This is a genomic window from Microbacterium sp. A94 (assembly GCF_051842855.1).
Classification (GTDB): domain Bacteria; phylum Actinomycetota; class Actinomycetes; order Actinomycetales; family Microbacteriaceae; genus Microbacterium.
On sequence record NZ_JBPXMU010000003.1, the window covers coordinates 287,586 to 343,460 of the forward strand.

Sequence of the window (55,875 nt, forward strand, 5' to 3'; positions counted from 1 at the left end):
TGCCGATCGCGATCGGCATCCGCTACGGCATGCGCAACCGCTCCCGGGCGCGCAACGAGGTGTTCCGCCGCGAAGTCGAGACGCTCTCCGCACGTGTGGGGGAGATGGCATCACTCATCCCGGTCACCCGTGCCCACGGCCTCGAGGAGACCGCCGTCACCCGGGTGGCCAGCGGCGCGGACGGCGTGCGGCGTGCGGGTCTTCACCTGGACATGCTCAACGGGCACGTCGCTTCTATCTCCTGGGTTGCGATGCAGCTGCTCGGCGTCGGATGCCTCGTGCTCGCCGCGGTATTCTCACTCACCGACTTCCTGCCGATCACGCCCGGTGAAGTCGTGTTGCTGTCGACATACTTCACGCTGCTCACCGGTGGGCTCACCCAACTTCTCGTGCTCATCCCGGTCGGCGCTCGAGGTCTGGAATCGGTGCGCTCGATCGCCGAAGTTCTGCAGGAGCCCGACCTCGAACTCAACGAGGGCCGACGTGCGATCGCCGCCGTCGACGGCGCGATCACCCTCGAGAAGGCCTCGCACCGCTATGCGGATGCCGAAACGGATGCCCTGCACGAGATCGACCTCGAGATCCCCGCCGGCGCGACCGTTGCCTTCGTCGGGTCATCCGGATCAGGTAAATCGACGCTCCTGAACCTCGTGCTCGGCTTCGTGCGCCCCAGCGGCGGACGCATCCTGCTCGACGGCCTCGATATGCAGACGCTCGACATGCGCACGGTGCGCCGGTTCGTCTCGGTCGTCCCGCAGGAATCGGTGCTGTTCGAAGGATCGATCCGCGACAACATCGCGTACGGGATGCCGGATGCCACGGACGAGCGGATCGTCCGGGCGCTGCGCGATGCCAACGCCTGGGACTTCGTGCAGGAGCAGCCGCACGGGTGGAACACCGTCGTCGGTGAGCGCGGCGCGCGGCTGTCCGGCGGGCAGCGGCAGCGCCTTGCCATTGCCCGCGCGCTCGTGCGCGACCCGCGGATCCTGCTGCTCGATGAGGCCACGTCCGCACTCGATCCGGAATCCGAGGGGCTCGTCAAACAAGCGCTGGAGCGGCTGATGCGCGGGCGCACCACCCTCGTCGTCGCCCACCGCCTATCCACCATTCGACAGGCCGACCGCATCGTCGTGCTCGAACAGGGCCGCATCGTCGAGAGCGGCGCGCACGACGAGCTGCTCGCCGCCGACGGCCGCTACGCGAAGCTGCACCTCACCCAGTCGGGGCTCACCTGAGCCGCGATCTCGAAGAATCCGCGTCCACAAAGGAGTGACATGGCAACGGACCGACCGTTCCAGGCGGCCATCATCGGCACCGGAGGGATCGCCGCGGGTGAGACCACGGGCGATGATCCGTTCTTCAGTACGATGTCGGGCGATGCTGTGCCCTGGCATCCTGTCAAAGACCGCACCGAGGAGGCCGTGTCATGACCCTGTCCGCCATCCGCACCGAGTCCGAGTTCGTCGTCCGCGATGGCGATGTGGAGCTGCTCCGTTACGTGTTCGTGCCCGATTCGCCGCAGCTCGAGTCGCCCAAGCCCTACCTCGACCCGCTGCGCACGCGCGCTGGCCGCGTTGTGAGCCTGTTCCGGCCGTGGGACCACGTCTGGCACAAGGGCATCGCCTGGTCGCTACCGGTCGTCGACGACCAGAACTTCTGGGGCGGGCCGACCTACGTGCACGGGCATGGCTACGTCCAGCTGCCCAACGACGGCACGCAGGCGCATATCGCGGTCACCGCAGTCGAGGAGGGTCAGATTGCCCGCTTCGCGCACGACCTGGAATGGATCACCGAGAACGGCCGCCGTCTGTTCACCGAGCGCCGCGAGCTCACCGCGCGACTACTGGCCCCCGAAGCATGGGCGCTCACGTTCGCGACCGAGATGACCAACATCACGGATGCACCGATCCTGATCGGCTCCCCGACGACGAAGGGCCGCGACAACGCGGGCTACGGCGGACTGTTCTGGCGCGGCCCGCGCTCGTTCACCGACGGAATGCTCGTCACCGCAGACGGCACAGGGTCGGGATCCGACATCCGTGGTCAGCGCCATGAGTGGATGGGATTCGCCGGCAGGCACGACGAGATCGACGCGACCTCTCTGCTCGTGATGGTCGATTCGGCCGCCAACCCGCACCATCCGCCGCAGTGGTTCGCGCGCTCCGAGGAATTCGCCGCGCTCAACCCGGCGCCGTTCTTCAGTGAAGAGCTGACGATCGCCCCGGGCGAGAAGGTGGTGTTCCGCTACGCGGTCGGGATCGCGGATGCCGGAGCGCATGCGGCATCGGCACTCGCGGCGCACTTGCGGGAGCTACTGTGACGGGTATCTTCCCCGGCGGCGTTGCCGTCTCCGACCTCGAGGTGTACGACTGGGAGGCCGCGGACGGATGCCGAAGCGGATCCCCACACCTGCACACCGCATCGAGCGAGGGGTACGTCGTGATCGCGGGGAGCGGCGCCGTCCAGACGCTGTCGGCCGCGGGATTCGACGAGCAACCGCTCACACCCGGCGACGTCGTTTGGTTCTCGCCCGGCGCAGTGCACCGCCTCATAAACCACAGCGACCTGCGCCTGTTGGTCGTGATGTCGAACGCCGGCCTGCCGGAAGCGGGCGACGCGGTGCTCACCTTCCCCACCGAGGTGCTCGACGATCCGGATGCTTACGCTGTGGCGGTCGCTCTGCCCGCGGGCGAAGGCCGTGCCGCTGCTGCCCGAGCTCGACGTGATCTCGCGCTGGAGGGGTTCACCGTGCTGCGCGCCGGGGGAGCAGAGGCGCTCGCCCGCTTCCATGAGCGCGCCGTACGACTTGTTCGGCCCCGCACCGCCCAGTGGCGCGCCCAGTGGGAGACGACCGTCGTGGCTGAGACCGCGCGTGTAGACGCGCAGTTGACCGCGCTCGCCGCGGGAGAGCCCGGGCTGATGTCGGCCGCTTCCGTCACCCGTATCGCTCCCACGTCCCCCGAGCGCAGCTACGGCATGTGCGGGCGCCTGCACACCTGGCAATGGGCCGCCGCACCCCCACGAGATTCCGAGGCATCCGCATGACTTCCCTCCTCCGCACCGCGATCGTCGGCACCGGATCTGTCGCCAATCTGCACGCCCAGGCTGTGGCGCTGCATCCACGCGCTGAGCTCGTTGCCGTCACTGACCTGTCCCGCGCCGCCGCCGACGTGTTCGCCGCTCGATACGGCGGACCCGCGGTGCATGACACTCTCGACGAGCTCCTGGCCGCCGAGCATCCCGACGTCGTCCTCATCTGCACGCCGCCGGCCGTGCACCGGGAACAGGCGCTCGCCGCGTTCGCCGCCGGGGCGCACGTAGTGGTGGAGAAGCCCCCGGCGCCGTCGCTGGACGAACTCGACGAGATGCGCGCGGCCGCTGCTGCAGCCGACTGTCGGCTGGCCGTCGTGTTCCAGCAGCGCACCGGAACCGCAGCAGCGCACGTGCGGCGCCTGCTGCATCAGGGGGCGCTGGGGCGCCCACTGATCGCTCTGTGCCAAACGCTCTGGTATCGCGGCGCGGACTACTTCTCCGTGCCCTGGCGCGGCAAATGGGAGACCGAGGGCGGTGGCACCACATTGGGCCACGGTATTCATCAGCTGGATCTGCTGGGGTTCCTGCTCGGCGACTGGGCGAGTGTGCAGGGGCGCCTGTGGCGGCTCGATCGCGAGACCGAGACGGAGGATGCATCCACGGCGACAGTTACGTTCGCGAACGGCGTCGTCGCGCAGGTCGCCACCAGCGCCGTCTCGCCCCGCGAGACCAGCTCGATCCGCATCGATACGCAGAAGGCGACGGTAACCGTTGACCATCTCTATGGGCACGGACATGAGAACTGGGCGATCACCCCGGCGCCCGGTTTCGAGCATGAGGCTGACGCCTGGTCTCTGCCCTCGGCGGAGGAGCGCAGCGACCACTCGGTGCTGCTGCGGGAGGTATTCGATGCGCTGTTGGATGGTCGGCAGCTCCCGGAGACCGCCGACGAGCCTGCCCGCTCGTTCGAGCTTGTCGCCGCGATCTACGCATCGGCTGCAGCCGACGGTGCGGTGATCACCCCAGCCGATCTGGCGACGCATCCGACGCATCGCTCCGGATTCGCGAGCCCGGTGACCGATATGCGTGGCGTCAGAGGATGACGCTCGCCGAGCTCTACCGTGATCCGGTCTACGACGGCGCGACGGATCCGACCGTCGTCATCGCTGACGGGCGGTGGTCGATGTTCTACACGCAGCGCCGGGCGACGCATCCCGATCCGGGTCCCGGCGTCGCCTGGGTGCACGGTAGTCGCATCGGCGTCGCGCACTCCGAGGACGGGGCGGACTGGACATATGCGGGGACCCTCGAACCGACGTCCGACGGGCTACAGCTATCAGCCTCGGGGCCGCCAGCTTCCACCGATCGTACGCACTGGGCGCCCGAGGTCATCTACGACGGCATGTGCTGGCGGATGTACCTCACCGAGATCGACGGGGTGCCCGACCAATGGCCGGGCCATGCGCGCGAGATCGTCGAATATGTCTCCGATGACCTCGCTCGCTGGACGCGCCGCGGCCCGATCGTGCTGTCGAGTGATCGCGTCATCGACGCAGCCGTCGCACGCACGCCGGATGGTGCATGGCGGCTCTGGTACAAGGATGAGGCGGCGGACAGTGTGACCATGGTCGCAACATCGCCCGACCTCGAGGACTGGACTGTCGAGGGCGTCGCGATCGGCGGGCGTCCGCACGAAGGACCGTACGCGTTTGAGCTCGACGGCTGGTGGTGGATGATCGTCGACGAGTGGCGTGGCATGGCCGTGTACCGCTCGACGGATGCGACCGCGTGGGAGCGGCAGGGTGACGCGGACAGCGTGATCCTCGGCGCCGGGAAGATGCCGGGTCTCGGGTTCGGCCATCACGGTGCCGTCGTGCGTGACGGAGAGTGCCTCTGGTTCTATTTTTTCGGCCATCCCGAGGGTGCCCAAGAGCGGCGCTGCGCGGTGTATCGAGTGCAGCTGGACGTCGTCGATGACAGGCTCATAACGTCGCTTGCAAAACGTTTCAACGCGTAGTACCGTTGCGGGCAAGCGCTTTCCCGGTTGGTGACTCTTACCGATGGGAGCGCACCCACCCTGCATTCATACGGACAACGAACGTTCGCCAGAGCACCGAGAACGCTGACGTTCACAGAGAGGACAAAGATGTTCAATAAGAAGCGGTCACTTGCCGCGGTCGCACTCGCGACCGGCGCGGCACTGGCACTCGCCGGCTGCGCCGGTGGCGGCAACGAACCAGCAGCGGAGTTCGACCCCGATGAGGAGGTCACTCTGGACCTCGCGTTCTGGGGCAACGACGTGCGCGCTGACCTGTACAACGAAGCCATCGCGGCGTTCAACGAGGAATACCCGAACATCACGGTGAACTCCACCTTCCTCGGCTTCCCGGAGTTCTGGGAGAAGCGGCAGACAGAGGCGGCAGGCAAGAACCTGCCCGATGTCATGCAGTTCGATTACTCCTACCTGCGTCAGTACGCCGAGAACGGGCTTCTGCTCGACCTCGATCCGTACCTGGGCGACGTCATCCAGACTGAGCCGCTCACCGAGAGCGCCCTGACGATCGGTGTCGTTGCCGACGCCACCTACGCGCTTCCGACCGGGACCAACGCCTGGGGCCTGTTCACCAACCCCACGATGCTTCAGACGATCGGCGCCGAGGACTTCGACGGTGGCACCTGGGCCGATTACACCGACTGGATGGCCGGTGTCACCGAGGCTGCCGGAGGCGAGGTCTGGGGCGGCAGCGACTACACCGGTCGCATTCAGAACTTCGAGCTGCAGCTGCGTGCCGATGGCAAGGAGCTATTCAACGAGGACGGCACGCTCGGCTTCGACGAGGAGCGCCTCGCCGAGTTCTGGCAAGAGGGACAGGAGATCCGCGATGGGATCGGCGCCCCGCAGCAGACCGTCGAAGAGCTCCTCCCTCTCGGCCCGTTCGATTCTGCAGTGGTCGCCAGTGAGCTCACCTGGGACAACTTCGGCAGCGGCTACCTCGGCAACCTCGGCGAGGCATACCCCGAGCTGAACCTGCAGGCACCGCCGGTGACAGTCGAGGGCGCGAAGGACCTGTACCTGAAGCCCACGATGCTGCACTCGATCGCTGCGAACACCGAGCATCCCGTGGCCGCCGCAACCCTGGTCGATTTCCTGATCAACTCGCCTCAGTCGGGCGAAATCTTCGGCACCAACCGCGGCCTGCCGGCATCGAGCACGGCACTGGACGCTGCCGAGCTCGACCCGCTGAGCCAGCAGATCAAGGACTACGAGACCGCGATCGCGGATCGTCTCGGCGACGCTCCGCCGGTACCGGTCGTCGGCTACGGCACGATTGAGGAGAAGTTCCGTCAGCTCGGTGCTGAGCTGAACTTCGGTACGATCACCGTCGATGACGCCGTCGCACAGCTCTTCACAGAGATCGATGTCGTCCTGAACGGCTGATCCGGCTCACGGGGCCGGGAAGGCGCAGCTGCTGCGACCACTCGGCCCCGGACGCCACTTCGCACTGCCCCCATCACCACAGGAGTTCCCGTGAGCACGACCGCGACGAGAGTCATCGTCACCGGCGAGAAGCGGCGCCCGCTGCCGCGCCGCCGCCCTGAAAGCCTGAATCGACCCGGTCAGAAGCGCCGCGAGCGGCGCGAGACCGCTGTCGGGTATGGCTTCCTCGTGCCGTGGCTGATCGGCTTCTTCGGTCTCACGATCATTCCGATGGTCTACTCGCTCTACCTGTCATTCACTCGATACAACATCTTCCAGCCGCCCCGTTGGATCGGTCTGGACAACTACGTGCGGCTGTTCACGAACGATCCGCAGTTCATGCAGTCCGCGCAGATCACCCTGGTCTACGTGCTCGTGGGAACGCCGATCACCCTCGCCGCGGCCTTGGCCATCGCGATGCTGCTGAACTTCCGAGACAAGGGCTCCGGCTTCTTCCGCTCCGCCTTCTACGCCCCCAGCCTCATCGGCGGTTCGGTGTCCGTCGCGATCGTGTGGCGGGCGATGTTCGGCACCGACGGGCCGGTCGACAGCACGCTGAGCTTCTTCGGCCTCGACATCGGTGGCTGGATCGGCAACCCCGCGCTCGTGCTTCCGGCGATGATCGTGTTGGCGATCTGGCAGTTCGGCGCCACCATGGTGATCTTCCTGGCCGGCCTCAAGCAGGTGCCGAAGGAGCTGTACGAAGCAGCCGAGATGGATGGCGCGAACGCCTGGCACCGATTCCGCGCGGTCACGCTGCCGATGCTGTCGCCGGTGATCTTCTTCAACCTGCTGCTCGGACTGATCGGCGCGTTCCAGGTGTTCGCCTCGGCGTACATCATCTCCAACGGCTCGGGCGGGCCCGCGGGCATGACGAACTTCATCACGCTGTACCTGTACAAGCGTGGCTTCTCCGACGGTCAGATGGGCTACGCCGCCGCGATCGCCTGGGTACTGCTCGTCGTCGTGGCGATCATCGCCTTCATCCTCTTCAGAACCCAGCGCTCCTGGGTGCACTACGCGGGAGACAACCGATGACTGCTACCGAAGCCGTTGTGACGGCATCCGCTCCTGCACCGCGTCGTCGCGTCAAGCGCAAGACCTGGCAGACCGTGGTCTGGCTCGTCGTCCTGGTGATCCTGACCGCGATCGTGCTGTACCCACTGCTGTGGCTGTTCTTGTCGACGTTCAAGCCGAACGCCGAGTTCGGTCAGAACCCCGGACTGCTGCCGAACGCACCGACGATCGACAACTACATCAAGGTCGCCGACGGCATCGCCGGCGTGCCGATGTGGCGGTTCTTCTTCAACTCGCTTCTCCTGGCCGTTTCGGCCGTGGTCGGCACGGTGCTGTCATCAGCGCTGGCCGCATACGCGTTCGCGCGGGTGCAGTTCAAGGGTCTGGGTATTCTGTTCGCCGCGATGATCGGCACGCTGCTGCTGCCGTTCCACGTCGTGATCATCCCGCAGTACATCATGTTCAACAGCTTCGGTCTGGTGGACACCTTCTGGCCGCTGATCCTGCCGAAGTTTCTGGCCACCGAGGCGTTTTTCGTGTTCCTGCTCGTGCAGTTCATGCGGCAGATGCCGCGCGATATGGACGAGGCCGCCCGTATCGACGGAGCGGGGCACTTCCGCATCTTCTGGGCGATCATCCTGCCGCTGGTCAAGCCAGCGCTGATCACGTGCGCGATCTTCTCATTCATCTGGTCGTGGAACGACTTCCTGGGGCCACTGCTCTACCTCACGAGTCCCGACAACTACCCGTTGCCGATCGCGCTGCGTCTGTACAACGACCAGACTTCCACCAGCGACTACGGCGCGACGGTCACGGCCTCGTTCATCGCGCTGCTGCCGGTGCTGCTGTTCTTCCTGGCGTTCCAGCGGTTCCTCGTCGACGGCGTCGCAACTCAGGGGCTGAAAGGTTAGAGGTGTGGCTGTGCCCGAGGAGATGACGTTGTCCCGCAGTCAGGAGCGTGCCGCTCGCCGCGCCGCGCTCTCGGGCAGCGGCCCCACGCGGGGTGAGATGCTGCCAGCGCGCTTTCCCGGTGCCGGCGCGAAGTTCGCCCTGTTCGGCGAGGCCATGCTCATCGGGTTGCTCATCACGCTCATCGCTCTGCCGGTGATCACGCTGCCGGCAGCCCTGGCGGCCGGTGTCCGTCATCTGCGCCGCTTCATCGCGGCCGAGGGCTCGCGACTGGGGCTGTTCTGGACGGACGTGAAGAGGGCCATCCTGCCCGGACTTGTCGTGGGTGCCGCGGCCCTCGTGCTCACGCTGATCCTGTTGCTGGACGTCGATCTGGCACGCTCGGGCTTCCTGCCCGGTGGACCCGTCATCGAGGTCATCGGCTGGGCAGGACTTGCCGCACTGTCGCTTGCGCTGCTCGCCTCCGCCGGCACATGGACGCCCGAGATCGGCTGGCGCGGTGCGCTGCGCGCCGTTCCCGGTCTCGTACGTGCGGATATTGCCGGCGCCGCCTATCTCGTCGTCACGGCGGTGTTCGTCGGTGCGACGACCTGGGCGCTCGTGCCGCTGTTCATCCCGGCGATCGGATGCGCGGCGCTCGCCGTCGTCTCGATTCCTGAGCGCCGTCGGTCCCGCTGATCCCCAGCTCCCAGACTTCCTCGCTCCTCGCACCTCGCAGAACGGACCTCCATGAACGACGCCTTCGGCCGCCTCGATCCGCACCGTGAGATCGCAGACATCGACCGCCGGATTTTCGGTGGGTTCGTCGAGCATCTCGGCCGTCACATCTACGACGGCATCCATGAGCCGGCGCACGAGAGCGCAGACGCCGACGGCTTCCGCCGTGACGTCATCGATCTCGTGGCCGAGCTCGGGGTCTCGACCATCCGGTATCCCGGCGGCAACTTCGTCTCCGGATACCGCTGGGAGGACGGCATCGGGCCGGTCGATCAGCGCCCGCGGCGACTCGACCTCGCCTGGCACTCCACGGAGACGAACGAGGTGGGGCTGCACGAGTTCCAGAGCTGGCTCGACAGGGTCGACAGTGAACTCATGCTCGCCGTCAACCTCGGCACCCGTGGAACGCAGGAGGCACTCGACCTGCTCGAGTACGCCAACGCCTCGGCTGACACCGACTGGACCAGGCAGCGCGTCGCGAACGGACGGCCGGATCCGTTCGGCGTGAAGATGTGGTGCCTCGGCAACGAGATGGACGGTCCGTGGCAGCTCGGGCACCGGGGCGCTGATGACTACGGAAAGCTCGCTGCGCGTACCGCGAAAGCTATGCGGATGATCGATCCCGGCATCGAACTCGTGGTGTGCGGATCGTCAGCTCATGGCATGCCGACATTCGGGTCGTGGGAGCGCACCGTTCTCGAGCACACGTTCGACGACGTCGATTTCATCTCGTGCCACTCCTACTATCAGGAGCACAGCGGCGACGCACAGGAGTTCCTCGCATCCGGTGTCGACATGGCGACGTTCATAGAGGAGGTCGTCGCGATTGCCGACTCGGTCGCGGCGACCCGCAAGAGCGACAAGCGCATCATGATCTCGTTCGACGAGTGGAACGTCTGGTACCTCCACCGTGAGGACGGCACCCAGTCCGGTGAGGAACTCAAGGACAAGGGCTGGCCGGTGGCGCCTCGCCTGCTTGAGGATCAGTATCACGCGCTGGATGCTGTCGTCTTCGGCGACCTGCTCATCACCCTGCTGCAACACGCCGACCGCGTACGCTCGGCGTCGCTCGCACAGCTGGTCAACGTCATCGCGCCGATCATGACCGAGCCGGGCGGCCCGGCATGGCGGCAGACGACGTTCTTCCCGTTCTCGATCACGTCCCGACTGGCCGGCGACCGGGCGGTGCAGGTGCCCATCAGCGGTGGCACTTTTACGAGCGCGCGGTTCGGGGAAGTGGCGGCAGTGAACGCGGTTGCGACGATCGACGACGACGGCGTCTCGCTGTTCGTGGTGAACCGCTCGACGACGGAAGCCACGCAGCTGCGCGTCGACCTCGCCACGCTCGTCGCCACTTTCGGGCGCGCGCTCCGCGTCACCGAATCGCACCTGCTCCACGAGGACGACATCTACGCCGCGAACACGCTACAAAATCCGGAGCGGGTCGGCGTCCGCCCCGCCGATGCGACGCTCGCCGATACCGAACTATCGCTCGAGCTGCCCGCGGTGTCGTGGGCTGCCATCCGGCTGAGCTGAAGAATCGAGAAGCACATGCGTACGACTACTGCGCTGCGGAGCATCCGTCTGCAGGATGCGCGTCCGCCGCTTACCGAACCGGCCATGAGTAACCGGGAGGATCCGCACGAGCGGATGCGGATCACCAGCCGCTGGATCGAGGTGAACGGTGCACCGACCATTCCGGTAACCGGTGAACTCCATTACAGCCGCGTCCCTCGCCGTCGCTGGGAAGAGACGCTGCGGCTAATGCAGGCATCCGGGCTCACATCGGTGTCGACCTACGTGTTCTGGATTCACCACGAACCGGTCCGCGGCAGCGTCAGCTTCGAGGGAAACCTCGACCTCGCCGGGTTCATCGAGACGGCCGAACGCGTCGGAATCGACGTCGTACTGCGGATCGGTCCCTGGTGTCACGGCGAGGTGCGAGGGGGTGGGCATCCGGATTGGGTCCTCTCGGAGGTCGGTTCCCGCGCACGGACGGATGATGCCGAGTATCTGGCGCTCGTCCGTGACTGGTACGCCCGCATCGCCGGCCAGGTTGCGCGCTTTTGCGGACCGGATCGGCCGATCGTCGGCATCCAACTCGAGAATGAGCTTCACGATCAACCCGACCATATTTCCTCTCTCAAGCGCATCGCACAGGAGAGCGGGCTGTCCGCGCCGCTGTGGACGGCGACCGGGTGGGGCGGAGCGCTCCTGCCAGCGCACGACGTATTTCCGCTGTACAGCGGCTACGCCGACGGATTCTGGGCGGGGCAGGGCTCTGCCTGGGACGACAGCTTCCGCGACCACTTCCGGTTCACACACATCTGGGACGACCCGGGCGTGGGCGGCGACTTCCGGGACGGCGCCGAGGCGATCATGGTGCGGCCAGTCGACCCGGAGTTTCCACCCGCCACCTGCGAGCTCGGCGGCGGAATGGCGACGGCCTATCATCGTCGGCCGATCGCGCGCGGCCGCGACATCGCCGCGCTCGCGAATGTGAAGATCGGCAACGGCTCGGCATGGCAGGGGTTCTACATGTTCGCCGGGGGCGTGAACCCCGCCGATCAGCTGCAGGAGAGTCTGGCGACTGGATATCCGAACGATCTGCCCCGATTCGACTACGACTTCCAAGCGGCGCTCGGTGCCACCGGGCGACCAGGGTCGAGCCTCGGCCTGTTGCGCGATCACAATGCTTTTCTGGCGGCGTTCGGCGGCCGGCTCGCCGACATGTTCAGCGCACTGCCCGAGGATGCGCCGGTCGGCGTGCGCGACGTCGACACGCTGCGGTGGGCCGTGCGCAGCAACGGCTCTTGCGGCATCCTCTTCCTCAACACTCATCAGCCGCACGAGCCGCTGTCCGGTTCGACGAATGTGCAGTTCCGCGTCCCCTTCGCGGACGGTGATCTGCTGGTGCCAGATCAGCCGGTGGACATCCCCAGCGGAGCCATCGCGCGCTGGCCGTTGCGACTGGACGTCGCGGGCATTCGGATCGAGTGGGCGACGGCGTCGGTATCCGGGCTCGTCGGTGGTGACGTGCCGACCCTCGTCCTGCGCGCACACGATGGGCTTCCCGCGCGCATTCAATTCGCCACGGGCGCCCCGCGCGATCTCGCGCCCGGCGACACCTTCCTCATAGACGGTGCGCTGCGCATTCTGGTCGTCGACGAGCAGCAGGCTGAGCGGCTGTGGTATCTCGGCGACGAACTCTACGACTGCGCTGACGCGGTGTGGGAGGAGCCCGACGGGATTGTCATTCGCGCTGAGGACACACCGTCGATCCGTCGCTGGACGGGGGAGGGGTTCACTCGTCTCGCGCTGCGAACTCTCGGCCGACCGGGATCGGCAGCCGTTGCTCTGGATGAGCTGCGAGCGGCGGGAGAGCCTCCGGCGCGATACGGGGAGTCGATGGGGCGCTCGGCAGCACCCGATGACGCGCAGTTCGATGAGGCGGCAGGGATCTGGCGGCTGCGGATGCCGGTCGTCCGCGCACATCCATGCGGAGACCTCGTCGAACTGGTGATCGACTGGGAGGGCGATGTTGCACAACTGCGTGCGGACGGTGTGGTGATCGGCGACCGCTTCTGGGATGGCAGCGCGTGGCGCATCGATGTCACGGAACTGGACCCCGCCGCGGAACTGACGCTGCACATCGCGCCGATCACTGAGCACAGCGTGATCGATCTGGACGCGACAGTGCGCGCACGTGTGGATGCGGCGGGGTGGCTCGGGGCGGTTCGACGTGTGGACCGAGTGGTCTCCTCCCGATGGACACCGTCATAACGCAAGTTGCGGAAAGCGCTCTCCGGTGCCACACTGTTGGAAAGCGTTTACCCACTTGATCGGCACTGGGCCAAACAAAGAAACGGATAGGCAATGTCACAGGCGACAACCCGCGAGATCGGCATCATCATGAACGGCGTCTCCGGACGCATGGGTTATCGGCAGCACCTGGTGCGGTCGATCCTGGCTATCCGTGATCAGGGCGGCATCGAGCTGTCCGACGGCACCCGCGTCACCGTCAAGCCGATCCTCGTTGGCCGCAACGAGCAGAAGCTCGCTGAACTCGCAGCCCTCCATGGCATCGAGGACTACACCACCGATCTCGATGCGGCACTGGCCGATGAGAAGTGGGAGATCTACGCTGACTTCCTCGTCACGAAGGCGCGGGCATCCGCTATCCGCAAAGCCATCGCCGCAGGCAAGGCGATCTACACCGAGAAGCCCACCGCAGAGTCGCTCGAAGAAGCCCTCGAGCTCGCACGCCTTGCGAAGGAAGCCGGCGTGAAGACCGGCGTCGTGCACGACAAGCTCTACCTGCCGGGTCTGCAGAAGCTCAAGCGCCTCATCGACTCCGGATTCTTCGGCCGCATCCTCTCGGTGCGCGGCGAATTCGGTTACTGGGTGTTCGAGGGCGACTGGCAGCCGGCGCAGCGTCCGAGCTGGAATTACCGCACCGAAGACGGCGGCGGCATTATCTCCGACATGTTCCCGCACTGGAACTACGTGCTGGAGAACCTGTTCGGCGAGGTCAAGAGTGTCTACGCCCAGGCGGCCGTGCACATCGCCGATCGCTGGGATGAAAAGGGTGAGCACTACACCGCCACCGCGGAAGACGCCGCATACGGCATCTTCGAACTCGACGGCGGCATCATCGCCGAGATCAACTCGTCCTGGACGGTGCGCGTCAACCGCGATGAGCTGGTGGAGTTCCAGGTCGACGGCACGCACGGCTCGGCCGTGGTCGGACTGTTCGGGGCGAAGATCCAGCCGCGAAATGCCACCCCGAAGCCGGTGTGGAACCCTGACCTTGAAGACACCCACGACTACGACGCCGATTGGCAGAACGTGCCGACGAACGACGTGTTCCTCAACGGCTTCCGCCAGCAGTGGGAGGAGTACCTGGAGTCCTACGTGCTGGGCACCGACTACCCGTTCGACCTGCTCGCCGGCGCCAAGGGTGTGCAGTTCGCCGAGGCCGGACTCGCGTCCAACGCCGAGGGACGCAAGGTCGCGATCGAACCGTTGAGCCTGTCATGAGCACGCTCCGTCTGCTCGCAGCCGATGGCGCCGTCTCGGATGCCGCGCTGAACGAGACCGGCGTCTACGCGCGGCCCGACGGCCCGCTGCGCAGCCGCATCGCGTACGCGGCAGCGCACGTGGTGCCCCAGGCCTTCGCTGACAACACCCCCGGCCAGCCGGCCGACATCGACTGGGATGCGACGCTCGCCTTCCGCCGGAATGTCTACTCGTGGGGTCTGGGCGTCGCCGACGCCATGGACACTGCCCAGCGCAATATGGGACTGGATGCTGCGGCCACGCGTGAGCTCATCACGCGCAGCGCCGAGGTCGCCCGCGAAGAGGGCGGCTCGGTCGTCGTCGGCGTCAATACTGACCACGTCGACGACTCGCACATCACGCTCGAACAGGTGATCGACGCCTACAAGGAGCAGTTGCAGTTCGCCGAGGAGCAGGGCGCCGGCCCCGTGCTGATGGCGTCACGTCATCTCGCCCGGGTGGCATCGGATGCCGCGGACTACCGCCGCGTGTACCGCGAGGTGCTGCAGAGCGCGAGCGTCCCCGTCGTGCTGCATTGGCTCGGCACCGCTTTCGATCCGGAGCTGGAAGGCTATTTCGGCGCGAGCGACTGGCAGACGGCATCCGGTGTGCTGCTCGACATCATCGAGGAGAACCCCGGCAAAGTCGTCGGCGTGAAGATGAGCCTGTTGAACGCCGAATCCGAGATCTCGGTGCGTGCGCGCCTCCCCGAGGGGGTGCGCATGTTCACCGGAGACGACTTCAACTACGTTGGCCTCATCGGCGGCGATACCTTGGGCCAGGGGGACTCGCATTCGGATGCTCTGCTCGGTGCCTTCGCCGCACTCACGCCGGTGGCATCCGCGGCCATTCAGGCGCTGGATGCTGGCGACCCGGAGGCGTACCTGCGCATCCTGGGACCCACGGAGGAACTCAGCCGTCAGGTGTTCGCGGCGCCCACTTTCTACTACAAGACCGGCGTCGCTTTCCTGTCTTGGCTGAACGGTCACCAGCCTGCCTTCCAGATGGTCGGAGGGCTGCATTCGGCACGGAGCCTGCCGCATTTGAGCCGCATTGTCGAACTCGCCAACGCATCGTTCGCACTGGAGGATCCCGCGCTCGCGCAGGATCGCTGGCACGGGATGCTGCGGCTGAACGGAGTAAGCGCATGACCGCCGTCGACCCGGTACAGATGTCAGCCGAAAACACACATGTCGGTCGACACGCCGCGTCAGCGACTGACGCCCGTGATCTCGACCGACAAGTGTCCCCGCACCCGCGGCTCTCGATCAATCAGGCCACGATCAAGCACGCCGACCTCGCGACCGCCTTGCGAGTGACGGCCGAGGCCGGAGTGCAAGCGATCGGATTGTGGCGTGAGCCGGTGCAGGAGGTGGGACTTGCCACGGCGGCGAGCATGCTCACTGATTCCGGGCTTCGTTTCACCACGCACTGCCGGGCAGGGTTCTTCACCTTGCCGGAGGGGCCGGCACGCCGGGCCTCCCTTGATGACAACCGGGTCGCCATCGAAGAGGCGGCGACGCTCGCCGCAGCCGGTGCTCCCGGATCGACAGCCGTGCTCGTACTCGTCGCCGGCGGCCTGCCGGCGGGGGATCGGGATCTCGCCGGAGCGCGCGAGCGTGTGCGCGACGCGATCGGCGAGCTTGCTCCGGCAGCTGAGGCGGCGGGTGTGACCCTCGCGATCGAGCCGTTGCATCCGATGTACGCGTCCGATCGATGTGTCGTCTCCACGCTCGGACAGGCGCTGGACATCGCAGCCGATTTCGATCCGACGGTCGTGGGCGTGACTGTGGACACGTTCCACGTCTGGTGGGACCCGCAGGTGCTCGAGCAGATCGCCCGGGCCGGTCGAGAAGGGCGAATCGCGACGTACCAGGTGTGTGACTGGAAGACGCCGCTGCCGGCTGATGTGCTCCTGGGACGTCATTACACCGGAGACGGAGTCATCGACTTCGGACCGATGACGCGAGCGGTGATCGCGACCGGGTACGACAGGGATATCGAAGTGGAGATCTTCAACGAGGAGATCTGGGCAACCGACCCGCTGGATGCTGTTCGCCGAACCGCTTCGACGTTCGGTGTTGCCGTCTCACCGTTCCTGACCGCCTAGAATCACGAGTGTGACCGACATCACCGCGCGCTCGCAGACCGGCTCCGTCACGCTGCACGATGTTGCGCGTGAGGCCGGCGTCTCGCTTGCCACGGCATCCCGAGCGCTGAACGGCTCGACGCGCAAGGTTGCTGATTCGTACCGGGAGAGAGTCGAAGCGGCGGCGGATCGGCTCGGATACACCGCGAACCTGTCCGCTCAGGCGACGGCGCGCGGTACATCCGCGATCATCGCACTGCTCGTCGCGGACATCGCTGACCCATACTTCGGCGAGCTGGCGTCCGGTGTCGCGCGCGGTGCGGACGAAGCAGGACTCGTCGTCACCATCTCCATCACCGAGAGGGACCCAGAACGTGAGTTGCGTCTGGTGCGGGCGTTGCGGGGACAGCGGCCGCACGGCGTGATCCTCGCCGCGTCTCGTACCTCGCCGGAGATCGCAGCCGATTTAGCGAAGGAGCTGGCACTCATCGCGGGGTTCGGCGGACGCGTCGTCGCGCTGGGTGTGGATTCCTCAGAGGTGCGGTCGGTCTGGATCGATAACCGCGGTGGCGCACGTGCTCTGGGCGCTGCGCTCGGCGAGCGCGGCTACCGGCGCGCGATCGTGCTGGCGGCGGCAGAGGGCGTCATGACCAGTGATGCGCGTCTGGCCGGGTTCACCGAGGGATTCACGGATGCTGGCGGAGATGCCAGTCGGGTGTATCGAGACGCGTTCACGCGAGACTCGGGTGCCGAAGCTATGCGGCAGGCGCTGAAAGATGGGATCGAACCGGGCACGGTCGTGTTCGGGATCAACGACGTCGTTGCGATCGGTGCCATGACAGCGATTCGTGAAGCAGGCCGGGAGATCGGTGCAGACATCGCCCTCTGCGGCTTCGACGACATTCCCACGGGGCGCGACATCACACCGGCGCTCACCACCGTGCACGTTCCGCTCGACCAGGTCGGTTACGAGACCTTTCGGGCTGCGACGGATGCGGAGTGGACTCCCGATCCGGATGCGTTGCGCCTCGAGGTGCACATGCGCGCGAGCACGCCTGCGTTGGCCGCCGAGGCGACGAAGCCGAGCTGATCGGCGGCTTCGTCGCGTCAGCCGATCAGCCCTCGAGGAACAGCGTGTTCATGCGCTGTTGCCAGGCAATGTCGGACCACAGCGGATGGTGCGGCGCGGCGTTCGAACACGCCACGACACCCCAGACACCGTTATCGAGGGCCGTGCGGATGCCGTGCTCGGCAAGCGCTCGGCCGATGGGGCCCTCTTCGAAGTTGCCGTCGCGAGGCGTGTAGCCGATCCACCCTTCGCCGACGACTGCCGGCACACTGCGCCACCGCGCCCACTCCGCAATGGCGATGACCCGCGACTCGATCTCGCGCTGCATCACCTCGTGGTGCGCGCCGTAATGCTGTTCGAGCCAGGCATCCCAGGCCTGGGCGTCGATCCAGTCGTAGCCGTAGATCATCTGGTCAGTGATGACCGTCGCCTTCAGCTTCCACTCTGCGGGGCGTCCGTACTCGGCGACGCTCGGCGCATCGGAGCGCAGCAGTGCACGCAGTTCGGCATTCGGGAAGCCCTCCGTGCCCTCGGATCTGATGTCGATGCGCCGCTGCAGCGCGTCGAGCACGCCGTAACTGTAGACGTGGAACTGCGCGACCTCTAGTTCGGGCGCGACCCGGTGCATGGCCAGGTGCGGCGGCTTGCCGTAGCTGACGGTGATGAGCTGGTCGGGATGGCGCGCGCGAAGCTTCGCCATCGCCGCGATGCCGTTGACCGGCGCATCCGCGTCCTCTGGTGCATCCACCGGCGGCAGGATCGAAAAATCGACCTCATTGTGCAGTTCGGTGAAGGCGATCGACTCGATCAGGCCTGCAGCGCGGATATCATCCAGGAGCCTGCCGAAAGCGTCGGCAAGGACCTCGTGACGACGGTTGAGTGGCACCTGGTCGATCGCTTCGAACCACGATGGATCCGCCGCGAACGCCGTCGACTGCTGATACTCCCAGCTGGCGAGGATGACGACGACATCGTGCTTGCGCGCGGTCTCCAGAAGCGAGAAGAAGCGCGCCCGTACATCGATCGTGTAACCACCCGGGCTGTCGTACCACCGTGTGCGCTGACCGTAGAAGCCGCCGCCGGGTGCTGCGCCCAACCCTTCGATCGGCAACGCTTCAGCCAGAGCATCCAAGCCCAGGCCTCCGGCCAGCAGCAAGGGTGCCGCACAGATCCGCACCGCGTTGTACCCGCGGGCGACAGTTTCAGCCATCGCGTGTTCAATGTCCGCGTAGGGCTCGCCGGCCCCCGCGCGGGTGTACCAGGAGAAGTCCCACAGGCACACGCCGAGACGCTCGGGCAGGTGCGGTGGCACCGGCCCCGTCAGTGCGCTGTTGGGCTCGGTCGGCATCACCGGGGTGCCGAGATATCGCTCGCTCATGCTGTCATCTCCGTTTCGCGGCGTCCTCGGGCTGCAAGATCGCGCAGCTGGTGTGCCTCGCCTGCCCGCCGTTCGGCGGTGTCGACCGAGAACAGTAGCAGCTCCGGCATCGACGTCGCGAAGTAGTCGATGCGGTCGGCGGCAGCATCGAGAGCATCCGCCCGAGCATCCATCGCATCCCAGACGCGACCGGCCTGTTCGCTTTCGCCGAGGCGGAGATGAGCGAGCCCGACCCACATGTCGCGCACCGTGACACAGTGTCCCGTGGCGGCGAGCGGACCATCGACATCGCGAGCCCGACTCCATGCTTCTGCGGCAGCCGCATCGTTGCCCAGCGCAGCTTCGGCGTCACCGAGCAGAACGAAGCGCTCGGCGACGACATCGGCAGGATGACGCCCCTCGCCGAGATGCTCGGGCGGAACGATGCCGACTCGCAACAGCTCACGTGCAGCCTGCGGGTCCGTGTCGATCAGTTCACGAGCCACCGCGGCCGTTGCGCGATCGAAGACGTCGAGCACCTTGCCCTCACCGCCTTCGAACGGCTGGAAGCTGCGTTCGCCGAGGAACGCCAGCGCCTCAGCCGCCCGTCCGAGATCGATGAGCAAGCCGGTGTATTCGACAGCGAGATCATCGCGGATCAGAACGGCAGAGCCCGCCTGTTCGATCGCAGCCAGACGCGTTGCGGCATCCATTCGGCGCAGCACCGCGAGCTGGTCGCGCTCGTACACGAGCCGGGCGTCGGAAGGACCGCTCAGTTCGAGCGCGCCCGCATACCGCTGGTCGGCGATCTCGAGATCACCACCGGTGTTCACCTGCGCGACTGCGGCGTTGCGCCAGACGACCGGGTCATCGGCACCAGCGTCGATGGCCGCGTCCAGGACGCCGAGTGCTTCTGCCGTTCGTCCAGCATCGAGCAACCAGCACCCGAGCATGCCATTCGCGCGTGCATCGTGCGGATCAGCGACAAGGGCGAGTCGGAGGACGGCCAGATCATCGAGTCCAGCGGGGAAGGCGAGACGCGGATCGGCAGCACGCGCCCACGACCGCGCGTCGGCCGCCTGCTCGTGCTCGCCCTGCTCATCGAGGAAGGCAGCCAGAGCATAGGCCGCCATCGGAGCGGGGTTGCCGAAACGGCCAGGAGCCACCCGCATCGCTCGCTCGGCGAGACTGATGCCGCGGACGCGATCGCCGAGCCGGTGAAGCTCATGCGCCATCGTGAGCAGCGTCCGAGGGTCGATCGGATCCAGCACGTCGTCGAGAGCCGCCAGCAACGGATCCAGCGGATCAGTGGTCCGAGCGGGCGCGAGGATGCGATCGGCTTCTGCGTTCCGACCGAGGGCCCGCAGGGCCGACACGTGAGCTGCGATCGCCTGACTGCTCGATGCATCCGACCGTGTCGCCTGGATGGCGAACTCCAGCGCGCGCCGGGTATCGCCGGCACGCATCGCCAAGCGGGCGCGTCCGAGCAGCGCCGGCAAAGTCAGCGCGCCATCCCAGACGGCTTTGCCGAATGCGTCTGCGGCCTCATCGAGGCGCCCGAGCCGTTCGAGGACGAGGGCGCGAAGCAGCGTGAGGTCTCCGTGCTCGGGGTTGAGGTTGCGTCGAGTCTCGCGGGCAAGTGCCACCTCTAGGTGCTCAAGCGCCTGGGCGAACTCACCGCGAGCGAAGGTGAGGCGGGCGATTCCCTCGTGCGCTCGGGCATCACCCGGATCGCGACGAACAGCCTCGGCGAAGTACGGCTCTGCGGCGCGGCTCGGATGCCGATACTGCACCAGGTGGCGCCCCGTGACGACGAGTTCGTCGTTCGATTCGATTCCGCTCGGGTCGTTCGGCTCTTCCGCAACCCAGGGCTCCACGACCGGGGTGAGGTGTGCGCTCCAGCGCACGAGCTCTCGCCCGCCGTCAGCAGGTGAACACACGACAAGCTCGAGGTCATCTCGGGTGGCCGGAGTGCTCAGTTCCACCTGCGCGGTGAACGGTGTGCCGGGGGCACAGGGCACGGACCAGTGTCCGAGCGTTGACTCGCCACGACGAAGAGTGATGTGCAGTTGATCGTGTTCCCCGGTCGTTGCCACACCGAGTCGCACCGCAGAACCGTCGATTTCGAGTCCGACGGCTGCGTCGAGCGTGGCCTGCACCGCAGGACCGATGTCCTGGATCGGATACCAGTACTGGCTGAACGTACGGGTCTCACCGGAGCGGAGCCAGGTGAAGTCCGGCTGATTGTCGGTGAAGACACCGGCCATGAGCTCAACGTAGGGACCGTCGCTGTCGGTCAGGTGGCGGTCCCAGGCATGGCCGACGGGGCCATCGCCCCATGTCCACATCTTCTTACCTGGCGCGATGGCTCGATCGGCCCAGTGCACGAACCCGGCCTGGGCATCGTGGTCGTAACCGCCGAAGAAATCATCGACGGTATCGGTGATCATGTAGGAGGTGGGCACCTGCACATTCCCGTAGAAATCGATGCGATCGGCTCCGGGATCAGATTCTGCCAGAGCCGGGTAGTCCACGCCGTAGTAGGGGCGGTCGGCGGCAGGGAACGCGGTGATGGCGCGGCGAGCGTGGTCGGCGACGTAACCGACATCGGTGGGGAAGAACGACTGGTAGCGATCATGCGAGCGGGCCGCGACGTTGGCCCACCACAGGAATGTCTGCGGGACGTCAGTGCGGTTCGTCAGTCGTGCTTCGAGTTCGATCAGAGTCGAATCTCCGCGCATGCCGATGCCATGACTGGCGCGCATGCGCTGCAACTGATCGAGGTCACTGTGCCAGACGGTCACCGAATTGTCGTCGTGCCGCTCGATGTGCGCTTCAACGGGCAGGTGCGTCGCCGGCCGGTGATGCTGAGGCCAGTTGAACTCGACTCCGCCAGAGACCCACGGGCCGGCGACGCCGACCAGCGCGGGCTTGATGACGTTGTTGCGGTAGAAGAAGTCGTAATCGCGCGTCTTGTCATAGCCGATGTGGATGCGTCCACCGAGCTCGGGGAGAAGGACAAGTCGCACCCACCGGTTCTCGAGGTGGATCGCACGCCAGGTCCGTGGGCGACTCTCGGACTCGATGCGGTCGGTGAAAGGCATCGGGTAGATCTTGCCGCTCGAGCCCTGGTAGACCCTGCGGTCGAGGAACGCCGGATAACGGTCAGGCTCGGCCGGGTCGTAGGTGTCGATCGTGATCGGCTCTTCCCAGCATGCGACGCCACCGGCCTCCAGGCGGGCACGTTCGGCCTCCGGCGGGGCAGGCAGCATGATCGGTTGGTGCAAGGTGTTCATATCCTCAAAAGTACTGCTGCTGTGCCCTCGGAAACATGGGCGATCGTGGTGCAGGCCTGGACGTTTCACTGATGTCTGCGATGATCAGTGCATGGAACGTCGAGATGGATTCGAACGGCAGCGGCTCTGTGTCGTGCCACGCCCTGCTATTGCTGAAGCCTTGGGCCAGCCCGTGACTCGACGACTCGTGGTGACCGATGCGGGATGGTTCCCCGATGCGGTGGGGCACCTGCGGATCAGGCCACAGGGAGCCGAAGAGGGGATCGTCCTTGTTTGCATCGATGGCAGTGGCTGGGTCGACCTCGGATCGGGCCGCCATCGCGTCGTACCCGGCACGGCGGTGCTCATCCCTCGTGACACCCCGCACTCCTACGGTGCGGACATTGAACGACCATGGACGATCTGGTGGTGTCACCTGCTCGGCAGTGATCTGACGGATTTGTGGACTGCGACCGGCGTGGATCGCAGCAAACCAGTGATCTCGCTGCGCGCGCTGGAGCGCGTGACAGCGCTGTTGGATGAGATCGTCTCATCGCTGGAGCGCGATCAGTCGCCGGCCCGCCTGATTGCGACGGCGGGGATCGCCTGGCGGTTGATGACGCAGTTCGTGGTCGATCGCCGGCTCCCCGAACAGGGCGAACCGTTGGAGCGTGCCATGCGATATCTCGAAGAACGAGCCGATGGAAATGTCCGGGTCTGGGAGCTGGCACGCCTCATCGGCATCTCGCCTTCGCATCTCGGCGCACTCTTTCGTGAAGCCACCGGTGGGGGAGTGCTGGCGTACCACAAGGGCCTCAAGATGGCGCGGGCGCGACGCTACCTCGATACGACCTCGTTGCACGTATCTGAGATCGCACGGCAGATCGGCTATGAAGATCCGTTCTATTTCTCGCGTCAGTTCAGCCGGATGCACGGAATGAGCCCGAGTGACTATCGCCTGCATCGCAAGGGATAATCACTCGGGCTCATTCAGCCGGGGCGTACTCAGCCCTTCGACGCACCTGCCGTGAGATCAGCCTTCCAGAACCGCTGCAGCGAGACCATCAGCACGACCAACAGGATCACCGAGACAGCCGATCCCGTGACCACCAAAGAGGTGAACGCCGGATCACGCTGGATCTGCGAGTTCCACAGGGTTAGCCCGAGTGTGATCGGGAAGCGCTTCGTGTCGCTGAGCATGACCAACGGAAGCAGATAGTTGTTCCAGATCGTGACGAACTGGAACAGGAAAACCGTCACGATTGCCGGCGTCATCATGCGTGTGGCGATCGCGCCGAAGATGCGCAGGTCACCGGCTCCGTCGATGCGGGCAGCCTCGATCACTTCGTCGGGCACGGACCCGCTCGCGTGGATGCGGGCGAGGTAGACACCGAAGGGACTCACCATGCTGGGAAGCAGGACGCTCCAGTACGACCCGGTGAGCTGCACGGAATTCAAAAGGAAGTACAGGGGCAAGGCGATCACCGTCGCCGGTACCAGCACTCCGCCGAGAATCGTCCAGAACAGTGCCTCTTTGCCGCGGAACTCGTACTTGGCGAAGGCATAACCGGCAGCCGTCGCGATGACGGTGGCGACAAGGGCACCTCCGCCCGAGTAGAGGACGCTGTTGATGATCCAGACCGAGAAGGCACCGTTGTCCTGTGTGAACAGGTTGACGAGGTTCTGCCACGCCTGCGGTGCATCAGAGAACCACAACCCGAAGCTCGAGTAGAGCTGGCTCGGGGACTTCGTTGCGGCAATCAGCACCCAGACGATGGGCAGCAGGAAATAGATCGCGGCCACGACGAGCGCGGCGTTCACGAAGATGGCGCCGGCCATGCCACCAGGGCGGGGCATCGAGCGGCGGCGGGAGTATGCGTCGGTGGTCACCATGCGCGGTTCCCCTTTCGGTTCACGACACGGATGAAGATGGCTGAGAAGGCGAAGGCGAGCAACGCCACGATCACTGCCATCGCCGCGGCGAGGTTCGGGTTCCCCTGCGAGAACGCTTGGTTGTATGCGGCAAGGTTCGGGGCGAAGTCGGAGCTGATCGCTGTGGTCAGCGGGCGGAGCACGAGAGGTTCCACGAACAGCTGCAGGGTTCCGATGATGGTGAAGAGAGTGATGAGTACAACCGAGGGGCGAATGAGCGGCAGCTTGATGTGCCAGATCATGTGCCACTCGCTCGCACCGTCGAGGCGCGCGGCCTCGTAGAGCTCGGACGGGATCGCATCAAGCGCGGCGATCAGGATGAGCATGTTGTATCCCGCGAACGCCCACAGGGCGATGTTCGCGATGGCGAAGAGAACGGCGTCGCTCGACAGCGGGCTCAGATCAATCCCGAACTTCGACAGCAGTTGCAGCACCGGGCTGGTCGCCGGCATGTAGAGAAAACCCCAGAGCAGGGCAGCGATGACTCCGGGTACTCCGTACGGCATGAAGTAGGTGACTCGGAAGACCCGCGGAAAACGTGCGGCACCGGCGCCGAGTAGCAGCGCGAGAGCAAGTGCCGTCACGACCATGAGCGGCACTTCGATCGCGGCGAACGCGACGAGCCGGCCCAGGCTTGCCACGAACGACGGGGTCGATAGCGCGCTGAGGTAGTTATCGAGGAAGACGAACTCACGTGTGGGGGCAGTCAGCCCCAGACCGCTCGACTTCTGCGTGAACAGGCTGTCGATGATCGCGTAGACGATCGGGGCGATGAAGAACGCCGCGAACATGATCATGAACGGCAGCAGCAGAAGCCAGAGCGCCGCGGGCGGGCGCTTGCTGCGTCCTGGTCGGGTGATGGGGGCGGCTGTGGCCGACACGTTTACTCCTCGGTGATGCTGAGCGGATGCCTGGTAGCTTCCGCGGATCGGATCGGGGTGGGCCCGAGGTCAGGCCCACCCCGGATGTCGTCACTCGGCGACGGAGATGCCCTTGTCCTTCATCGCAGCGACGAAGTCCTTCTGGGTCTGCACGAAGGCCTCCGAAAGCGGTGTGCCCTGCTCAACGCTGGATTTGACGTTGTCCGTCAGGTTCGCGAACAGCGTCTGCGACAGCGGCGGCCAGACCCAGCTGGAATCCACAGCGGCGTCCGAGACCGCGAAGACGTCCCAGATGTTCTGTCCGCCGTAGAACGCGAACACCTCCGGGTCATCCTGCAGGCTGTCAACAGCGGCCAGATCAGTGATCGCGGGCCAACCGGCACCGATGCTGGTCAGCGTGCTCACGCTGCCGGGATCGCTGTTCAGCCAGAGCGCGAACTCAGCGGCCTCCTCAGGGTGCTTCGAACCCTTCAGTACGATGTTCGCCGAGCCGCCAGCCCAGGTCGCCGAGACGTTCTCGCCGGCGTTCCACTGCGGAACAGCGGAGACTGCCCACGAGCCAGCAGTGTCGGGCGCCGTTCCGCGAACGATCGCATCGGCCCAGGAACCAGAGATCCACGTGAGGATGTTGCCATTCTGGATGTCTGCGTTCCATTCGCTGGACATGTCAGCTTCGAGCTTGACGAGATCCTCGTCGATGAGCTTCTGCCAGTATTCGGCGACCTTCAGCGTGGCCTCATCGTCGATCGCGACGCCCCATGCGTCTTCTTCGGCCGTGAACCAGGAGCCGCCGGCCTGCTGCGAAAGCCCGATCAGCCACGGTGCCTGGTTGAACGCGAACGCCGCGATGTAGCGATTCGGGTCGGATGCCCGGATCACCTTGGCTGCTTCGTAGTACTCGTCCCAGGTGGTGGGTGCTTCCAGGCCGAGCTCCGTGAAGATGTCCTCGCGGTAGAACTGGCCGAGCGGACCCGACGCCTGCGGGATCGAGTAGACGCGGTCGTCGAAGACTCCGGTCTGCCACTGCCAGTCGGTGAAGAGATCAGCCGAGTCGCTGACGTAGTCCGTGATGTCTTCGACGGCGCCGTTCACCAGGAACTCGGGGATCGCGTCGTATCCGACCTGGGCGACGTCAGCGGGGTTGCCCGCCTGCACGGCCGAGAACATCTTCGCGTAGCCGCCGTCGGGGCCCGCCGTGATGGTTTCGAGGGTGACGTGGATGTCCTCGTGTGCTTCGTTGAACGCGTCGACGGCACGGTCGACGTTCGGTACCCACGACTGGAAGGTGAGTTCGACGGGGCCATCGGCCGGGGCGCTTTCGGCGCCTCCACCGCAGGAGGTGAGAGTGAGCGCGGCGGCGAGAGTGCCGGCCGCGATGGCCGATACGCGGATGCCGCGACTGTGACGTTGCCACATAGTAGATGCTCCTTTGCAAGCAAGATATGAGTGTTGGTGCGGATGCGACGCTACGCCGGTGAGGCGCGCTTGATCCATAGGTGAACCAGGCGTTTAACCTGGACATTTCGACGGTGATTGCTGGGCGATCTCGTCTGAAACTAACCTCGTCGATAAAAACGATTCAACTGACACTATCGCTCCGGCTAGAAAAATTGTAACGTTTTACCTGTAACGTTCAAATCGAGCGTGATCGCAGGATGAGGAGGCAACGTGGCAGAGATCGGCATTCGTGACGTTGCCGCCCGCGCGGGCGTTTCCACCACCACGGTCTCCAACGTTCTCAATCGACCGGAGACCGTTTCGCGTGCAGCGACTGCGAAAGTCGAAGCCGCCATCATCGAGCTCGGCTACGTGCCGAACGTTGCTGCCCGTCAGCTGCGAGCAGGACGATCCAGTGTCATCGGTATGGCCGTTGTCAACATCACGAACCCGTTCTTCTCAGAGGTCGTGCTCGGCGCGGAGGAGACCGCAGAGACATCGGGGTACTCGGTGTTCGTCGGCAACAGCTACGACTCGCGTGCCCGCGAAATCCGCTACCTCGACCTGTTCGAGCGACAGCGACTTGACGGTGTGCTGCTTGCTCCGCTGAGCGGCCAACTCGATGCGCTCGAGCGTTTCGTGAAGCGCAACGTTCCGGTGGTCCTCGTCGACCGGGTCGACCCCACTGGGCGCCTGGCATCCGTCTCTGTCGACGATGTGCTCGGCGGTCGGCTGGCGACAGCTCACCTCATTGCTGGGGGCGCGCGCCGCCTGATGTACGTCGGTGGCCCCTCCGAGATGGACCAGATGCGTGAGCGGCTCGAAGGATGCCAGATCGAGGCGGAGCGAGCAGGCCTTGGACTGACCGTCGTTGATGACGGGCGATTGAGCATCCGCCTGGGACGCGAGATCGGACGCCGCTTGGCCGCAATGCCGCGCAGCGAACGCCCGGACGGAATCTTCGGCGGTAACGACGAGGTCGCCCTCGGGATCATGCACAGCCTGCTTGAAGCCGGCATCGATGTGCCGGGTGAGGTGTCGATCGTCGGCTACGACGACATCGAGTTCGCTTCGGCGTCGGCGGTCGCGCTGACCTCGATCCGTCAGCCGAGTCGCGAGATCGGCCAGCAGGCGGCCGAACTGATGCTTGCCGGTCTCGGCGGGGAAGATCTAAGCGCTCGCTCGATTCGGTTCAAGCCCGAACTGATCATCCGCAAGTCGAGCAGGCCGATCGACTGAATCCGGATCACGCTCGTGGCCGTCGTATCCGTGCGTCTGTCGCGCGTCGAAACGACCACCGGTCGACGTTCAACTGAGAAGGTCGACGTTCAACTGAGAAGAGGGAATCTGCAATGGAGTACACACGTCTAGGTAGCTCTGGTGCCCGAGTCAGTCGTATCGCGCTCGGCACGATGAATTTCGGGCCGGTCATCGACGACGCCGAATCGTTCCGTATCCTCGACGCGGCGGTCGAGCGGGGGATCAACCTGATCGACACGGCGGATGTCTATGGTGGCGCGCCGTGGGGTGACAAGCCTGGACAGACTGAGGAGCTCCTCGGTCGATGGATCAGCGCCCGAGGCAATCGCGATGACCTCGTGGTGGCGACGAAGGTGCAGGGCGCGATGGGCCCTGGCATTAACGACTCCGGTCTGAGTTCACTGCACATCCGCCGGGCCGTAGAGGATTCGCTTCGTCGACTCTCCATCGAGCACATCGACCTGTACCAGATGCACCACATCGACCGGAATGTGCCCGTTGACGAGGTGCTGGATGCCTTTACGCGTCTTGTCGACCAGGGCAAGATCGGATACCTCGGCTCGTCCAACTTCGCGGGATGGAACATCGCGCAGTACCAGGAGATCGCCGGAATGCGCGCAGCCTCGCGTGCGAAGCCGGTCACCGAGCAGTCGATTTACAACCTCACGCAGCGCACCGTTGAACTCGAGGTCGTGCCGGCTGCAACCGCCTACGGCGTCGGGCTGCTTACCTGGTCGCCGCTGGCGAGCGGCATGCTCGGTGGAGTGCTGCGCAAGACCGACCGTTCGCGCAGCAGCGTCGACGCCTTGGGCGGGCGACGTGCGCAGGTCGAGGAATACGAGCGCTATGCCGATGAGCTGGGCGTAGCCCCGGCAGAGCTCGCCATCGCCTGGCTGCTGCATCAGCCGGTTGTCACCGCGCCGATTGTCGGACCGCGCCGGCTCGAGCAGCTCGAGAGCGCGGTACGCGCACTGGATATCACCCTCGGTGCGAAAGAGCTCGCTGAATTGGATCGCATCTGGCCCGGCCCCGGCGGCCCCGCTCCAGAGGCCTACGCCTGGTAGGTCAATGGCTGACCAGACACCGTTCCCCACAGTGAAGACGAGAGGACGTCACATGCATTACGGCGCCGACTACAACCCCGAACAGTGGCCCGAAGAGATCTGGCCGGATGACATCGCGCGCATGCGCGAAGCGAATGTCACCCTCGTGAACCTCGGCATTTTCGCCTGGGCTCGCATTCAGCCGCGTGAGGGTGTGTTCGACTTCGCCTGGCTCGACCGAATCATCGAGATGCTCCATGAGGCGGGCATCGCCGTCGACCTTGCGACCGCGACGGCGTCACCGCCGCCGTGGGTGAGCGCGGTGTACCCCGAGGTTCTGCCCTGTGACGAGAACGGCAGCACGTACTGGCCAGGCTCGCGTCAGGCCTACGCACCCAGCTCGCCGGTGTATCGCCGTCTGGCAGGTGAGCTCGTCACGGCGCTTGCCGCTCGCTATGCAGACCACCCAGCCGTCGTGATGTGGCATATCAACAACGAGTACGGCTGTCATCTGACCGTCGATTACTCCGACGCCGCACGCGACGCCTTTCGTCGCTGGCTGATCGAACGCTACGAGGACGTCGACTCGTTGAACGCGGCCTGGGGCACCAACTTCTGGTCGCAGCGCTACCAGTCCTTCGAGGAGATCTTCCCACCGCGCAAGGCTCCCTACAGTCACAACCCTGGTCAGCTGCTGGACTTCCAGCGCTTCACCAGCGACATGATGCTCGAGTGCTATCTCATGGAGCGTGAGATCATCCGAGCGGCCGGTGCGACCCAGCCGATCACGACGAACTTCATGGGAACGTTCAAACCCGCGGACTACGTGAAGTGGGCGCAGTATGTGGACGTCATCAGTGACGATTGCTACCCAGACCCCAACGAGCCAGACTCCTTCCGCGATGCCGCGCTCACTCGGGATCTGATGCGATCGCTCAAACCGGGCGTTCCTTGGATCCTCATGGAACAGGCGACAAACGCCGTGAACTGGCGTCCGGCGAATGCGCCGAAGGCGCCGGGACAGATGGCCGCGCTCAGTGCACAGGCGATCGGACGAGGCGCTGACAGCATCATGTTCTTCCAGTGGCGTCAGTCTCAGGCCGGAGCCGAGAAATTCCACTCGGCGATGCTGCCTCATGCCGGAACCGGCACCCGGACCTGGCGTGAGGTCACATCGTTCGGGAAAGCTCTCGCCGATCTCCCCGAACTGCCGTCATCGCCCGCGGGAGATGCTCGCGTAGCGCTGGTTCTGGACTGGGATAACTGGTGGGCGGTGGAGGCATCTGATCACCCGCAGAACAGACTGGATTACCTGGCCGTGGTGCAGCGCTGGTACCGAGCACTGCACCGGCGACACGTGCAGGTGGACATCGTTCCCCCAGAGCGCGTCGATGATCGCTACCGGCTCGTGATCGCTCCGGCGCTGTATCTGCTGCGTGAATCCGGTGCTCAGGCACTCACCGATTTCGTCGAGTCCGGCGGACACCTGATCGCCGGACCGTTCACCGATGTTGTGGACGAATGCGACCGATTCCGAGACGGCGGCTACCTCACTCAACTCGGGGGGATTCTCGGAGTCACTCTCGAGGATTTCGGTGCGCTGGTCACGCCAGTCGATTCGGCGGCAGGAACACCTGGTGAGCACACCGCACTCGTTTCAGGAGTGTGGGGCGAGGCCGCTGGGACGCTCTTCGCAGAGGAGATCGCAGCGACGGATGCTGAGGTCGAAGCTGCGTTCACGAGCGGACGCCTCGCCGGGCGTCCTGCCCTCACCGTACGTCGTTCAGGTGCTGGAAGCGCTCGCTATCTCGCGACGATCCTCGATGAGGCCGGGACACAGCAGATCGTCGAGCATCTGATCGCGGAGGCCGGGGTCGAGCCCGTTATCGACGGTTTGCCAGAGCACGTAGAAGCGATGCGTCGCGGCGATATCGTCACGCTGGTGAATCATGGCGGTCCCGAGACCGAGGTATCCGTGCGCGGCGAATCTGTCAGCGGCGAACCGATCAGCGACGGACGAGTCCGACTCGCGGCTTGGGAATGGACGATGATCCGCACGGCGCAGTAGCAACGGACCTCAGCGCCGAGCACGATTGCCCGGTGGAATTGACGGACTGCATCATCATCTCGTCAATCCACCGGGCGTCGGTGTCAACCCCCGCGCCGGAATACTCGCAGTGGGCAAGACTGTGGCACCTTCGAAAACAGAGGAGCCGCCATGCCAGAGCCCCGCAAGCAGCCGGCCCGATTGCGCCGCGCCATCACCGGACCGATGCTCTTCGCCTTCATTCTCGGTGACGTCCTCGGAGCTGGGATCTATGCGCTGATGGGAGTGCTTGCCGGCCAGGCTGGGGGGATGCTGTGGGCGCCGTTGCTGCTCGCGCTCCTGTTGGCGCTGCTGACGGCGGGCTCCTACGCCGAGCTCGTCACGAAGTACCCGCGCGCTGGCGGGGCGGCGGTTTTCGCGGAGCGCGCGTTCCGCAGACCGATCGTGTCGTTCCTGATCGGATTCAGCATGATGGCGGCCGGCGTGGTGAGCGCTGCCGGCCTCGCCATCGCTTTTGCCGGCGACTATCTGCAGACCTTCTTCGCCGTCCCCTCTATTCCCGCGGCGATGGTCTTCCTCTTCATCGTCGGAGCCCTCAACGCTCGCGGCATCCGAGAATCGATGGGGGCGAACCTGGTGATGACGGCGATCGAGGTCACCGGTCTCGTGATCGTGGTGGTCGTGGTGGGCCTGTTCGTCGCGGGCGGTGGAGGCGACCTGTCCCGCGCGATGCAGGCTCCAGCGGATACCGGTGTCGCCGTGGCAGTGCTGGGAGGCGCGATCATCGCCTACTACTCGTTCGTCGGATTCGAGACGTCCGCGAACGTGATCGAGGAGGTCAGACAGCCGAGCAAGAACTATCCGCGTGCGCTGTTCGCCGCTCTCATCACCGCCGGTGCGGTCTATCTGCTTGTCGGGATCGCCAGTGCCGCAGCACTTTCGCCCGCGGAACTCGAACAGTCCAGCGGGCCTCTTCTGTCCGTCGTCGAGGCGACGGGCCTGGGCGTGCCGTCCTGGCTGTTCAGCGCGATCGCGCTCATCGCCGTCGCCAACGGCGCACTGCTGACGATGATCATGGCAAGCCGGCTCGCCTACGGCATGGCAGAGCAGAAGCTCCTGCCAGATGTGCTGGGCAGGGTGCTGCCTCGCCGGAAGACCCCGTGGGCGGCGATCGTGGCGACGACCGCGGTTGCAATGCTGCTGACGCTGATCGGCGACCTGGCCACGCTGGCCGAGACAGTGGTGCTCCTGCTGCTCTTCGTCTTCCTCAGCGCGAACATCTCGGTATTGGTGCTGCGCCGCGACCGGGTGGAGCACGATCACTTCCGGGTGTGGACTTTCATCCCCGTGCTCGGTATCGCATCGTGCGTGCTGCTGCTCACCCAGCAACGCGCAGTCGTGTGGCTCTTCGGGGCTGCTCTGCTCACGGTCGGTGTGGTGCTCTACGTAGTGGCGCGATGGTCGCGGCATCGCAGCATGCCACGCGGGAGTGGTCGCGTCTGAGTGACGCCAGGGGTAGTGTCTGCGTCATGGCGACCGCATCGACGCAGACACAAAAACGCGAGGCTTTCGGATCGCGCAACGTATTCATCCTTTCCGCTATCGGCTCAGCGGTCGGACTGGGCAACATCTGGCGCTTCCCGTACGTTGCCTACGAGGGTGGCGGCGGCGCATTCCTCATCCCTTATCTTTGCGCGCTATTGACTGCCGGCATCCCGCTGCTCTTCTTCGATTACGCGATCGGACATCGGTTCCGCGGGTCGGCACCCCTGGCATTTCGTCGCATGCATCGTGCGGCGGAACCGCTGGGCTGGTGGCAGGTGCTGATCTGCGTCGTGATCTCGGTCTACTACGCCGTCATCGTCGCGTGGGCTGCGATGTACACCTGGTTCTCGGTGGAACTGACCTGGGGTCCTGGCAACGAGAACGACTTCTTCTTCACTGACTTCCTGCAGATGGGCGACGTCTCTGCAACCGGCGTCTCGACGGAATTCGTTCCGCAGGTCGGTATCCCGCTGGTCATGGTCTGGCTCGTCGTGATCGTGATCATGGCACTGGGTGTCAAGCGCGGTATCGGCGCGGCGAACATGGTGCTGATGCCGCTGCTGACGGTGATGTTCGCGGTGCTCGTGGTGCAGTCGCTGTTCCTTCCCGGGGCGATGGACGGTCTCAATGCCTTCTTCACACCGAACTGGGAAGCCCTGGCTGACCCGGGCGTGTGGGCGTCGGCGTACGGACACATCTTCTTCTCCCTGTCGGTCGCGTTCGGCATCATGGTGACCTACTCGTCGTATCTGAAGCGCAAAACCGACCTCACGGGATCCGGTCTGGTGGTGGCGTTCGCCAACTCGGGCTTCGAGATCCTCGCCGGCATCGGTGTGTTCGCGGCTCTCGGATTCATGGCACAGGCGCAGGCGACAGACGTCGCGGGTGTCGCGACCTCAGGTATCGGGCTGGCGTTCATCGCGTTCCCCACGATCGTGTCGCAAGCCACCGGCGGCTCCATCATCGGTGTGCTGTTCTTCGGCGCATTGGTCTTCGCCGGCGTCACGTCGATGATCTCGATCCTCGAAGTGATCGTCGCGGCCTTGCAAGACAAACTCGGCTGGGGGCGCGTGCGCACGACGCTGACGGTGTCGATCCCGCTCGCCATCATCTCGATGGCGCTGTTCTCGACGACGACCGCCCTCGCGGTGCTCGACACAACGGATGCCTTCATCAACGCCTTCGGCATCATGGCAGTCGCCCTGGTGGCCGTCATCGTCGTGGCCTGGCTGCTCTATAAATTGCCCGCGCTTCAAGAGCATCTCAACCGACGCTCGAGTTTCGGTGTCGGTCTCATCTGGAAGCTGCTCGTGGGGCTGCTCAGCCCCATCGTTCTGGGCTATCTCTTCGTCAGCGAGCTCATCACGAAGATCTCGTCTCCGTATGAGGGCTATCCGACCTGGTTCCTGGCCGTGTTCGGCTGGGGAATGGTGATCGCCCTCGTCATCCTCGCCGTTTTGCTGTCACTGCTGCCGTGGAGCAGGCGTTCGCATGCGAAGGACGACCCGGATTATGACGAGTTCCTCGCCGAGGAGCATTACGACCCCGATCCGGAAACCGACACGATCAGGATGCCGTCGCCGGTGGCAACATCGAACGAGAAGGGAGCGGGCGCATGACTCCGACCGCGATCATCTTCATGGTCATCGCCATGGTTACCGTGTGGGGCGGGTTGGTCGCGGCGATCATCAACCTCGCCCGCCACCCGGAATCAGCAGACTCCGAGCCCGAGGCGCCTCCGGTCGAGCTCTGAGCTCAGCTTTCGCGCGCGGGGAGGAGGCCCCGGTCGGCTTCATCCGGGATCTCATCGCAGGCGATGACGACGACATCCTGGACTTTCCAGTCCATATCGGCGACGCCCCGCGAGAGCCGGTCGATCTGCGCGAGTGTGATCCGCTTCCTGTGCGGAACGACGAACGCTTCGATGTGGAAAACCTGACCCTGGTCGCGCATGCGCACGCCGGCATCTTTCACATCCGGCTGAGCGCGCAGATATCTGACGATCTCGGCCGCGAGGGGATGGGGCTGCTTGTCGTCGTAGGTTCGAGCTCGTTCATCCATGAGATCCACGACCGCCCCCTTGGTGTTTCGGATGCCGTCCCAAATGATGCTCAGTGAGATGAACAGCGCCGCGGCGCCGTCGAGCCACCACAGGCCCGCGCCGACACCCAGTACACTGACGATCGATGCGGCGTTGGTCTGCCAATCTGCCTTGGCCATGTCGGCATCGGCATAGAGGATCTTGTTATGCAGAACGGGGGCGAGTTTCGCCTTCGCGCGACCGTATATGAATGGTCCGCTCACGATGATCGCCATGACTGCGACCATGAGCCAGCCGAGCCAGATGGTGTGGCCGAACAGGTTGACGGTGCCGATGGTGGGGTGCTCCACGGCAACCAGCCCGGACGCCGCCTCGAATGCCAGATTGAGTCCCACGCCGAGGAGTGCGACTCCGGCGACGAGATGGCCGATACCCATTGATCGATGAAAACCGTAGGGATGGCGCACCGTCGGTCGCCGCCGCACGAAGATCAGCGCGATGAGGAATGAAACCTGCGGAATGAGGGAGAGCATGTCCTCGATCCACGCGGTCTTCATCGCCTGGGAGTTCCCGACGACGAACGCGACGAGAGCGATCGTGCATGCGGTGTAAATGATGGTGAAGTACTCCCACCACACGGCCTTCTTCAACGCCTTCTGCTGTTCGAGCGGAAGATCCGTGCGCCCGAACTGGTGCCGAGCACTCATGACCCGACTTCCGTGTCTAAAAAGCCTTCCAACTCGGTGAGAAAGGCGTTTTCGCCGAGAGGGACGAACATGACGATCGAGCGGCCATCTGCCCCGTCGATGCCGGGGTAGCCGCGGGTGACCCCGACACGATCTGACCACGGCGTCTTATCCGTGAGGCCTCCGACGATCAGATCCAACTCACCCTTCTCCATCATCACGACCAGCGTCTCTTCGCTGCTGGCGGTGAACTGCACGTCAGCGTCCAAGGAATCTGCGAACGCATCGACGAGATCGATGAGCGGTCCGGACGGCTTGGCAGACGACGTCTGCACAAGGCCATCGTCCTGCGAGACTCCCACCCGAAGGGTTCCATCGGTGACGGCGTCCAAAGTGCCGGCGGGATCTGTCGGCACCGACACCCCACAACCCGTCAGGCAGCAGGTCAGGACAAGGGCGAGAACCGTGATCGCACGATGAGGTCTGTTCAGCTGATTCGACATATTCACTCCGATTCCACGCTGCTTCGCATCGAGCTTCGCGGAAGAACGCCGGGAGGGGAGCACCCTTGACAACCACCCCCGACAACGCGCAAGGGGCTACCGCTCTCTTCGTTCGAGGCGCACACTGGTGTCGTCACCTTCAGTGAGGAGCCGCAATGTCGTACAAGGTCGGATATTTCGTCGGAAGCCTGTCGTCCACATCCATCAACCGGGTGCTGTCAAAAGCGCTGATCAACGTCGCCCCGAAAGACCTCGAGTTCACGGAGATCCCGATCGGGGGCCTGTCGCTCTACAGCCCCGATTACGATTCTGCCTACCCCGAGAACGCCCGGGCGCTCAAGGATGCCATCGCTGACAGCGACGCGATTCTGTTCGTCACACCGGAGTACAACCGGTCCATCCCCGGCGCGCTCAAGAACGCCATCGACTGGGCTTCGCGCCCGTGGGGTCAGAATTCCTTCGACCATATGCCCACCGCGGTCATCGGAGCATCCATCGGCGTCATCGGAACCGCCGTTGCGCAGCAGAGCCTGCGGGCCGTGCTCGCGTTCTGTAACGCCCGCCAGATGACGGCACCCGAGGCATACATCCACTACACGCCCGAGGTCTTCCACGACGATGGCAGCATCGCCAAAGCAGACACCGAAGAATTCCTCCGCAACTACATGATCGAGTTCCGGGATCACATCCGCCGAGTGCTGACGGTACTGCCCCGACAATGACGCGCAGCGTCATCCGGCGATATTCTCGCCGCAGGCGCGGGATGATGGGCGCATGGCAATAACGAATTGGGCGGGCAACGTCGTCTTCACCCCGACCGAGATTCTCCGTCCTTCCGACATCGCCGAGGCCCAGCTGCTGGTGAGCACGGCCGAGCGCATTCGCGTGCTCGGCACCGGACACTCGTTCAACGACATCGCCGATGGCCCCACTCTCATTTCGCTCGGCGGCATCGATCTGCCGTTCGAGCTCGACGAACGCGCACGCACCGTCACCGTCCCGGGGTCGGCGCCGTACGGGGCGGTCGCCGCGTTCCTGCAGGAGCACGGCTGGGCGCTGCACAACCTCGGATCGCTGCCGCACATCTCCGTCGCAGGCGCGACAGCGACAGCGACCCACGGTTCTGGCGACGGCAACGGCGTACTCTCAACCGCCGTGCGGGGCATCGAACGCATCGGCGCTGATGGCGAATTGAGCTGGGTGCGCGCGGGAGAACCCGACTTTGAAGGAAGCGTTGTCGCTCTCGGTGCGCTGGGAGTGATCACCCGGATCACCCTCGCGATCGAACCCACTTTCGAGATCACCCAGCAGGTGTATACCGGCCTTCGGTGGGACACGTTCCTTGAAGAGTTCGATGCGATCATGAGCGCGGCGTATAGCGTGAGCGTGCTGGGGGAGTGGAGCAGCCCGGCGCTGTCGACGCTGTGGTTCAAGTATCGAGACGGCCGTGGGGATGCTCCCGCGGAACTGTTCGGCGGCGATCGCGTGACCGCTGAGGTGCACGCGATCATTCCGGGCGCTGCCCCCGATGACAACATGACGCCGCTGGGTGCCAGTGGTGCGTGGTCGAGCAGACTGGCGCACTTCCGCTTCGACCGCGACCCGAGTGCGGGTGGCGATGAGCTGCAATCAGAGTTCTTCGTGCCACGGGAGTGGGCAGTCCCGGCGCTGCGCGCGATCCGACGGCTCGGTGACCGCATCGATCCGCTCCTGCACGTGAGCGAATTTCGCACCTTCGCCGGTGACGACCTTTGGCTCAGCGGCGGCGAAGGCGGAGCGCGTCTTGCCATCCACTTCACCTGGCGTCAGCGTCCGGCAGAAGTGGCAGCGCTGCTGCCGGAGATCGAAGCCGCGCTGGAACCGTTCTCACCGCGTGCGCATTGGGGCAAGGTCTACAGCCGTGACTTCGACCAGGCCGGTGCCTTCGACCGGCTCGGTGATTTCGCGAACCTGGCGTCACGCTTCGACCCGCAGGGCAAGTTCACGAACGCCTACCTCGGTCGCGTTCTCAGTGGTTTCGCAGCGCGCTAATCAGCTCTGCCTTGCGCTTGTCCGAGTAGCCGGTGAGCCCGAGCTCCTTGGCCCGGACCTTCAACTCGTCCACGGTCCAGTCCTCGTAGCTTCCTGCTTCACCACCGCGCCGACCGACCTCTGATCGGCCGCGTTTCGTGCCACCGGTGGCATTCGAGATACGTGCCGCCTTCTCTTTGGAGGCACCGTCCTCGCGCAGCTCCTCGTAGAGCTCGGGATCTTTCAAACGTGAGTTCGCGTCGCGTGGCATGCGGTCCTCCTAGCGTGAGATGCTCTCGACAGTGATGCCGGTGGTCTCCGGTGCCAACGAGCGAGCGATGTCGGCTTGGCTGATGATGCCTACCAGCATGTGATCGTCGATGACAGGAAGACGGCGGATCTGATGATTCTGCATCTTCTCCAGCGCGACACGGATGTCATCTGATGCCTCTACGGTCACCGGCTTTCCTTTAGCCAGTGCCCGCGACGGTGTCGTCTCGGGGTCCAGCCCCTCGGCAACTGCACGAACGACGATGTCACGATCGGTGAGCATGCCCTTGAGCTTTCGATCCTCTCCGCAGATCGGCAAAGCCCCAACATCCAGTTCTGACATGAGCGCCGCGGCGATGCTCAACGAATCGTTCTCGCCGATGCAACGGGGAGCAGCCGTCATGATCTCGTTGGTGAGTGTCATTTTCCTTTTCTCCTGTTATCTCGCTGTGCGCGTCACGCTAGAACTCGAGCGCGATCTGGCCAAGGGGGCTTGACAGCCGCTCAGCCATCCTTCACCTCGAGGTCCGCGTCGGGCTCATTGTGCTGATCCTGCGGGTAGTCAGGGCGGGCGGGTTGCGCTGGCTGGTCCGAGAGCTCGCCGCCTTCGCGCCCACCGTACGGTCGGCCGTGGTCAGCGAACTCGTCTCGCGTGAATACCAGGGTCCATCTGCCGGCGGTGAATCGAGCACCCGTCCGCAGGATCTCCGTTCGACCGCCGCGCCCGCTCTCGTCAGCCTGCGGACTGGCATTCATCTCGCCGGTACCGTGCAGGGTGAGCACGTACTCGTCACGGTCGTCGTGTGTGATCGTCGCATGCACCGGGTCGGTGTCCGCCAGGAGCAGTTCGTTGCCGGCGGCCGAGCCGATGTGCACGGTGTCGGTGGTGAGGTGATGCACGAAGCGCTCGTGCTCATGAGAGACGAGCAGCTTCGGATTCCCCGCCCCCCACTCGGCGTGGGTTGTCGTGGGTTGATATCTCTCATTCATGACTGTCGCCTCCGACCATGTTGCGTGCCTGCAACGTTAGAGGGGCCAGTCGTCAGCGCAGAGGGGCTTGACCGCGCGCAGAAGATATGGGCTGATTCATTCCGGGGTGCTGATCACGTCTTCGGGCACCAGGGTGATCCCGCCGCTGGAGCTTGCGGAGTTCGCCATCGCGGTGATCCAGTCCGATCGCAGCTGCGGCGGTTCAACATCATCGAAGACGAAGCGGAGCGGGATTGACGGGTGCAACCAGATCGTCGAACGTCCGGGCTTGGCGTTGTCCGGATGCCGCCAGGAGAGTGTGAAACTCTCATTACGTCGCAACTTTGTGGCAATCACGACTTTCAGGTGTGCGAGCGCCCGATCATCGATCGAGATCGGCTCGGCGGCACCGCCGTAGTACATCATTCCCATCACACTAGGATAACGATTGGGGGCAATTTTCGACACTGCCTAAATGGCAAGCGCAGCAAGATACGGAGGCGACGCGCATGGGTAAGTTCATCTACGAGGGTGGCGTCAAAGTCGAGATCGAGGACCGCGCACTGCTGCATGTGCAGCTCGTGATCAGCGCGAAGCTGCGTCGCGGAGAGCCCTTCTCATTCAGCTGGCGGGAAGACGCCAGCGTCGGTGGTGGGCGCACGACCGTCTGGGTGCACTCGGGCAGTTCCATCGTCTACAAGTACTACGGTGGCCGTCAGCCTTCGATCAACCGCGCCTGGGTCGATGCTTTGGCCTTCACAGCCAACGCGCCGACCGGCCTCTACATCGTTCCGGAACCGGCTGAGACCGGTGAGGCTCCGGGCACGGATGAGCTACCGACCGTGCCACCGATCAGCTGAACTTCTCCAATGTCGAGCGGGGTCTCGAGCACGGAGTCGATCCCGGTGATCGTCACCCACCCCTGCGCGAGATTGGCGGCATCGCTATCGTCGGCCGGGATGTTCGGGAGCTCTTCGACGGCTAGGCGTACGTAGCGCTCGTCGCTCTCGGTCACTGCCATCTGGACGATGCCGAACGGCGCCAGCGTGCTCTCTCTGATCCCGTGCGGATCGGGGCGGTTGGGAACGTTCACGTTCATCGTGGTGCCTCGCGCACGCGCGGTCAACGCTGGGACGAGACTGGTGGCCATGCGTGCGGCCGTTCGCCAGTGGAACGACTCCGGCTTCATACCGACATCGAGCGACACCGCCATCGCCCAGGCGTCGTTGAGCGCTCCAGTGAGGGCAGCGCCGACGGTGCCGGAGTGCAGGATCGCCCGGCCGACATTGGCACCGTGGTTCACCCCGGAAAGGACGATGTCCGGCGACGGGCCGAAGGCCCGGCGTGCAGCAATCATGGCGATCAACCCGGGGCCGCCGTGGACGGCGAAAGCGGGCACATCGGGAAGGGCATCCAGCGTCCGCCGTTCCACGGAGATCCGTCCCTCCGATTCGCTGGCCATGATCGACGCACTCGAGCCGCTCGACTGGGCTACGGGGGCGGCGACGACGACGTCGAAGCCGCTGTGCACAGCAGCTTCGGCGAGCGCCGTGAGCCCGGGGGCATCGATGCCGTCATCGTTGGTGATCAGTGCGCGCAGTGTCATGAGTCGCTCGTCTCTGCCAGCGCCGCCAGCCCATCCGGGCTGACGCGTCCGTGCGGGGCTTCGGCTTCGGCATCCGCCTGTTGGATCTCTCGCACCAGCACCTCTGAGCGAAGCTGCGCGATCATGTCGGCATTTCCGGTGCCCAGGCCGTGCCGGGTGACGTTCAACGCTCCCGCTGCGGTGCCGAGTGTGATCGCGTCGCGCAGGCTGTCGCCACGCGTGATCGCTGCGACGACCCCGGCGGTGAGGGAGTCGCCCGCTCCGCGCGTTTCGTGCTCCTCGAATCGGGGGAGGGAGACTTCGACCACGCCATCAGCATCCAGAAGCAGTGACGGGGCGGATGAGCGTGTGACGATGACGGCGCGTGCGCCTTGTTCCCGCAGTTGCTGCATTGCGGCGATCAACCGTGGCAGCGATGTTTCTCGCACCAGACCGTCGTCGCGGAGTTCCTCGTGGCTCACTTTGAGTATGTCGACACCGCCTGCTACGACCGACTGCAGCCGTTCCCCGGCGAGATCCGCGATCACGGTGCGGCCCTCACGGCGAAGGTCGATGGCCAGTCGACGGTAGATGTCAGCGGGCACAGTGTCATCTCCGGCCGGTCCGCTCAGGATCACAGCGCGAGAGTCGGCACAGCTACGCAGGGTCGCGCTGTACAGATCATCCAGTTCGTGTCGGCCGATCGGGTCGCCCTCCTCCTCAGCGATCACGGTGCGGTCGCCCTCACGACGGTCGTGCAGATAGGCGGAACCACGACCATCGCGTTCGACGGCGACGACACTAAGACCCTCATCCTCGAGCAGATGCTTCAGCGTCTGCCCGATCTCGCCACTCAGCACGCAGCACATCGTCACAGACACGTCGAGCCTGCGCAGCATCCGCGCTTGCCACACGCCCTGCCCGCCAGCATGCACATGAATCTCAGAGCCCCGCGGATGATCTTCGATCGTCACCGTCAGGGTCGGAGACGGAGCGAAAATTGTGACATCACTCATGCTCGACTCCCTTCGTTCACAGCCCCTGCAGTCTCTCAGCGCAGCTGGCGGATACGGCCCCCGTTGACAGATCGACACCGTGCCACTAGCTCTTTCGTATCGGGCCGCGCGCGTAAGACCGGGTCAATCGGGTGTCAACCCCCTAGATGAGAGCGGTGGGTAAGAAGAAGGTGTCGATATGGCCCCTCACGACGCAGATCCCCGCCACGCCCACCCCAATGATGGCTTCCCTGCACAGGAGCAGGACCAACCAGGTCAGACAGATCAGATGCGTCCCAAACCCGATCACGGTGAGACGACCTATGAGGGTCACGGGAGGCTCTCGGGTCGCCGTGCGCTGATCACCGGCGGCGACTCGGGCATCGGACGCGCGGTGGCCATCGCGTTCGCCCGCGAGGGCGCGGACGTCGCGATCGTGCACATGCCCGAGGAACAGGGTGATGCTGACGAGACGCTGCGATGGGTTCGTGAGGCGGGGCGAACTGGACTGAGCATCGCTGGCGACATCCGCGATGAGGATTTCGCCACGCGATGCGTCGCCGATGTGCGCAGTGCTTTCGGGGGCCTCGACACCCTGGTGCTGAACGCCGGATATCAGCACGATGTCGACGGTTTTGAGACACTCAGCACCGACGCGATGCGGCGGGTGTTCGACACGAACCTGGCTGGCATGATCTTCTCGGCACGCGCAGCGTTCGCAGAGCTCGAGCCCGGCTCCAGCATCACCGTCACCGCCTCGATTCAATCGTTCAATCCTTCCCCCGGCCTGATCGACTACGCCATGACCAAAGCCGCGCAGGTCGCGTTCGTCAAGGCGCTCGCCGAAGAAGCCGGTCCACGCGGGATCCGCGTGAATGCTGTCGCACCGGGCCCGATCTGGACCCCGTTGATTCCGGGAACCGGGTGGGATGCGGATAAAGTCCGCAACTTCGGTGCTGACACACCCCTCGGACGGGCCGGGCAACCAGCGGAACTGGCCGGGGCGTACGTCTACCTCGCCTCCGGTGAATCGTCGTACGTATCCGGCGCAGTCTTGCCGGTCACCGGAGGGAAAGCACTATGACTATGACAGCTCCAGAGCCTCCGAAACCTCTTCCCACTCGTGGGAAGAGCGTGACAGCGGTCGAGATCTCATCGCGCGCGGACCAGCCGCGGCGGATCCCGCACTTTCCGCCGGCCTGATCGCGGTCCCGGGCTCGGTCACCGCAGGCAAACGGGAAGTGCGGGAAGATGGAGCACATGAGCTCTTCCACCCCGCAGATGCAGCGCAACGCTCTGGCTCCCGGCTTGCTCGCGGCCATCGCACTCTTTGTTTCGCCGCTGTTCCCCGAGGGAACCGTCGCCACGGTCATCCTTTTCCTCGTCGCGATCCTCGCGGCGATCGTCGCCTGGTTCGCGCTGCGGGCGGGGCAGTGGTGGTGGACGATCGTGTTCGTCGCCATCGCCGTGGTGTGGAACCCGATCTACCCGTTCGGCTTCAGCGGCGTGTGGTGGACCGTCGCCACGATCGCGGCTGCCCTCGCGTTCATCACAGCGGGCGCGCTGGTCAAGAACGAGCGCACCGCGCCCTGAGGTGCGGGGCCGGCCACGTCACGCGACGAGGCCGAGCCGGTGCGCGAGGATGACGGCTTGAATGCGGTCCCGGACCGGAAGCTTCATCAGCACCCGTCCGACGTGCGTCTTCACCGTCGATTCGCTCAAGAACAGCCGCTGCGCGATCTCGACGTTCGTGAGCCCCTCGCCGATCGCGATGAACACATCGCGTTCACGTTCGGTGAGTGCTGCGGTGGGGTCCTCCCCATTCGCGGGCGCGCGCAGCTGCGGGCCGAGGTGCTCGAGGAAACGGCGGGTCACGCGCGGCGAGAGCACGGCGTCTCCGCGGTGCACGGCGCGGACAGCGGAGATCAGCTCGTGGCGCTGGGCATCCTTGAGGAGAAACCCGCCCGCCCCCGCACTGATCGCGCCGAACGCGTACTCGTCGAGGTCAAAGGTGGTGAGCACGAGCACGCGGCACTCGGGCAACTCACGGGTGATGGCCTGCGTCGCCGCGATCCCGTCGGTGCCCGGCATCCGCACATCCATCAACACCACGTCGGGGCGCAATTCGCGGACCAAAGCGATGGCGGCGTCACCGTCGGCGGCGTCGCCGACGACCTCGATGTCGCCCTCAGCCTCCAGCACGAGCCGGAACCCGACGCGGATCAGTTCCTGATCGTCGACGAGCAGCACGCGGATGCTGTCACTCATGTTCGTCCTCACCTCGGTGTTCATTGGCTGGCAGTTCGGCGCGCAGTATCCATCGTCCGGGGCCGGCGGGGCCCGAGGAAAGCGAACCACCCACGTGTGCGGCGCGCTCCTGCAAACCGCGGATGCCGTAGCCCGATGTCCCCACGCGCTGAGTGACACCGTCGTTGTCGATCTGGATCGTCACGGTGTCTGCGGTGTGATCGATGCGCACGGCGATCGAGCGCGCCCCCGAGGCGTGGCGCATCGCGTTCGTCATGCCCTCCTGCACAATACGGCCGACGGCGAAGCGGACAACGGGCGACGCTGCATCCGACCCTGTCGTGGTGAGTGTGGCGGGGTATCCGGCGTGCTGCGCTGCCGCGATCGTCTGCTGCGGGGATACCGGCTCCGCCGGTGCGAGCGGGGCGTCGGTGTCGCCATCGCGGAGCACGCCCAGCATGGCGCGCATCTCGGTGAGGGCGCCCCGTGCGGTCGTGGCGGCAGCGGTTGAGGCATCCCGCGCACGCTGTCGGTCGTCGGTTGCGGCCGCGCCCTCGGACAGGGCGACGACGACGGTGAGCGAGTGCGAGACGATGTCGTGCATCTCGCGGGCGATGCGTGCCCGTTCGGAGGCCGCCGCGATCTGCGCCTGCTGGTCGCGCTCGGTAAGCAACTGCCGTGAGCGATCGATGATCGCTTCGACGTAGCGCTTGCGCCCGCCGACGTTCGTCCCGATGAGCGTGCCGATGAGGGCGATGACGAACTGTCCGATCACGCCGTTCACTGCCGATTGCAGGGAGAAGACACCGAGCATCGACAACAGCGTGCACACGAGCGTGTACGGGACCATGCCGCACGCGAAGCCGAGCCAGGCAGCCCGCGTCGAACGGTACACCGCCAGCGCATAACTCACCATGAGCAGCAGGATGCCGCCGGACGGTTCTCCGCTGAGTAGATAGATGAACGTCGTCGCCCATCCGGCCGCGAACACGATCCGCGGCCACTGTCGCCGACGCAGCAGCAGGACGCAGGTGATCGCTACCGCCGCGACGATGATGATGGCAGTAGCGAGCGGTATCGGGCCGGGATCACCCGGATCCTCCAACGGTGTCGTATAGGTCCTGAATACCGTGACCGGTGCGGCCGACATCACAAAACACGCGAGAGCGATCAGCACGTCGGCGAGGGTCGGATGCCGCGCCCAGAACCGCCGGATGAGACCCGGCGTGCGCGGCAGCCGCAGCTCCTCGTCCTCGAGAGGGCGGGAGCTGCGGCCGGTGTTCACGTCGTCGACTCTACGCGTCACGGGTGCGCAGCACGGCCCATGCTCCGAGCATTCCCGCGGCGACCCAAGCGGCGAGCGTGGCGTACGCCTCCGCCACCGGGATGCCCCAGTCGTCCTGCGGCAGCACTGCGCTCTGCGCAGCAGACATCGGCAGATGGTTCGCCACATCGATGATCCACTCCCATCCTTCCCCGACGCCGCCGAAGATGCCGGCGATGAGGGGAAGCACGAACAGCAGGCCGACGGTTGCGGCGATCGCCCCGGCGCCAGAACGGATCAGGAATCCGAAAGCCAAACCGATGAGCGCGAACACCGCCATCGAAATCGACGCTGCCAGGATCGGCAGCGTGGACGTGGCCGGGTCATCCCAGCCGAACGGGATGTCGCGGCCCGCGAAGATTGGTGTCACGATCACGGCTGCGGCGAAGAAGATCACCAGCGACGAGACGAACATCACGACCGCCACGACGACCGCTTTCGAGGCGAGGACCGCACCGCGCACCGGTTCAGCCGCCAGCGTGGAGCGGATCATGCCGGTGGAGTACTCGCCGGTGATGGCGATTGCGCCGAGGATGCCGGCGAGCAGCATCGTGAACTGGAACGGGGTCACGACGGCCTGGACCGGTTCGAACCCCGGCACCTCGGCGAGGGAGCCGGCCACGAGCAGGGCGATGCCGATCGTGAGTAGGGCGGTGATGCCGATCGCCCACCAGGTGGAGCGAAGCGTGGACAGTTTGATCCACTCGCTGCGCAGCAGGCGGACGAACGTCAGCCGGTACGGCGAGATGGCGTGCGTCGTGCGCTGAGGGAGTGTTGCGGTGGTCATGAGATCTCCTTGCTGCGGTACTCGACGGCATCGCCGGTGAGTGCGAGGTAGGCGTCTTCGAGCGAGCCTGCGGTGGGGGTGAGCTCGTGCAGCGCGATCCGCTGATCTGCCGCGACATCTCCGATGCGGGATGCCGGAACGCCCGTGATCTCGAGCGTCTCCGCCCCGGTTGTGACGATCTCCACATTCGGTCCTGCGACAGCAGAGGCGAGATCGGCAGCGCGTGGTGAACGAACGTGCACCGTGGAGCTCGTCCAGGAGCGCACGAGCTCCGGGATCGGGGCATCCGCCAACACCTGCCCGCGTCCCATAACGATCACGTGGTCAGCGGTCTGGGCCATCTCGCTCATCAGGTGGCTCGACAGCAGTACTGTGCGCCCCTCGGATGCTGCGTATCGGACGAACTGGCGCACCCAGCGCACCCCCTCCGGGTCGAGTCCGTTGACGGGCTCGTCGAGGATGAGCGTGTGCGGGTCACCGAGCAGGGCAGAGGCGATGCCGAGACGCTGACCCATGCCCAGCGAGAACTTCCCCGCACGTTTGCGCGCCACCGGTTCGATGCCGGCGAGATCGATGACCTCGTCGACGCGGGAGGAGGGGATGCCGTGCGTTGCAGCCATCGCACGCAGGTGGTTGCGGGCACTGCGCCCGGTGTGCACCGCTTTGGCATCGAGCAGGACGCCGACTTCGGTCAGCGGAGCGCGCAGTTTGCGGTACTCGGTGCCGTTGACGGTGGTGCGACCGGCCGTAGGACGGTCGAGTCCCACGATCATTCGCATGGTCGTGGATTTGCCGGCGCCGTTGGGGCCGAGAAAGCCCGTGACTGTGCCGGGGCGGATTGTGAAGGACACGTCCTGCACGGCGGTCTTGTCTCCGAACCTCTTCGTGAGGCCTTCTGCTGTGATCATGCTTCGACGCTACGCAGGACCGGCATCGTCGCGCGTCATCCTGCGGTACCGACGTGCGCGGCACTACAGTGCCGCTGCGCGTTGGCGGTGAGCGCGGCGGCGGCCGTGGCGAACCCGTCCAAATCGGCGTAGCGTGCCCCGTATGGATGAGCACCGACCCGACCCCGCTGAAGAGATTCGTCCCGACAACACTGCCGATGAAGCGAGCGAGGGTGCGTCACTGGGCGGCGACGAGACGACCGAGGAGCAGCTGGATGCCGACAACGCCGTCGAGGAGGACGCGCTGAAGGCGTTGGATCCCGACGACACCCCGGCCTGAGCCGCGCATCAGCACTGAGCGGCAACCGCCGCCGGTCGACGGTTGCGCCCCGGGCATCGCTTGCAGGTGAGAAGCTTGAACAATGAGTTCTTCCCCTTCTGCCGGCTCATTTCTGACGGATGCTGAGATCCTCCGCATCCGGGAGGATTTTCCGATCCTGCACACCCAGGTGAACGGGCATCCGCTCGTCTATCTCGACTCAGGAGCTACCGCGCAACGCCCGCTTGCCGTGCTCGATGCGGAACGGAACTTCCTCACCACGCTGAACTCCGCCGTGCACCGCGGGGCGCATACGCTCGCCGCCGAGGCGACCGAAGTCTTCGAAGACGCCCGTGCGACGGTGGCGCGCTTCATCGGCGCCGATGACGACGAGGTCGTCTGGACCTCGAACGCGACCGAGGCGATCAACCTGGTCGCCTACGCGTTCTCGAACGCCTCGGTCGGACGCGGGGGAGCGACAGCCGCGAGGTTCGCGCTTCGGGCTGGCGACGAGATCGTCACCACCGAGATGGAACATCACGCCAACCTCATCCCCTGGCAGGAACTCGCCGCGCGCACGGGCGCGACGTTGCGGATCATCCCGCTCGATGATGACGGCGCACTGCGGCTCGATGAGATGCCGATCACTGAACGCACCAAACTGGTCGCCGTCACGCACGTGTCCAACGTGCTCGGCGTCATCAACCCGATCGAACAGATCGTCGCCGCAGCTCGCAGGGTAGGCGCCCTGGTGCTGCTGGATGCCTGCCAGTCCGCACCGCACCTCCCGCTGAATGTCCGCGCGCTCGATGTCGATTTCGCCGTCATCTCCGGGCATAAGATGCTCGGCCCCACCGGCATCGGAGCGCTCTACGGTCGACGCGAACTTCTCGAGGTCATGCCGCCGTTTCTGACCGGCGGATCGATGATCACCACGGTCACCACGACGGCGGCCGAATATCTGCCGCCGCCGCAGCGCTTCGAGGCGGGCACTCAACGCGTGTCGCAGGCCGTTGCGCTCGCCGCAGCGATCGACTACCTCACCGCCGTGGGGATGGAGCGGATCGCAGCCCACGAGGAAGTGCTGGGTCGAATGCTGGTCGACGGACTCACCGCGATCGACGGCGTGCGGGTCTTGGGTGCGGGCATCGACCTGCCGCGTGTGGGGCTTGCAAGCTTCGATATTCCGGGCATCCACTCGCACGACGTCGGTCAGTTCCTCGATGACCGTGGGATCGCCGTGCGGGTCGGGCATCACTGTGCGCAGCCGCTGCATCGACGACTCGGCGTGACCGCATCGACCCGTGCCAGCACCTACCTCTATTCGACTGCGGACGAGGTCGATGCCGTCATCGACGGTGTTCGCTCGACCATCGACTTCTTCGGAGTGCGCTCATGAGTTCCAGTGATCTGCAGAATCTGTATCAGGAGCTGATCCTCGACCACTCGCGCACACCGCACGGTTTCGGCCTGCGCGATGAGGTTGCGGCGCAGTCTCACCAGCTCAATCCCACCTGCGGCGACGAGATCACGCTGCAGGTGCATGCCGGCGCTGATGGCACGGTCGAGGCAATCGCCTGGGAGGGGCACGGCTGTGCCATTTCGCAGGCTTCGGCGTCGCTGTTCGCCGAGCTCGTCGAGGGCATGACCGTGGCCGAGATTCAGACCCGGATCGATTCGTTCCGCGAGGCACTGCGTTCACGGGGAAAGATCGAACCGGATGAGGAGCTTCTGGGGGATGCTGCGGCTCTGGGCAGTGTTTCGCGTTATGTCGCCCGCGTGAAGTGCGCGATGCTCGCCTGGGTCGCCGCGGAAGACGCGATGCGCAAGCTCGTTTGAACGATGTCGCTGCATGACGCCTGATTAACGTTCGTGTCATCAGCGCTGACAGGTGAGCGTGCGGCGCGGATGCTGAGGGGATGACCCATCTCGTCAGCGTGGCGCAGCTCGTGCATCTGCAACGCTCCGCGGAACACGGCACTTCTCCTGCCGTGCGGCTGCTCGATGTGCGCTGGCGGCTCGACAGCCCGGAGGGTAGACCCGAGTACGTGCGCTCGCACCTGCCGGGGGCGGTATATGTCGATCTGGAGCATGAGTTGGCTCATCGCAGTCAGCCCGAGGACGGGCGCTATCCGCTGCCGGAGATCACTGATCTTGAGCGCGCCGCGCGATCGTGGGGATTGCACGATGGCGATGTCGTTGTCGCTTATGACGACAACTGGAGCGTTCCAGCCGCCCGGCTGTGGTGGGTGCTGCGGCGTGCCGGAGTCGCTGTTCGGGTGCTCGACGGCGGCATCAGGTCGTGGGTCGCTGAGGGGCTGCCGGTGGAGTCCGGCGATGTCCGACCGGCGATCGGCACAGCGACGCTGCGAGATGAAGCGACGCTGCGCGATGAAGGGACGCTGCAAGACGGTCCGGTGCCCCCGGAACGGGAGATGCGCGAGCTGAAGATGAACGAGGTAGAGGCGTTTCTCGACGGCGGTGTGCTGCTCGATGTTCGAACACCTGAGCAGTACAACGGTGCGCGTACGACCGGCGCCCCGGTTGCCGGCCACATCCCGGGTGCGGTGAATCTGCCGGCGATGGCGGCGGTCACCGGCGACGGGCGGTTGCAGCATCCCGACGTCCTGCGACGCATCTTCGCCAGTGCCGGTATCACCGCAGACACGCTCGTCGCGGTGTACTGCAGTTCAGGGGTGGCGGCCATGCATTCTGCGCTCGCGCTGGAGCACGCCGGCATCCGTGCGCGCGTCTATGTGGGCTCATGGAGTCAGTGGTCGAATACCCGCGGCCGACCCGTTGCGATCGGGATTCTGCCATCGGGACGACTCAGCACGGTATGAGCGTTCCATCTCGTTGTGGGAACGGGATACCAAAATAGTGTGCCGAGTGGGAGAATGCCTGCATGGGGGCAATTTCGGGGGAACTCGAATCAGTGCGCGTTGCGCGTCTGCTTCGCGAGGACATCGTGTTGGGCAGACGAGCGCCCGGGTCAAAGATCGTCGAGCGCGACATCGCCGCAGAGCTGGCTGTTTCGCGGCTTCCGGTGCGTGAGGCGATTCGGATGCTGGATGCCGAGGGCATCGTCGTTGCGCGTCCGCGCACCTGGGCCGTTGTTCGCGAATTCAGCCTGCAGGACGTTCAGGACTTCGCCGAAGTACGTCAGTCCATCGAGCTGCTGCTGTTCGTGTATGCGACCGAGCGCCATGATGAAGCCGGGCTGTCGGAGCTGCGGCGCCGGGTGGAGCGCGAGGAGCAGGCTGCCCGGGCGGGTGACGTTCACGAGTCGCGTGCGGCAGCCGGTTCTTTCCACGAGTACATGGCGGTGCTGGCTCGCAACGACATGCTCACCGAGATGGTGCGGGTGTTCGGCACGCGTCTGAAATGGGTCTTCGGCCAGCACGATGACCTCGAGGCGATGGCGCAGGAACACCGGGGACTCTACGAAGCGATCGCGGCGCGTGATGTCGAGCTCGTCAAGGAGCGCGTTGTCCAGCATCTTGAAGAGGGGCGACAGGCGGCCGTGCGGCGGTTCCAGCCCGACCCGTCATCTCTTGCAACGTTGAGCGAATAAGCTCGGTTCTGCGGAGGGGGACTCCGATTGCTGGGAAGAAGTATGCGTATTCTCGCACTTGCTCTGGGCGCCCTGCTGTTAGTGGGCGGCGGGGCACTTGTCGTGCTCGCAGACCAGGAACGGGAAGCGGCGCTTGAGCAGATGCACCAGAACGTCGCCGTGCTGGATGCGAACCTCGAGCGCGCGCGTAACGAGAACCTGCAGCGCGCTGAGCAGCTGACCGCATTGCGTTCTGCGATTGCCGAGCAGCGGGCACAGCTCGCCGACACCGACGGGTTTCTGGAATGATGCTCCGGCGCGTGCTCGTGGTCGTCGTGACGCTCCTGATCGTGGGCGGCGGAGCCTTCGCCGCGAAGTCACACTCGCTGGAGAGTCAGCGCGCGGTGCTGCTCGCCCAGAGCAAGACGGCGCAGTCGGAGCTCACCACGACCACTGCCCGCGGTGGCTATCTCGAGTCGCTGATCGCGCACCACGAGGGCGAACAAGCCGAGCTGGAGGCCGTGCTCGCGGTGCGGGCAGGCTTCGTTTCTGAAGTCGCCGCTCTGCGTGACGCGCTGGCGAAGGCGGAGGGGAAGATCGACACCGCAACGTATCGCGCGGCTGCTGTCGGTGCGCAGAACACCGTGATTCAGGAGGACGAGGACCCCGTCGTCGTGACCAATGCCACAGCGACGATTCACGCTCTCACCGCCAAGGTGAATGAAGGGCTCGGCACGTGGGAGGAGAGTCAGCGGCGCGCGGCCGCGGCCGATGCACCACTGTGGTCGAGCAGCGGCGCGGACGGCTATGCCCGCGTGCGTGCTGCCCTTGATCATGTCGGCGGTGGTGCGGTTGGGCTCTACGAATCTGCCTCCTGCGCTGGGGGAACAGCGCCGGCATGCGCGAACAGCAACGGTTACATCAAGTACCGCGCTGATGTCGCCGGGTGGGATGAATCCCGGCTGAACTGGGCGATGGCGCATGAGCTCGCGCACATCTATCAGTTCGCCGTGTGGGGGTCGCTGAACTCGGCGCCGGCTTATCAGTCGATGTTTGGCAGCGATCCGGAGTTCCTCGCCAATTGCATGGCGGTGGTACGTGGTTACCCGGGGTCGGTGGGATGCGGACACGATCAGCAGGTGTGGGCCTCGGGAATCTGGGTCGGCTCCGTGCGCTGACCCCCTCCCCGGGCCGGGCTACTTCACGGGGCCGTGCGACTTCACCGGGGTCGTCGTATCGATCGCCTGGCGCAGCGGCGCGCGCATGACGCTCCAGTAACCCGTCGGCGTGAGCCGGGTGAGCAGATCGATGAGGCGCGCTTCTCGGCCGATCATGGTGCGGGCTTTGCAGCGTTCGGTCGCGCGGATGATGCGCGCCGCGGCGTCCGCAGGCTCGGTGTGGTACATCGCGGCCTGGGCGGATGCCGCGCGTGCAGCAACGGCAGGGTCAATGGCAGCGGCGTAGCGTCCATGCAGGATGATGCCGGTGCGCACGCCACCCGGATACACGGCTCCGACGCTGACCGTGCTGTCTTCGAGTTCATGGCGAAGTGCTTCAGAGAAGCCGCGCACGGCGAATTTGCTCATCGAGTAGGGGATGCGGCCGGCCGGTGAGGCGAGGGCGTAGACACTGGCGAGATGGGTGATGTGGGCCCGCGGTGCGCGGCGCAGTGCCGGCAGGAGCGCTTTGGTGATCGACACCGTACCCCACAGGTTCACATCGACGAGCCAGCGCATCTCCTCCATCGTCAGCTGGTCGAGGCTTCCGAGCATGGACGAGCCGGCGCAGGTGATGAGCGCGTTGATCCGCGGATGCGCGGCTGTCACGTCGGCGGCAGCCGCGACGACCGCCTCGTCGCAGCGCAGATCGACGATGTGCGTCGTGGCCCGGCCCGGCAGATCGGCTGCGAGGGCTGTCAGAGCTTCGGCGTTATAGTCGATCAGAGCGAGGTCTGCGCCGGTATCGGACAGCTGCCGTGCGATTTCGGCACCCATGCCGCTGGCGGCACCGGTGATCACGGTAGTGTTTCCGGTCAGGGTGAGCCGTGGCATCAATTCCTCCTCGAGGCGCGTATCGGGTTTGCGCCATGAGCTGAGTTCTATTGTTACCGACAATGGCGTCGGTGGGTAACGGTACGATTTTGGCAGGAGGTTGTGGTGGGACGAACTGCGGATGCTATCGCCGAGGGCGTCGCCATTGCCGCGGCCGCTGCCCGCCTGGCCGTGAAGAACCAGATTCTCGTGGGCACGATCGCCAAGGGCGGGGTGTTCGATGCTGCGCAGTACCTTGACGTCGCGCGCGACGCGCTGCTGGCGATGGCGGCTGAATCCGAGCAGGCTGCCGAAATGGTCACAAAACTCCGTCGACGGGCTCGTGGCCGCCACTCCGACCCGTCCGGCACGCACGACTACCGTGATCGCGATGTGCGAAACCTTCGTCGTCGCGCCAAGCAGTCGGCAGGTGTCGCTGATCGGTTGAAGGCGATGGCCGACAACTCTGAGCAACTCGGGGTGCTAGTCGAAGACGCACGTGAGGCTGCCTGGGCGGATGTGCGGGGAAACCTGGATCGTCGTCTGCATGTTGAGGGCATGCGTCCCGACCAAGATCCCCAGTACGCGGTCATGCGCGAGGCGCGGATGCAGGCCCTTCGGCTCGTCGATCTGCAAGCGCTTTCGTCTGAGCAGCGAGCGCGGCGAAAGCGCGAAACGCAGGGTTGACGCCCGGTTTCGCATTCAGGGCACTCGTCATGTATTCTTGCTGAGGCCCGTTCCACTGGAACAGGCCGAAAATATGCGCCCGTAGCTCAATGGATAGAGCATCTGACTACGGATCAGAAGGTTAGGGGTTCGAGTCCCTTCGGGCGCACAGAGTATTGAAGCAAATGAACGAAAAAAGGGCCGATCATCGGCTCTTTTTTTGTTTCTACGGGTCTTCTGATCGCGTCTGATGCGAATCAGCGGAGTTGGAGGTCGCCGCTTCGAAGGTGGTACCAACCTGCAGGAACAATCATGAGATCGCGCGGGTAAAGCTTGAACTGCGCCAGGGGAAGGGCCCGCGCTCGGCGGAAGGGCCGGTCAGCCCAGCGGCGGGTACCGCGGTGCGCGGCGCTGCGGAGGGGGCGGTACCGCTTTCGCCGCGGTCACATCATCCAGCCGGATGGCGACCAGCCCGCGCCGCGTTTCCACCACGCATCCACCGTCGCTGCACTCCCGCAAGAAGCCGACAGCGTCGGTGAAGCCGCCGGGGATCCGCTTGCGCACGGTCATCCGCGTTCCCAGAGGAGCATTGCGGATGAACTCGATGGCGTCAGGCATGGCCTCAGCCTAAGCGCGTCCATCGCGCTCAGTGGGGCTCGACGTCGACCCACTCGCGGTGATTGGTTACCGGCACCTCGCGTCGACCGTCCGCGCTTGGAACACGGCGTCGCTGCACGAACCGGCTGGTCCCGTCCGGTGTCTTCTCCCAGATCCACTCGAGCATCAGTCTTGCTTTCCTTCGTGCATGGCTGCTTGGATGTGGCGGTCAAGGTCGTCGAGCTCGGCCATCACTTCGGATGCCGCCCAGACGCGGTCCTTCTTGCGTCCCGTGATCTCCTCGATGAAGCCGGCGTTGACCAGCTGGTCGATCGCCCTGTAGGCGGCTGTGGGGGAGCCGGTTGTGGCTTCGATCTCGTTGGTGCTCATGACGGGGTGGTCGTAGAACGCCTGGATGAGAGCAGCTGCAGCGGAGTTCGCGCGTGGCTTCAGCTCTGCAGCCCACAGTTCGGGCATCGCCTTCAGCCGGGCGATGGTCTCGCGGGAGCATTCGGCGGCCGCGCGCGTAGAAAGCGCGAACAGGTCGATGAGCGGTGCAGGATCGCCGAGGCGGTGGGAGCCGAGGGCGGCGAAGTAGTCGTCGCGGCGGGCGAGCAGGCCGCTGGCGAGGGGGACCACCGCGTTTCGGGTGACGCCTCGACGCCGCAGCACGGCGGAGACGAGAGCGCGGCCGATGCGACCGTTGCCGTCGGTGAAGGCGTGGATGGACTCGAACTGGGCGTGGCCGATCGCGGCCTGCGTCATCACGGGTACGTCGTCCCGGTTGAGGTAGGCGATGAGGTCGTCGATCAGCTCGGGCACGCGCTCGGGCGACGGGGGAACGTGGAGTGCGCCCCGAGGGGAGTGGTCGCTGCCGCCGATCCAGTTCTGCATGTCGCGGAGGCGACCGGCGTAGCCGGCTTCCTGGGGGTCGTCGGCCATGAGCGCACGGTGGGCGCTCATGAGGTAGTCGAGCTCGAAGCGCCCGCTCTCACCGACCTTGGTGATCAGCGCGTGGAGTGCGGCGGATGCTGCGACCATGCTGGTGGCGGAGGTGTTGCCCTTGTTGCCGGCCAGCGCCTTGGCGTAGTCCCGGGCGGAAGCGTTGATGCGCTCGATCTTCGACGAGGCGGCGGACTCGGAGCGGACCATGAAGCGGCTGAGGGCGGCGGAGTGCCCCTCGGCGTCGGTGTCGGCCTGGGCTACAGCGAGCAGTGCGCGCTCGGTGTGGAGCGTCACCTTCAGTGGCGGCATGTAGTCGAGTTCGCGGATGAACGGAGGGATGGTCGCATTCACGGACCGCATCATCCGGTCTTCGCGGGTGCCACCACGAACCTGCTGCTGCCAGGGAAGCGTTTCGTCTCCGTGGGACGGCCACTGTAAGATCCGATCTTCGTCCATAACCGCTAGTTTACCTGCGCAAATTCCCACTTGGAAGAGCTAACCGGTGATTTGCTGGGCGAAATGCTGTTTCTGCGGTGCGCACCAGGGCACGGCGAGTACGCGGGGGTACGAAGATTCTGACACCGGCTCCCTTGTACGCATTCACGTACATCACTTGAGATGTCAGAATCGGCTGGTTCAAGCAGCAGACTCGCGGTGCGATCACGTTCGAGTACGACCGTGTGTGGCAGAACCGATCGACCCGGGCTCAATCTGACAGCAGGCCGGTGAAACGCGGCATCAAAGCTGAGGCGGTCCTACCACGGGCACTACCCAATATCGGATGCGAGCACGCCTTCGGAAACTTCCGTAATGAATTGACAGTTCTTGCGTCTCCTAGGTGACATCCCATTAATTTAAGGTGAGAGATGAAGCTAAGAACGAAACCGGCCCTCGCGACTGTTGTGGTTGCTGGGCTTGCGGTGTTGGGTTTCGCGGCCCCTGCCTCAGCAACGAATCCAGGCACACAGTCGGGTAATAATACTGAGCGCTGCGAGGTGAGTTGGAGTGCGTCGTCGGTCCTTGACACCGACTTGAGTCATGATGACCCGGCCTACCCGGGGCTGATGCAAGATGCAGCCGGACAGCCAGTCGACTACAGCAATGGTGGTTACATTCAGGCCGTGGAGCCGGCGCTCGGTGACCCCGGGTATTTGGAGCTGAACCACTTCTACTTGGCGAACTTTCAGACGCAAATTTGGCGGGTGCCGACAGCGAGTAATCACCCGATTAAAGATGCGACCGTCACGTTCGAGCTGGCCGACGGGTACGACGCTCTGTCCGAGTACGTCGTCTCGTTCGATCCGGTGTCGTCGA

The 55,875-nt window shown here is 65.2% G+C and carries 58 protein-coding genes and 1 tRNA gene (2 of these 59 running past the window's edge); 38 read left to right on the forward strand and 21 right to left on the reverse strand.

Annotated features, from left to right (window positions below; translation table 11 throughout):
- The 16 genes from ACSU1L_RS10865 to ACSU1L_RS10940 form a co-directional block, all read left to right on the forward strand.
- A protein-coding gene (locus ACSU1L_RS10865) for an ABC transporter ATP-binding protein (RefSeq protein ID WP_439255798.1) crosses the window boundary here: on the forward strand, positions 1–1,235 show its 3' portion. 541 nt of this gene lie to the left of the window's left edge; 1,235 of the gene's 1,776 nt are visible here — the last part of the coding sequence; its start codon lies beyond the left edge, outside the window; the stop codon is at positions 1,233–1,235.
- Positions 1,236–1,274: 39 nt separating this feature from the next.
- Positions 1,275–1,430: a hypothetical protein gene (locus ACSU1L_RS10870; RefSeq protein WP_439255799.1), complete on the forward strand. Its 156-nt coding sequence runs from the start codon at positions 1,275–1,277 to the stop codon at positions 1,428–1,430.
- A complete protein-coding gene (locus ACSU1L_RS10875) occupies positions 1,427–2,320 on the forward strand; it encodes a PmoA family protein (RefSeq protein WP_439255800.1) in 894 nt (297 codons plus the stop codon). The genes ACSU1L_RS10870 and ACSU1L_RS10875 overlap by 4 nt, the downstream gene beginning before the upstream one ends.
- Entirely contained in the window at positions 2,317–3,045 is a 729-nt protein-coding gene (locus ACSU1L_RS10880; protein ID WP_439255801.1) for a cupin domain-containing protein, read from the forward strand. The genes ACSU1L_RS10875 and ACSU1L_RS10880 overlap by 4 nt, the downstream gene beginning before the upstream one ends.
- Complete coding sequence (locus ACSU1L_RS10885; protein ID WP_439255802.1) at positions 3,042–4,136, forward strand: Gfo/Idh/MocA family protein; 1,095 nt, start codon at positions 3,042–3,044, stop codon at positions 4,134–4,136. The genes ACSU1L_RS10880 and ACSU1L_RS10885 overlap by 4 nt, the downstream gene beginning before the upstream one ends.
- Complete coding sequence (locus ACSU1L_RS10890) at positions 4,133–5,050, forward strand: family 43 glycosylhydrolase (protein ID WP_439255803.1); 918 nt, start codon at positions 4,133–4,135, stop codon at positions 5,048–5,050. Before ACSU1L_RS10885 ends, ACSU1L_RS10890 begins: the two co-directional genes overlap by 4 nt.
- Before the next feature lie 129 nt (positions 5,051–5,179).
- Positions 5,180–6,472, forward strand: coding sequence for an ABC transporter substrate-binding protein (locus ACSU1L_RS10895; RefSeq protein ID WP_439255804.1), 1,293 nt, complete (start codon positions 5,180–5,182; stop codon positions 6,470–6,472).
- 90 nt (positions 6,473–6,562) lie between these two features.
- Complete coding sequence (locus ACSU1L_RS10900) at positions 6,563–7,549, forward strand: carbohydrate ABC transporter permease (protein WP_439255805.1); 987 nt, start codon at positions 6,563–6,565, stop codon at positions 7,547–7,549.
- Complete coding sequence (locus ACSU1L_RS10905) at positions 7,546–8,439, forward strand: carbohydrate ABC transporter permease (RefSeq protein WP_438255617.1); 894 nt, start codon at positions 7,546–7,548, stop codon at positions 8,437–8,439. Before ACSU1L_RS10900 ends, ACSU1L_RS10905 begins: the two co-directional genes overlap by 4 nt.
- 4 nt (positions 8,440–8,443) lie before the next feature.
- Positions 8,444–9,115, forward strand: a complete 672-nt coding sequence (locus tag ACSU1L_RS10910) for a hypothetical protein (RefSeq protein WP_439255806.1) — start codon at positions 8,444–8,446, stop codon at positions 9,113–9,115.
- A 51-nt stretch (positions 9,116–9,166) separates the two neighbouring features.
- On the forward strand, positions 9,167–10,690 hold the full coding sequence (gene arfA / locus ACSU1L_RS10915) for an arabinosylfuranosidase ArfA (protein WP_439255807.1): 1,524 nt from the start codon (positions 9,167–9,169) through the stop codon (positions 10,688–10,690).
- 15 nt (positions 10,691–10,705) lie between these two features.
- Complete coding sequence (locus ACSU1L_RS10920; RefSeq protein WP_439255808.1) at positions 10,706–12,937, forward strand: beta-galactosidase; 2,232 nt, start codon at positions 10,706–10,708, stop codon at positions 12,935–12,937.
- A 93-nt stretch (positions 12,938–13,030) separates the two neighbouring features.
- The gene (locus ACSU1L_RS10925; RefSeq protein WP_439255809.1) at positions 13,031–14,194 is read left to right on the forward strand and encodes a Gfo/Idh/MocA family protein; all 1,164 of its coding nucleotides are present in this window, start codon (positions 13,031–13,033) and stop codon (positions 14,192–14,194) included.
- A complete protein-coding gene (locus ACSU1L_RS10930) occupies positions 14,191–15,363 on the forward strand; it encodes a dihydrodipicolinate synthase family protein (RefSeq protein WP_439255810.1) in 1,173 nt (390 codons plus the stop codon). Before ACSU1L_RS10925 ends, ACSU1L_RS10930 begins: the two co-directional genes overlap by 4 nt.
- A 92-nt stretch (positions 15,364–15,455) precedes the next feature.
- On the forward strand, positions 15,456–16,322 hold the full coding sequence (locus ACSU1L_RS10935) for a sugar phosphate isomerase/epimerase family protein (RefSeq protein WP_439255854.1): 867 nt from the start codon (positions 15,456–15,458) through the stop codon (positions 16,320–16,322).
- Between the two features lie 10 nt (positions 16,323–16,332).
- Positions 16,333–17,391, forward strand: a complete 1,059-nt coding sequence (locus ACSU1L_RS10940) for a LacI family DNA-binding transcriptional regulator (protein WP_438255623.1) — start codon at positions 16,333–16,335, stop codon at positions 17,389–17,391.
- A gap of 25 nt (positions 17,392–17,416) precedes the next feature.
- Here the strand turns inward: ACSU1L_RS10940 and ACSU1L_RS10945 are convergent, their stop codons facing one another.
- Positions 17,417–18,748, reverse strand: coding sequence for a cellulase-like family protein (locus tag ACSU1L_RS10945; RefSeq protein ID WP_439255811.1), 1,332 nt, complete (start codon positions 18,746–18,748; stop codon positions 17,417–17,419).
- Positions 18,745–22,023 (reverse strand): DUF5107 domain-containing protein, encoded by a 3,279-nt coding sequence (locus ACSU1L_RS10950; protein ID WP_439255812.1) that lies wholly within the window; start codon positions 22,021–22,023, stop codon positions 18,745–18,747. The genes ACSU1L_RS10945 and ACSU1L_RS10950 overlap by 4 nt, the downstream gene beginning before the upstream one ends.
- 91 nt (positions 22,024–22,114) lie before the next feature.
- Between ACSU1L_RS10950 and ACSU1L_RS10955 the strand changes: the two genes are divergently transcribed.
- Positions 22,115–22,978, forward strand: a complete 864-nt coding sequence (locus tag ACSU1L_RS10955; protein WP_439255813.1) for an AraC family transcriptional regulator — start codon at positions 22,115–22,117, stop codon at positions 22,976–22,978.
- A 29-nt stretch (positions 22,979–23,007) separates the two neighbouring features.
- Here ACSU1L_RS10955 and ACSU1L_RS10960 read toward each other — a convergent pair whose 3' ends face one another.
- From ACSU1L_RS10960 to ACSU1L_RS10970, 3 genes are all read right to left on the reverse strand, one after another.
- On the reverse strand, positions 23,008–23,895 hold the full coding sequence (locus ACSU1L_RS10960) for a carbohydrate ABC transporter permease (protein WP_439255814.1): 888 nt from the start codon (positions 23,893–23,895) through the stop codon (positions 23,008–23,010).
- Complete coding sequence (locus ACSU1L_RS10965; RefSeq protein ID WP_438255628.1) at positions 23,889–24,815, reverse strand: carbohydrate ABC transporter permease; 927 nt, start codon at positions 24,813–24,815, stop codon at positions 23,889–23,891. The genes ACSU1L_RS10960 and ACSU1L_RS10965 overlap by 7 nt, the downstream gene beginning before the upstream one ends.
- Positions 24,816–24,905: 90 nt before the next feature.
- Complete coding sequence (locus ACSU1L_RS10970; protein ID WP_438255629.1) at positions 24,906–26,231, reverse strand: ABC transporter substrate-binding protein; 1,326 nt, start codon at positions 26,229–26,231, stop codon at positions 24,906–24,908.
- A 252-nt stretch (positions 26,232–26,483) separates the two neighbouring features.
- On the opposite strand from ACSU1L_RS10970, the gene ACSU1L_RS10975 reads away from it, so the two are divergent.
- The 6 genes from ACSU1L_RS10975 (at position 26,484) to ACSU1L_RS11000 (ending at position 33,900) form a co-directional block, all read left to right on the forward strand.
- A complete protein-coding gene (locus tag ACSU1L_RS10975; RefSeq protein WP_439255815.1) occupies positions 26,484–27,491 on the forward strand; it encodes a LacI family DNA-binding transcriptional regulator in 1,008 nt (335 codons plus the stop codon).
- Between the two features lie 113 nt (positions 27,492–27,604).
- On the forward strand, positions 27,605–28,576 hold the full coding sequence (locus tag ACSU1L_RS10980) for an aldo/keto reductase (RefSeq protein ID WP_439255816.1): 972 nt from the start codon (positions 27,605–27,607) through the stop codon (positions 28,574–28,576).
- Between the two features lie 4 nt (positions 28,577–28,580).
- Positions 28,581–30,623, forward strand: a complete 2,043-nt coding sequence (locus ACSU1L_RS10985; protein WP_439255817.1) for a beta-galactosidase — start codon at positions 28,581–28,583, stop codon at positions 30,621–30,623.
- A gap of 150 nt (positions 30,624–30,773) precedes the next feature.
- Entirely contained in the window at positions 30,774–32,105 is a 1,332-nt protein-coding gene (locus ACSU1L_RS10990; RefSeq protein WP_439255818.1) for an APC family permease, read from the forward strand.
- A 26-nt stretch (positions 32,106–32,131) separates the two neighbouring features.
- The gene (locus ACSU1L_RS10995) at positions 32,132–33,766 is read left to right on the forward strand and encodes a sodium-dependent transporter (protein WP_438255634.1); all 1,635 of its coding nucleotides are present in this window, start codon (positions 32,132–32,134) and stop codon (positions 33,764–33,766) included.
- Positions 33,763–33,900, forward strand: coding sequence for a methionine/alanine import family NSS transporter small subunit (locus ACSU1L_RS11000; RefSeq protein ID WP_438255635.1), 138 nt, complete (start codon positions 33,763–33,765; stop codon positions 33,898–33,900). Before ACSU1L_RS10995 ends, ACSU1L_RS11000 begins: the two co-directional genes overlap by 4 nt.
- Before the next feature lie 2 nt (positions 33,901–33,902).
- On the opposite strand, the gene ACSU1L_RS11005 is transcribed toward ACSU1L_RS11000, so the two are convergent.
- On the reverse strand, positions 33,903–34,895 hold the full coding sequence (locus ACSU1L_RS11005; protein WP_439255819.1) for a cation diffusion facilitator family transporter: 993 nt from the start codon (positions 34,893–34,895) through the stop codon (positions 33,903–33,905).
- Positions 34,892–35,296, reverse strand: coding sequence for a hypothetical protein (locus tag ACSU1L_RS11010; protein ID WP_439255820.1), 405 nt, complete (start codon positions 35,294–35,296; stop codon positions 34,892–34,894). The genes ACSU1L_RS11005 and ACSU1L_RS11010 overlap by 4 nt, the downstream gene beginning before the upstream one ends.
- Positions 35,297–35,532: 236 nt before the next feature.
- Between ACSU1L_RS11010 and ACSU1L_RS11015 the strand changes: the two genes are divergently transcribed.
- Entirely contained in the window at positions 35,533–36,099 is a 567-nt protein-coding gene (locus ACSU1L_RS11015; protein ID WP_439255821.1) for an NADPH-dependent FMN reductase, read from the forward strand.
- Between the two features lie 52 nt (positions 36,100–36,151).
- Complete coding sequence (locus ACSU1L_RS11020) at positions 36,152–37,408, forward strand: FAD-binding protein (protein ID WP_439255822.1); 1,257 nt, start codon at positions 36,152–36,154, stop codon at positions 37,406–37,408.
- Here the strand turns inward: ACSU1L_RS11020 and ACSU1L_RS11025 are convergent.
- The 4 genes from ACSU1L_RS11025 to ACSU1L_RS11040 all read right to left on the reverse strand — a co-directional run bounded on the left by ACSU1L_RS11025 (position 37,386) and on the right by ACSU1L_RS11040 (position 39,058).
- Positions 37,386–37,658, reverse strand: a complete 273-nt coding sequence (locus ACSU1L_RS11025; RefSeq protein ID WP_438255640.1) for a DUF7218 family protein — start codon at positions 37,656–37,658, stop codon at positions 37,386–37,388. The two genes, ACSU1L_RS11020 and ACSU1L_RS11025, sit on opposite strands and share 23 nt — an antisense overlap.
- Positions 37,659–37,667: 9 nt before the next feature.
- Positions 37,668–38,081 carry a CBS domain-containing protein gene (locus ACSU1L_RS11030; RefSeq protein WP_438255641.1) on the reverse strand — a complete coding sequence of 138 codons (414 nt, stop codon included), beginning with the start codon at positions 38,079–38,081 and terminating at the stop codon, positions 37,668–37,670.
- 80 nt (positions 38,082–38,161) lie between these two features.
- The gene (locus ACSU1L_RS11035; protein ID WP_439255823.1) at positions 38,162–38,647 is read right to left on the reverse strand and encodes a hypothetical protein; all 486 of its coding nucleotides are present in this window, start codon (positions 38,645–38,647) and stop codon (positions 38,162–38,164) included.
- 96 nt (positions 38,648–38,743) lie between these two features.
- The gene (locus ACSU1L_RS11040; RefSeq protein ID WP_438255643.1) at positions 38,744–39,058 is read right to left on the reverse strand and encodes a DUF7882 family protein; all 315 of its coding nucleotides are present in this window, start codon (positions 39,056–39,058) and stop codon (positions 38,744–38,746) included.
- A gap of 77 nt (positions 39,059–39,135) precedes the next feature.
- Here ACSU1L_RS11040 and ACSU1L_RS11045 point away from each other — a divergent pair, with 77 nt between their 5' ends.
- Positions 39,136–39,486: a DUF7882 family protein gene (locus tag ACSU1L_RS11045; RefSeq protein ID WP_439255824.1), complete on the forward strand. Its 351-nt coding sequence runs from the start codon at positions 39,136–39,138 to the stop codon at positions 39,484–39,486.
- Here the strand turns inward: ACSU1L_RS11045 and surE are convergent.
- Together surE and ACSU1L_RS11055 are read right to left on the reverse strand one after the other, a co-directional pair.
- A complete protein-coding gene (gene surE, locus ACSU1L_RS11050) occupies positions 39,408–40,232 on the reverse strand; it encodes a 5'/3'-nucleotidase SurE (protein ID WP_439255825.1) in 825 nt (274 codons plus the stop codon). The genes ACSU1L_RS11045 and surE overlap by 79 nt on opposite strands.
- Entirely contained in the window at positions 40,229–41,227 is a 999-nt protein-coding gene (locus ACSU1L_RS11055) for a 1-phosphofructokinase family hexose kinase (RefSeq protein WP_439255826.1), read from the reverse strand. Before ACSU1L_RS11055 ends, surE begins: the two co-directional genes overlap by 4 nt.
- Positions 41,228–41,405: 178 nt before the next feature.
- Between ACSU1L_RS11055 and ACSU1L_RS11060 the strand changes: the two genes are divergently transcribed.
- Positions 41,406–42,290, forward strand: coding sequence for an SDR family oxidoreductase (locus ACSU1L_RS11060; protein ID WP_439255827.1), 885 nt, complete (start codon positions 41,406–41,408; stop codon positions 42,288–42,290).
- A 176-nt stretch (positions 42,291–42,466) separates the two neighbouring features.
- Positions 42,467–42,799, forward strand: a complete 333-nt coding sequence (locus ACSU1L_RS11065; RefSeq protein WP_438255648.1) for a DUF6804 family protein — start codon at positions 42,467–42,469, stop codon at positions 42,797–42,799.
- An 18-nt stretch (positions 42,800–42,817) separates the two neighbouring features.
- Here the strand turns inward: ACSU1L_RS11065 and ACSU1L_RS11070 are convergent, their stop codons facing one another.
- The 4 genes from ACSU1L_RS11070 to ACSU1L_RS11085 are packed head-to-tail and all read right to left on the reverse strand — an operon-like array spanning position 42,818 to position 46,472.
- On the reverse strand, positions 42,818–43,474 hold the full coding sequence (locus ACSU1L_RS11070; RefSeq protein WP_439255828.1) for a response regulator: 657 nt from the start codon (positions 43,472–43,474) through the stop codon (positions 42,818–42,820).
- Complete coding sequence (locus tag ACSU1L_RS11075; protein WP_439255829.1) at positions 43,467–44,738, reverse strand: sensor histidine kinase; 1,272 nt, start codon at positions 44,736–44,738, stop codon at positions 43,467–43,469. The genes ACSU1L_RS11070 and ACSU1L_RS11075 overlap by 8 nt, the downstream gene beginning before the upstream one ends.
- Before the next feature lie 10 nt (positions 44,739–44,748).
- On the reverse strand, positions 44,749–45,564 hold the full coding sequence (locus ACSU1L_RS11080) for an ABC transporter permease (protein ID WP_439255831.1): 816 nt from the start codon (positions 45,562–45,564) through the stop codon (positions 44,749–44,751).
- On the reverse strand, positions 45,561–46,472 hold the full coding sequence (locus ACSU1L_RS11085) for an ABC transporter ATP-binding protein (protein ID WP_438255652.1): 912 nt from the start codon (positions 46,470–46,472) through the stop codon (positions 45,561–45,563). The genes ACSU1L_RS11080 and ACSU1L_RS11085 overlap by 4 nt, the downstream gene beginning before the upstream one ends.
- 142 nt (positions 46,473–46,614) lie before the next feature.
- Here ACSU1L_RS11085 and ACSU1L_RS11090 point away from each other — a divergent pair, with 142 nt between their 5' ends.
- The 7 genes from ACSU1L_RS11090 to ACSU1L_RS11120 all read left to right on the forward strand — a co-directional run bounded on the left by ACSU1L_RS11090 (position 46,615) and on the right by ACSU1L_RS11120 (position 51,501).
- Positions 46,615–46,791 carry a hypothetical protein gene (locus tag ACSU1L_RS11090; protein WP_438255653.1) on the forward strand — a complete coding sequence of 59 codons (177 nt, stop codon included), beginning with the start codon at positions 46,615–46,617 and terminating at the stop codon, positions 46,789–46,791.
- A gap of 82 nt (positions 46,792–46,873) precedes the next feature.
- Positions 46,874–48,169 (forward strand): cysteine desulfurase, encoded by a 1,296-nt coding sequence (locus tag ACSU1L_RS11095; RefSeq protein WP_438255654.1) that lies wholly within the window; start codon positions 46,874–46,876, stop codon positions 48,167–48,169.
- Entirely contained in the window at positions 48,166–48,609 is a 444-nt protein-coding gene (gene sufU / locus ACSU1L_RS11100; RefSeq protein ID WP_438255655.1) for a Fe-S cluster assembly sulfur transfer protein SufU, read from the forward strand. The genes ACSU1L_RS11095 and sufU overlap by 4 nt, the downstream gene beginning before the upstream one ends.
- 80 nt (positions 48,610–48,689) lie before the next feature.
- Positions 48,690–49,613, forward strand: coding sequence for a sulfurtransferase (locus ACSU1L_RS11105; RefSeq protein ID WP_439255832.1), 924 nt, complete (start codon positions 48,690–48,692; stop codon positions 49,611–49,613).
- A 62-nt stretch (positions 49,614–49,675) separates the two neighbouring features.
- Positions 49,676–50,344, forward strand: coding sequence for a GntR family transcriptional regulator (locus ACSU1L_RS11110; RefSeq protein ID WP_438255657.1), 669 nt, complete (start codon positions 49,676–49,678; stop codon positions 50,342–50,344).
- Positions 50,345–50,386: 42 nt separating this feature from the next.
- Complete coding sequence (locus ACSU1L_RS11115; protein ID WP_438255658.1) at positions 50,387–50,632, forward strand: hypothetical protein; 246 nt, start codon at positions 50,387–50,389, stop codon at positions 50,630–50,632.
- Positions 50,629–51,501, forward strand: a complete 873-nt coding sequence (locus ACSU1L_RS11120; protein WP_439255833.1) for a hypothetical protein — start codon at positions 50,629–50,631, stop codon at positions 51,499–51,501. Before ACSU1L_RS11115 ends, ACSU1L_RS11120 begins: the two co-directional genes overlap by 4 nt.
- 18 nt (positions 51,502–51,519) lie before the next feature.
- Here ACSU1L_RS11120 and ACSU1L_RS11125 read toward each other — a convergent pair whose 3' ends face one another.
- Positions 51,520–52,374, reverse strand: a complete 855-nt coding sequence (locus ACSU1L_RS11125; protein ID WP_439255834.1) for an SDR family NAD(P)-dependent oxidoreductase — start codon at positions 52,372–52,374, stop codon at positions 51,520–51,522.
- 105 nt (positions 52,375–52,479) lie between these two features.
- Here ACSU1L_RS11125 and ACSU1L_RS11130 point away from each other — a divergent pair, with 105 nt between their 5' ends.
- The gene (locus ACSU1L_RS11130; RefSeq protein ID WP_438255661.1) at positions 52,480–53,040 is read left to right on the forward strand and encodes an asparagine synthase; all 561 of its coding nucleotides are present in this window, start codon (positions 52,480–52,482) and stop codon (positions 53,038–53,040) included.
- A 75-nt stretch (positions 53,041–53,115) separates the two neighbouring features.
- Positions 53,116–53,188, forward strand: a tRNA-Arg gene (locus tag ACSU1L_RS11135).
- Between the two features lie 209 nt (positions 53,189–53,397).
- Here ACSU1L_RS11135 and ACSU1L_RS11140 read toward each other — a convergent pair.
- The 3 genes from ACSU1L_RS11140 to ACSU1L_RS11150 are packed head-to-tail and all read right to left on the reverse strand — an operon-like array spanning position 53,398 to position 54,921.
- Positions 53,398–53,637: a putative acetyltransferase gene (locus ACSU1L_RS11140; protein WP_438255662.1), complete on the reverse strand. Its 240-nt coding sequence runs from the start codon at positions 53,635–53,637 to the stop codon at positions 53,398–53,400.
- A 28-nt stretch (positions 53,638–53,665) separates the two neighbouring features.
- Entirely contained in the window at positions 53,666–53,803 is a 138-nt protein-coding gene (locus ACSU1L_RS11145) for a hypothetical protein (protein WP_439255835.1), read from the reverse strand.
- A complete protein-coding gene (locus ACSU1L_RS11150; protein WP_439255855.1) occupies positions 53,803–54,921 on the reverse strand; it encodes a Fic family protein in 1,119 nt (372 codons plus the stop codon). Before ACSU1L_RS11150 ends, ACSU1L_RS11145 begins: the two co-directional genes overlap by 1 nt.
- Before the next feature lie 704 nt (positions 54,922–55,625).
- On the opposite strand from ACSU1L_RS11150, the gene ACSU1L_RS11155 reads away from it, so the two are divergent.
- On the forward strand, positions 55,626–55,875 hold the start of the coding sequence (locus tag ACSU1L_RS11155; RefSeq protein WP_439255836.1) for a hypothetical protein. 1,322 nt of this gene lie beyond the right edge of the window; 250 of the gene's 1,572 nt are visible here — the first part of the coding sequence; it begins with the start codon at positions 55,626–55,628; its stop codon lies off the right edge, out of view.

Bases quoted from the DNA above. Each gene is read 5' to 3' on its own strand.
- ACSU1L_RS10870 (WP_439255799.1), top strand. From the start codon at position 1,275: ATGGCAACGGACCGACCGTTCCAGGCGGCCATCATCGGCACCGGAGGG.
- ACSU1L_RS10875 (WP_439255800.1), top strand. From the start codon at position 1,427: ATGACCCTGTCCGCCATCCGCACCGAGTCCGAGTTCGTCGTCCGCGAT.
- ACSU1L_RS10885 (WP_439255802.1), top strand. From the start codon at position 3,042: ATGACTTCCCTCCTCCGCACCGCGATCGTCGGCACCGGATCTGTCGCC.
- ACSU1L_RS10890 (WP_439255803.1), top strand. From the start codon at position 4,133: ATGACGCTCGCCGAGCTCTACCGTGATCCGGTCTACGACGGCGCGACG.
- ACSU1L_RS10895 (WP_439255804.1), top strand. From the start codon at position 5,180: ATGTTCAATAAGAAGCGGTCACTTGCCGCGGTCGCACTCGCGACCGGC.
- ACSU1L_RS10905 (WP_438255617.1), top strand. From the start codon at position 7,546: ATGACTGCTACCGAAGCCGTTGTGACGGCATCCGCTCCTGCACCGCGT.
- arfA (WP_439255807.1), top strand. From the start codon at position 9,167: ATGAACGACGCCTTCGGCCGCCTCGATCCGCACCGTGAGATCGCAGAC.
- ACSU1L_RS10920 (WP_439255808.1), top strand. From the start codon at position 10,706: ATGCGTACGACTACTGCGCTGCGGAGCATCCGTCTGCAGGATGCGCGT.
- ACSU1L_RS10925 (WP_439255809.1), top strand. From the start codon at position 13,031: ATGTCACAGGCGACAACCCGCGAGATCGGCATCATCATGAACGGCGTC.
- ACSU1L_RS10930 (WP_439255810.1), top strand. From the start codon at position 14,191: ATGAGCACGCTCCGTCTGCTCGCAGCCGATGGCGCCGTCTCGGATGCC.
- ACSU1L_RS10945 (WP_439255811.1), bottom strand. From the start codon at position 18,748: ATGAGCGAGCGATATCTCGGCACCCCGGTGATGCCGACCGAGCCCAAC.
- ACSU1L_RS10950 (WP_439255812.1), bottom strand. From the start codon at position 22,023: ATGAACACCTTGCACCAACCGATCATGCTGCCTGCCCCGCCGGAGGCC.
- ACSU1L_RS10955 (WP_439255813.1), top strand. From the start codon at position 22,115: ATGGAACGTCGAGATGGATTCGAACGGCAGCGGCTCTGTGTCGTGCCA.
- ACSU1L_RS10960 (WP_439255814.1), bottom strand. From the start codon at position 23,895: ATGGTGACCACCGACGCATACTCCCGCCGCCGCTCGATGCCCCGCCCT.
- ACSU1L_RS10970 (WP_438255629.1), bottom strand. From the start codon at position 26,231: ATGTGGCAACGTCACAGTCGCGGCATCCGCGTATCGGCCATCGCGGCC.
- ACSU1L_RS10980 (WP_439255816.1), top strand. From the start codon at position 27,605: ATGGAGTACACACGTCTAGGTAGCTCTGGTGCCCGAGTCAGTCGTATC.
- ACSU1L_RS10985 (WP_439255817.1), top strand. From the start codon at position 28,581: ATGGCTGACCAGACACCGTTCCCCACAGTGAAGACGAGAGGACGTCAC.
- ACSU1L_RS10990 (WP_439255818.1), top strand. From the start codon at position 30,774: ATGCCAGAGCCCCGCAAGCAGCCGGCCCGATTGCGCCGCGCCATCACC.
- ACSU1L_RS10995 (WP_438255634.1), top strand. From the start codon at position 32,132: ATGGCGACCGCATCGACGCAGACACAAAAACGCGAGGCTTTCGGATCG.
- ACSU1L_RS11000 (WP_438255635.1), top strand. From the start codon at position 33,763: ATGACTCCGACCGCGATCATCTTCATGGTCATCGCCATGGTTACCGTG.
- ACSU1L_RS11005 (WP_439255819.1), bottom strand. From the start codon at position 34,895: ATGAGTGCTCGGCACCAGTTCGGGCGCACGGATCTTCCGCTCGAACAG.
- ACSU1L_RS11015 (WP_439255821.1), top strand. From the start codon at position 35,533: ATGTCGTACAAGGTCGGATATTTCGTCGGAAGCCTGTCGTCCACATCC.
- ACSU1L_RS11020 (WP_439255822.1), top strand. From the start codon at position 36,152: ATGGCAATAACGAATTGGGCGGGCAACGTCGTCTTCACCCCGACCGAG.
- ACSU1L_RS11025 (WP_438255640.1), bottom strand. From the start codon at position 37,658: ATGCCACGCGACGCGAACTCACGTTTGAAAGATCCCGAGCTCTACGAG.
- ACSU1L_RS11030 (WP_438255641.1), bottom strand. From the start codon at position 38,081: ATGACACTCACCAACGAGATCATGACGGCTGCTCCCCGTTGCATCGGC.
- ACSU1L_RS11035 (WP_439255823.1), bottom strand. From the start codon at position 38,647: ATGAATGAGAGATATCAACCCACGACAACCCACGCCGAGTGGGGGGCG.
- ACSU1L_RS11040 (WP_438255643.1), bottom strand. From the start codon at position 39,058: ATGGGAATGATGTACTACGGCGGTGCCGCCGAGCCGATCTCGATCGAT.
- ACSU1L_RS11045 (WP_439255824.1), top strand. From the start codon at position 39,136: ATGGGTAAGTTCATCTACGAGGGTGGCGTCAAAGTCGAGATCGAGGAC.
- surE (WP_439255825.1), bottom strand. From the start codon at position 40,232: ATGACACTGCGCGCACTGATCACCAACGATGACGGCATCGATGCCCCC.
- ACSU1L_RS11055 (WP_439255826.1), bottom strand. From the start codon at position 41,227: ATGAGTGATGTCACAATTTTCGCTCCGTCTCCGACCCTGACGGTGACG.
- ACSU1L_RS11060 (WP_439255827.1), top strand. From the start codon at position 41,406: ATGGCCCCTCACGACGCAGATCCCCGCCACGCCCACCCCAATGATGGC.
- ACSU1L_RS11065 (WP_438255648.1), top strand. From the start codon at position 42,467: ATGAGCTCTTCCACCCCGCAGATGCAGCGCAACGCTCTGGCTCCCGGC.
- ACSU1L_RS11070 (WP_439255828.1), bottom strand. From the start codon at position 43,474: ATGAGTGACAGCATCCGCGTGCTGCTCGTCGACGATCAGGAACTGATC.
- ACSU1L_RS11080 (WP_439255831.1), bottom strand. From the start codon at position 45,564: ATGACCACCGCAACACTCCCTCAGCGCACGACGCACGCCATCTCGCCG.
- ACSU1L_RS11085 (WP_438255652.1), bottom strand. From the start codon at position 46,472: ATGATCACAGCAGAAGGCCTCACGAAGAGGTTCGGAGACAAGACCGCC.
- ACSU1L_RS11090 (WP_438255653.1), top strand. From the start codon at position 46,615: ATGGATGAGCACCGACCCGACCCCGCTGAAGAGATTCGTCCCGACAAC.
- ACSU1L_RS11095 (WP_438255654.1), top strand. From the start codon at position 46,874: ATGAGTTCTTCCCCTTCTGCCGGCTCATTTCTGACGGATGCTGAGATC.
- sufU (WP_438255655.1), top strand. From the start codon at position 48,166: ATGAGTTCCAGTGATCTGCAGAATCTGTATCAGGAGCTGATCCTCGAC.
- ACSU1L_RS11105 (WP_439255832.1), top strand. From the start codon at position 48,690: ATGACCCATCTCGTCAGCGTGGCGCAGCTCGTGCATCTGCAACGCTCC.
- ACSU1L_RS11110 (WP_438255657.1), top strand. From the start codon at position 49,676: ATGGGGGCAATTTCGGGGGAACTCGAATCAGTGCGCGTTGCGCGTCTG.
- ACSU1L_RS11115 (WP_438255658.1), top strand. From the start codon at position 50,387: ATGCGTATTCTCGCACTTGCTCTGGGCGCCCTGCTGTTAGTGGGCGGC.
- ACSU1L_RS11120 (WP_439255833.1), top strand. From the start codon at position 50,629: ATGATGCTCCGGCGCGTGCTCGTGGTCGTCGTGACGCTCCTGATCGTG.
- ACSU1L_RS11125 (WP_439255834.1), bottom strand. From the start codon at position 52,374: ATGCCACGGCTCACCCTGACCGGAAACACTACCGTGATCACCGGTGCC.
- ACSU1L_RS11140 (WP_438255662.1), bottom strand. From the start codon at position 53,637: ATGCCTGACGCCATCGAGTTCATCCGCAATGCTCCTCTGGGAACGCGG.
- ACSU1L_RS11145 (WP_439255835.1), bottom strand. From the start codon at position 53,803: ATGCTCGAGTGGATCTGGGAGAAGACACCGGACGGGACCAGCCGGTTC.
- ACSU1L_RS11150 (WP_439255855.1), bottom strand. From the start codon at position 54,921: ATGCGGTCCGTGAATGCGACCATCCCTCCGTTCATCCGCGAACTCGAC.